The organism is Candidatus Planktophila sp. (assembly GCF_044348745.1).
Taxonomy (GTDB): domain Bacteria; phylum Actinomycetota; class Actinomycetes; order Nanopelagicales; family Nanopelagicaceae; genus Planktophila.
Window position 1 is genome coordinate 1 of the sequence record NZ_JBIKSG010000004.1, and the last position, 57205, is coordinate 57205.

The 57205-nt window shown below is 46.6% G+C and carries 59 protein-coding genes, 1 tRNA gene and 1 pseudogene (1 of these 61 cut by a window edge); 35 read left to right on the top strand and 26 right to left on the bottom strand.

The window, feature by feature from the left end; genetic code table 11:
• The 14 genes from AC9UH7_RS01380 to hisG all read left to right on the top strand — a co-directional run.
• Positions 1-611 (top strand): iron-sulfur cluster-binding protein (locus AC9UH7_RS01380; protein ID WP_509594074.1); only part of this gene is annotated, 611 nt, incomplete at its 5' end.
• The gene (locus AC9UH7_RS01385) at positions 608-1558 is read left to right on the top strand and encodes a dihydroorotate dehydrogenase (protein ID WP_509594076.1); all 951 of its coding nucleotides are present in this window, start codon (positions 608-610) and stop codon (positions 1556-1558) included. The genes AC9UH7_RS01380 and AC9UH7_RS01385, both read left to right, overlap by 4 nt.
• On the top strand, positions 1551-2252 hold the full coding sequence (gene pyrF, locus AC9UH7_RS01390; RefSeq protein ID WP_509594078.1) for an orotidine-5'-phosphate decarboxylase: 702 nt from the start codon (positions 1551-1553) through the stop codon (positions 2250-2252). Before AC9UH7_RS01385 ends, pyrF begins: the two co-directional genes overlap by 8 nt.
• Before the next feature lie 21 nt (positions 2253-2273).
• Positions 2274-3152 (top strand): guanylate kinase, encoded by an 879-nt coding sequence (gene gmk / locus AC9UH7_RS01395; protein WP_509594081.1) that lies wholly within the window; start codon positions 2274-2276, stop codon positions 3150-3152.
• 29 nt (positions 3153-3181) lie between these two features.
• Positions 3182-3430: a DNA-directed RNA polymerase subunit omega gene (gene rpoZ / locus AC9UH7_RS01400; protein ID WP_018207237.1), complete on the top strand. Its 249-nt coding sequence runs from the start codon at positions 3182-3184 to the stop codon at positions 3428-3430.
• 8 nt (positions 3431-3438) lie between these two features.
• Positions 3439-4623: a bifunctional phosphopantothenoylcysteine decarboxylase/phosphopantothenate--cysteine ligase CoaBC gene (gene coaBC / locus AC9UH7_RS01405; RefSeq protein ID WP_509594084.1), complete on the top strand. Its 1185-nt coding sequence runs from the start codon at positions 3439-3441 to the stop codon at positions 4621-4623.
• 3 nt (positions 4624-4626) lie between these two features.
• The gene (metK, locus tag AC9UH7_RS01410; protein WP_509594086.1) at positions 4627-5817 is read left to right on the top strand and encodes a methionine adenosyltransferase; all 1191 of its coding nucleotides are present in this window, start codon (positions 4627-4629) and stop codon (positions 5815-5817) included.
• Between the two features lie 3 nt (positions 5818-5820).
• Positions 5821-7701 carry a primosomal protein N' family DNA-binding protein gene (locus tag AC9UH7_RS01415; protein ID WP_509594087.1) on the top strand — a complete coding sequence of 627 codons (1881 nt, stop codon included), beginning with the start codon at positions 5821-5823 and terminating at the stop codon, positions 7699-7701.
• 20 nt (positions 7702-7721) lie between these two features.
• Complete coding sequence (gene def / locus AC9UH7_RS01420; RefSeq protein ID WP_509594089.1) at positions 7722-8282, top strand: peptide deformylase; 561 nt, start codon at positions 7722-7724, stop codon at positions 8280-8282.
• A complete protein-coding gene (locus tag AC9UH7_RS01425; protein WP_509594092.1) occupies positions 8282-9187 on the top strand; it encodes a methionyl-tRNA formyltransferase in 906 nt (301 codons plus the stop codon). Before def ends, AC9UH7_RS01425 begins: the two co-directional genes overlap by 1 nt.
• On the top strand, positions 9171-10535 hold the full coding sequence (locus tag AC9UH7_RS01430) for an RsmB/NOP family class I SAM-dependent RNA methyltransferase (protein WP_509594094.1): 1365 nt from the start codon (positions 9171-9173) through the stop codon (positions 10533-10535). Before AC9UH7_RS01425 ends, AC9UH7_RS01430 begins: the two co-directional genes overlap by 17 nt.
• Positions 10536-10544: 9 nt before the next feature.
• Positions 10545-11213: a ribulose-phosphate 3-epimerase gene (gene rpe, locus AC9UH7_RS01435; protein WP_509594097.1), complete on the top strand. Its 669-nt coding sequence runs from the start codon at positions 10545-10547 to the stop codon at positions 11211-11213.
• Between the two features lie 20 nt (positions 11214-11233).
• Positions 11234-11497: a phosphoribosyl-ATP diphosphatase gene (locus AC9UH7_RS01440; RefSeq protein WP_509594099.1), complete on the top strand. Its 264-nt coding sequence runs from the start codon at positions 11234-11236 to the stop codon at positions 11495-11497.
• 9 nt (positions 11498-11506) lie between these two features.
• Positions 11507-12352: an ATP phosphoribosyltransferase gene (gene hisG / locus AC9UH7_RS01445; protein WP_509594102.1), complete on the top strand. Its 846-nt coding sequence runs from the start codon at positions 11507-11509 to the stop codon at positions 12350-12352.
• A gap of 2 nt (positions 12353-12354) precedes the next feature.
• Here the strand turns inward: hisG and serB are convergent, their stop codons facing one another.
• A complete protein-coding gene (serB, locus tag AC9UH7_RS01450; protein ID WP_509594105.1) occupies positions 12355-12996 on the bottom strand; it encodes a phosphoserine phosphatase SerB in 642 nt (213 codons plus the stop codon).
• A 4-nt stretch (positions 12997-13000) separates the two neighbouring features.
• Positions 13001-13522, bottom strand: coding sequence for an ACT domain-containing protein (locus AC9UH7_RS01455; protein ID WP_509594108.1), 522 nt, complete (start codon positions 13520-13522; stop codon positions 13001-13003).
• Between the two features lie 86 nt (positions 13523-13608).
• Here AC9UH7_RS01455 and AC9UH7_RS01460 point away from each other — a divergent pair, with 86 nt between their 5' ends.
• Both AC9UH7_RS01460 and AC9UH7_RS01465 read left to right on the top strand, forming a co-directional pair.
• Positions 13609-14397: an ABC transporter ATP-binding protein gene (locus AC9UH7_RS01460; RefSeq protein ID WP_509594110.1), complete on the top strand. Its 789-nt coding sequence runs from the start codon at positions 13609-13611 to the stop codon at positions 14395-14397.
• Positions 14378-15019, top strand: coding sequence for a uracil-DNA glycosylase (locus tag AC9UH7_RS01465; protein ID WP_509594113.1), 642 nt, complete (start codon positions 14378-14380; stop codon positions 15017-15019). The genes AC9UH7_RS01460 and AC9UH7_RS01465 overlap by 20 nt, the downstream gene beginning before the upstream one ends.
• A gap of 61 nt (positions 15020-15080) precedes the next feature.
• Here AC9UH7_RS01465 and AC9UH7_RS01470 read toward each other — a convergent pair whose 3' ends face one another.
• Both AC9UH7_RS01470 and yczE read right to left on the bottom strand, forming a co-directional pair.
• Complete coding sequence (locus AC9UH7_RS01470; RefSeq protein WP_509594116.1) at positions 15081-16574, bottom strand: NCS2 family permease; 1494 nt, start codon at positions 16572-16574, stop codon at positions 15081-15083.
• Between the two features lie 93 nt (positions 16575-16667).
• Positions 16668-17333: a membrane protein YczE gene (gene yczE, locus AC9UH7_RS01475; RefSeq protein ID WP_509594118.1), complete on the bottom strand. Its 666-nt coding sequence runs from the start codon at positions 17331-17333 to the stop codon at positions 16668-16670.
• A gap of 20 nt (positions 17334-17353) precedes the next feature.
• On the opposite strand from yczE, the gene AC9UH7_RS01480 reads away from it, so the two are divergent.
• The gene (locus AC9UH7_RS01480; protein ID WP_509594121.1) at positions 17354-18085 is read left to right on the top strand and encodes a DUF554 domain-containing protein; all 732 of its coding nucleotides are present in this window, start codon (positions 17354-17356) and stop codon (positions 18083-18085) included.
• A gap of 12 nt (positions 18086-18097) precedes the next feature.
• On the opposite strand, the gene AC9UH7_RS01485 is transcribed toward AC9UH7_RS01480, so the two are convergent.
• The 4 genes from AC9UH7_RS01485 to AC9UH7_RS01500 all read right to left on the bottom strand — a co-directional run bounded on the left by AC9UH7_RS01485 (position 18098) and on the right by AC9UH7_RS01500 (position 21226).
• Positions 18098-18742 (bottom strand): thymidine kinase, encoded by a 645-nt coding sequence (locus AC9UH7_RS01485; RefSeq protein WP_509594123.1) that lies wholly within the window; start codon positions 18740-18742, stop codon positions 18098-18100.
• Positions 18743-18763: 21 nt separating this feature from the next.
• On the bottom strand, positions 18764-20611 hold the full coding sequence (locus AC9UH7_RS01490; protein ID WP_509594125.1) for an acyltransferase family protein: 1848 nt from the start codon (positions 20609-20611) through the stop codon (positions 18764-18766).
• A 2-nt stretch (positions 20612-20613) separates the two neighbouring features.
• Positions 20614-21141 carry an adenine phosphoribosyltransferase gene (locus AC9UH7_RS01495; protein ID WP_509594128.1) on the bottom strand — a complete coding sequence of 176 codons (528 nt, stop codon included), beginning with the start codon at positions 21139-21141 and terminating at the stop codon, positions 20614-20616.
• Between the two features lies 1 nt (position 21142).
• Positions 21143-21226 (bottom strand) — tRNA-Leu (locus AC9UH7_RS01500).
• Positions 21227-21269: 43 nt separating this feature from the next.
• Between AC9UH7_RS01500 and AC9UH7_RS01505 the strand changes: the two genes are divergently transcribed.
• Positions 21270-22583, top strand: coding sequence for a M20/M25/M40 family metallo-hydrolase (locus AC9UH7_RS01505; RefSeq protein WP_509594131.1), 1314 nt, complete (start codon positions 21270-21272; stop codon positions 22581-22583).
• Here AC9UH7_RS01505 and AC9UH7_RS01510 read toward each other — a convergent pair.
• Positions 22580-23524, bottom strand: a complete 945-nt coding sequence (locus AC9UH7_RS01510; RefSeq protein WP_509594134.1) for an aldo/keto reductase — start codon at positions 23522-23524, stop codon at positions 22580-22582. The genes AC9UH7_RS01505 and AC9UH7_RS01510 overlap by 4 nt on opposite strands.
• A 51-nt stretch (positions 23525-23575) precedes the next feature.
• Here AC9UH7_RS01510 and AC9UH7_RS01515 point away from each other — a divergent pair, with 51 nt between their 5' ends.
• The 4 genes from AC9UH7_RS01515 to mshC are packed head-to-tail and all read left to right on the top strand — an operon-like array spanning position 23576 to position 26715.
• Entirely contained in the window at positions 23576-24253 is a 678-nt protein-coding gene (locus tag AC9UH7_RS01515; RefSeq protein ID WP_509594137.1) for an Rv2135c family putative phosphatase, read from the top strand.
• Positions 24250-24759, top strand: coding sequence for an Rv2134c family protein (locus AC9UH7_RS01520; protein WP_509594140.1), 510 nt, complete (start codon positions 24250-24252; stop codon positions 24757-24759). The genes AC9UH7_RS01515 and AC9UH7_RS01520 overlap by 4 nt, the downstream gene beginning before the upstream one ends.
• Positions 24743-25453, top strand: coding sequence for an Rv2133c family protein (locus tag AC9UH7_RS01525; protein ID WP_509594143.1), 711 nt, complete (start codon positions 24743-24745; stop codon positions 25451-25453). Before AC9UH7_RS01520 ends, AC9UH7_RS01525 begins: the two co-directional genes overlap by 17 nt.
• A 20-nt stretch (positions 25454-25473) precedes the next feature.
• Complete coding sequence (gene mshC, locus AC9UH7_RS01530) at positions 25474-26715, top strand: cysteine--1-D-myo-inosityl 2-amino-2-deoxy-alpha-D-glucopyranoside ligase (protein ID WP_509594145.1); 1242 nt, start codon at positions 25474-25476, stop codon at positions 26713-26715.
• Here mshC and AC9UH7_RS01535 read toward each other — a convergent pair.
• Positions 26712-27575, bottom strand: coding sequence for a PAC2 family protein (locus AC9UH7_RS01535; RefSeq protein WP_509594148.1), 864 nt, complete (start codon positions 27573-27575; stop codon positions 26712-26714). The genes mshC and AC9UH7_RS01535 overlap by 4 nt on opposite strands.
• Positions 27576-27604: 29 nt before the next feature.
• Here AC9UH7_RS01535 and metH point away from each other — a divergent pair, with 29 nt between their 5' ends.
• Both metH and AC9UH7_RS01545 read left to right on the top strand, forming a co-directional pair.
• Positions 27605-31105 (top strand): methionine synthase, encoded by a 3501-nt coding sequence (gene metH / locus AC9UH7_RS01540; protein ID WP_509594151.1) that lies wholly within the window; start codon positions 27605-27607, stop codon positions 31103-31105.
• 8 nt (positions 31106-31113) lie between these two features.
• The gene (locus tag AC9UH7_RS01545) at positions 31114-31785 is read left to right on the top strand and encodes an HAD family hydrolase (protein ID WP_509594154.1); all 672 of its coding nucleotides are present in this window, start codon (positions 31114-31116) and stop codon (positions 31783-31785) included.
• Here AC9UH7_RS01545 and AC9UH7_RS01550 read toward each other — a convergent pair.
• Positions 31782-32546, bottom strand: coding sequence for a RecB family exonuclease (locus AC9UH7_RS01550; protein ID WP_509594157.1), 765 nt, complete (start codon positions 32544-32546; stop codon positions 31782-31784). The genes AC9UH7_RS01545 and AC9UH7_RS01550 overlap by 4 nt on opposite strands.
• Positions 32547-32597: 51 nt before the next feature.
• Between AC9UH7_RS01550 and AC9UH7_RS01555 the strand changes: the two genes are divergently transcribed.
• The 9 genes and pseudogenes from AC9UH7_RS01555 (at position 32598) to lnt (ending at position 41889) form a co-directional block, all read left to right on the top strand.
• Complete coding sequence (locus AC9UH7_RS01555) at positions 32598-33449, top strand: tRNA (adenine-N1)-methyltransferase (RefSeq protein ID WP_509594159.1); 852 nt, start codon at positions 32598-32600, stop codon at positions 33447-33449.
• 112 nt (positions 33450-33561) lie between these two features.
• Positions 33562-34371: a helix-turn-helix transcriptional regulator gene (locus tag AC9UH7_RS01560; protein ID WP_509594161.1), complete on the top strand. Its 810-nt coding sequence runs from the start codon at positions 33562-33564 to the stop codon at positions 34369-34371.
• The gene (locus AC9UH7_RS01565) at positions 34364-35281 is read left to right on the top strand and encodes a WYL domain-containing transcriptional regulator (protein ID WP_509594164.1); all 918 of its coding nucleotides are present in this window, start codon (positions 34364-34366) and stop codon (positions 35279-35281) included. Before AC9UH7_RS01560 ends, AC9UH7_RS01565 begins: the two co-directional genes overlap by 8 nt.
• Positions 35282-35348: 67 nt before the next feature.
• Positions 35349-35510 (top strand): annotated as a pseudogene (gene tatA / locus AC9UH7_RS01570) (Sec-independent protein translocase subunit TatA); the annotation flags it as partial.
• A gap of 25 nt (positions 35511-35535) precedes the next feature.
• Positions 35536-36351, top strand: a complete 816-nt coding sequence (gene tatC / locus AC9UH7_RS01575) for a twin-arginine translocase subunit TatC (protein WP_509594167.1) — start codon at positions 35536-35538, stop codon at positions 36349-36351.
• A gap of 16 nt (positions 36352-36367) precedes the next feature.
• Entirely contained in the window at positions 36368-37237 is an 870-nt protein-coding gene (locus tag AC9UH7_RS01580; RefSeq protein ID WP_509594170.1) for a diacylglycerol/lipid kinase family protein, read from the top strand.
• On the top strand, positions 37234-39609 hold the full coding sequence (locus tag AC9UH7_RS01585; protein ID WP_509594172.1) for a DEAD/DEAH box helicase: 2376 nt from the start codon (positions 37234-37236) through the stop codon (positions 39607-39609). The genes AC9UH7_RS01580 and AC9UH7_RS01585 overlap by 4 nt, the downstream gene beginning before the upstream one ends.
• A complete protein-coding gene (locus tag AC9UH7_RS01590) occupies positions 39606-40508 on the top strand; it encodes a 5'-3' exonuclease (protein ID WP_509594176.1) in 903 nt (300 codons plus the stop codon). The genes AC9UH7_RS01585 and AC9UH7_RS01590 overlap by 4 nt, the downstream gene beginning before the upstream one ends.
• 7 nt (positions 40509-40515) lie before the next feature.
• Entirely contained in the window at positions 40516-41889 is a 1374-nt protein-coding gene (lnt, locus tag AC9UH7_RS01595) for an apolipoprotein N-acyltransferase (protein WP_509594179.1), read from the top strand.
• Between the two features lie 55 nt (positions 41890-41944).
• Here the strand turns inward: lnt and gcvP are convergent, their stop codons facing one another.
• From gcvP to AC9UH7_RS01660, 13 genes are all read right to left on the bottom strand, one after another.
• On the bottom strand, positions 41945-44788 hold the full coding sequence (gcvP, locus tag AC9UH7_RS01600; RefSeq protein ID WP_509594182.1) for an aminomethyl-transferring glycine dehydrogenase: 2844 nt from the start codon (positions 44786-44788) through the stop codon (positions 41945-41947).
• A gap of 68 nt (positions 44789-44856) precedes the next feature.
• Entirely contained in the window at positions 44857-45357 is a 501-nt protein-coding gene (locus AC9UH7_RS01605) for a MerR family transcriptional regulator (RefSeq protein WP_509594185.1), read from the bottom strand.
• Positions 45358-45464: 107 nt separating this feature from the next.
• A complete protein-coding gene (locus AC9UH7_RS01610) occupies positions 45465-45938 on the bottom strand; it encodes a bifunctional nuclease family protein (protein ID WP_509594187.1) in 474 nt (157 codons plus the stop codon).
• A gap of 27 nt (positions 45939-45965) precedes the next feature.
• Positions 45966-46682, bottom strand: a complete 717-nt coding sequence (gene ftsR / locus AC9UH7_RS01615) for a transcriptional regulator FtsR (protein WP_509568510.1) — start codon at positions 46680-46682, stop codon at positions 45966-45968.
• Positions 46683-46715: 33 nt separating this feature from the next.
• On the bottom strand, positions 46716-47168 hold the full coding sequence (locus tag AC9UH7_RS01620) for an FHA domain-containing protein (protein WP_509594190.1): 453 nt from the start codon (positions 47166-47168) through the stop codon (positions 46716-46718).
• Between the two features lie 57 nt (positions 47169-47225).
• Entirely contained in the window at positions 47226-47600 is a 375-nt protein-coding gene (gene gcvH / locus AC9UH7_RS01625; RefSeq protein WP_509594192.1) for a glycine cleavage system protein GcvH, read from the bottom strand.
• The gene (locus AC9UH7_RS01630; protein WP_509594195.1) at positions 47584-48156 is read right to left on the bottom strand and encodes a CDP-alcohol phosphatidyltransferase family protein; all 573 of its coding nucleotides are present in this window, start codon (positions 48154-48156) and stop codon (positions 47584-47586) included. Before AC9UH7_RS01630 ends, gcvH begins: the two co-directional genes overlap by 17 nt.
• Entirely contained in the window at positions 48153-50114 is a 1962-nt protein-coding gene (gene der, locus AC9UH7_RS01635) for a ribosome biogenesis GTPase Der (RefSeq protein WP_509594198.1), read from the bottom strand. Before der ends, AC9UH7_RS01630 begins: the two co-directional genes overlap by 4 nt.
• A 15-nt stretch (positions 50115-50129) precedes the next feature.
• Positions 50130-51182, bottom strand: a complete 1053-nt coding sequence (locus AC9UH7_RS01640; RefSeq protein ID WP_509594201.1) for a prephenate dehydrogenase — start codon at positions 51180-51182, stop codon at positions 50130-50132.
• Entirely contained in the window at positions 51182-51544 is a 363-nt protein-coding gene (aroH, locus tag AC9UH7_RS01645) for a chorismate mutase (RefSeq protein WP_509594204.1), read from the bottom strand. Before aroH ends, AC9UH7_RS01640 begins: the two co-directional genes overlap by 1 nt.
• Positions 51545-51813: 269 nt before the next feature.
• Positions 51814-52527, bottom strand: coding sequence for a pseudouridine synthase (locus AC9UH7_RS01650; protein WP_509594207.1), 714 nt, complete (start codon positions 52525-52527; stop codon positions 51814-51816).
• Between the two features lie 42 nt (positions 52528-52569).
• Positions 52570-53121 carry an SMC-Scp complex subunit ScpB gene (gene scpB, locus AC9UH7_RS01655; RefSeq protein WP_509594209.1) on the bottom strand — a complete coding sequence of 184 codons (552 nt, stop codon included), beginning with the start codon at positions 53119-53121 and terminating at the stop codon, positions 52570-52572.
• Positions 53114-53998, bottom strand: a complete 885-nt coding sequence (locus AC9UH7_RS01660) for a segregation and condensation protein A (protein ID WP_509594212.1) — start codon at positions 53996-53998, stop codon at positions 53114-53116. Before AC9UH7_RS01660 ends, scpB begins: the two co-directional genes overlap by 8 nt.
• Positions 53999-54077: 79 nt before the next feature.
• Between AC9UH7_RS01660 and AC9UH7_RS01665 the strand changes: the two genes are divergently transcribed.
• Together AC9UH7_RS01665 and AC9UH7_RS01670 are read left to right on the top strand one after the other, a co-directional pair.
• Positions 54078-54962 (top strand): ParA family protein, encoded by an 885-nt coding sequence (locus AC9UH7_RS01665; RefSeq protein WP_509594215.1) that lies wholly within the window; start codon positions 54078-54080, stop codon positions 54960-54962.
• Complete coding sequence (locus AC9UH7_RS01670; RefSeq protein WP_509594218.1) at positions 54959-55375, top strand: hypothetical protein; 417 nt, start codon at positions 54959-54961, stop codon at positions 55373-55375. Before AC9UH7_RS01665 ends, AC9UH7_RS01670 begins: the two co-directional genes overlap by 4 nt.
• A 5-nt stretch (positions 55376-55380) precedes the next feature.
• On the opposite strand, the gene AC9UH7_RS01675 is transcribed toward AC9UH7_RS01670, so the two are convergent.
• Positions 55381-56307, bottom strand: a complete 927-nt coding sequence (locus AC9UH7_RS01675; protein ID WP_509594221.1) for a site-specific tyrosine recombinase — start codon at positions 56305-56307, stop codon at positions 55381-55383.
• Positions 56282-57205: the 3' portion of an alanine dehydrogenase gene (gene ald, locus AC9UH7_RS01680; RefSeq protein ID WP_509594223.1), read on the bottom strand. It continues 174 nt past the right edge of the window; only the last 924 of its 1098 coding nucleotides appear in the window; its start codon lies off the right edge, out of view; the stop codon is at positions 56282-56284. The genes AC9UH7_RS01675 and ald overlap by 26 nt, the downstream gene beginning before the upstream one ends.

The following is a 57205-nucleotide window of genomic DNA, read 5'->3' on the forward strand; positions in this document are numbered from 1 at the left end:
TGGAACTTATAGTTGCTCCACACGGCCAGGGAAGTAAGTGGTTATGCGCGCAAGGTGAAGGTGTTGTTTTGGACATCGTTGCACCTCTTGGAACCTCTTTCGGTATTCCCACAGAAGCTGTTCCGGTTCTATTAGTTGGTGGTGGTTATGGCTCGGCACCACTTTTTGGCTTGGCTGAGGTTCTTAATGCGAGAGGCTGCCGAGTAGATATGTTGCTTGGTGCAAGTACTGCATCAAAGATCTATGCACCGATGGAAGGTAAGAGAGCTGTTAACTCGATGCGAATTTACACGGAAGATGGCTCAATGGGACAAGCAGGCAGAGTCACAGATCCGATTCCGGAGATTATTAAAGACTTAAACATTGCTGTTGTTTACTCCTGTGGACCTATGCCTATGTTGTCTGCCATTACAAAGATTACAGATGAGTTTTCGGTAGTTCATCAATGCGCAGTTGAAGAAGCTATGGCATGTGGAATCGGTGTGTGCATGACCTGTGTCCTTCCTGTTGAAAATGAGGATGGAACTGTTTCGATGCTTCGCTCATGTATAGATGGACCAGTAATGGATGGATCAAAAGTTCAGTGGAGTCAGGTTGGTAAACAATTATGAGTTCATTGGATTTTTCAACCACGATAGGTAATACCTGGTTTCCCGCTCCAACTTTTACTGCAAGTGGATGCGCTAGCTCAGGTCGTGAATTGGCTCAATTTTTTCCGCTTCGTGAAATGGGTGGAGTTGTAACTAAGTCGGTTATGTCCAAGGCTCGCAACGGTCGTCCAACTCCACGGATGGCTGAAACCCCCAGTGGGATGCTGAATTCAATAGGTTTACAAGGTCCTGGAATCGATGCCTTCATAGCAAAGGACATTCCTTACTTAGTCGAGCAGAAAGCGCGCATTATCGTTTCTATAGCAGGGGAGACTGTAGAGGAGTATTCAACCCTTGCTAGAAAGCTCCGCTCAGTTTCAGGCATCAGTGCATTAGAGGTCAATATTTCTTGTCCTAATGTTGAAAATAGAGGTTTAGTTTTCGCGTGTGATCCTGAAGCATCTAGAAGAGTGATTGACGGAGTTCGCAGAATTATCGGGGGAGAGTTACCAATAATTGCAAAACTTTCCCCAGATGTTACAGATCTTGTTTCGATTGCTCGTGGCGTTGTTGACGCAGGCGCAGATGGTTTGGCACTAATAAACACCGTTCTCGGAATGGTGATTAACGTTGACACGATGCGCCCTCATTTGGGGGGCAAGACCGGTGGATTATCTGGACCTGCGATTAGACCAATTGCAGTAAGAGCGGTTTATCAAGTTCATGCAGCACTTCCTAAGGTTCCAATCTTGGGAATGGGAGGTGTTTCGTCAGGAAAAGATGCACTTGAAATGATTTTAGCTGGAGCGAGCGGAGTGTCCATCGGCACTGCAAGTTTTGGCAATCCAACGGCCATCATGAAGATTCAAAGTGAATTAAAACAACTTCTCATTGATCGTGGCTTTACTTCTCTTAAGCAAGCGGTCGGTTTCGCACATCGCCCAGAGACCGAGGAATCAAATGCCTAAAGCCCCAATCATTTTAGCCGTTGACACACCTGACCTAGCCACTGCAATTGAATGGGTGAAGTCAACCAAGGATCTTGTTTCTGTTTACAAACTTGGCTTAGAATTCTTTTTGACTTTTGGAAGCGATGGCGTGAAAGCGGTGAAAGATGTCACCGATTCTGAGATATTTCTTGATTTAAAGTTGCACGACATTCCCCACACGGTCAGTGGTGCAGCAAAAGCAGTGGCTCATTTATCGCCTCGATTTCTAACGGTGCATGCATCGGGTGGTTTTGCCATGATTAAGGCAGCAGTCGACGCACTTCCTTTAACTGATATAACGGGAGTAACCATCCTTACTTCCCTTTCTGAAGATGATGTTGTCGAAATAGGCTACAAAGCGAACGCTTTGGATTCGGTTCTGGCTCTTTCCAAGGTTGCTGTTAGAGCCGGAGCAGGGGCGATTGTTTGTTCACCACTAGAGATCCAAGCAATTAGGGCTCAAGTTGGTTCTGAGCCAATCATTATTACTCCTGGTGTGCGTCCGGCCGATTCCACATCAGGTGATGATCAAGTCAGAACTATGACGCCTAAAGAGGCCATTAACGCCGGAGCAAACTTTGTTGTGATTGGGCGTCCGATCACTCAGAGTTGGAGTCACGGTGCCAGTGCGATGCGCGATCGCGCCGCTCAAATAGCCTCAGAACTTATCTAGATTAAACGCTAGATTTACCCTATGGGATTGCCACCACAGTTAACCCTTGAACAGCGCCAAGAAGCGTTGCTCAAAGCTGCTGCGTCTAGAAAGCGTAGAGCAGAAGTTAAGCTCAAGCTTAGAACTGGCGAATTCTCAATCGACACTATCTTGGATCTTGCAAAGAATGATGATGCGATTGCAAAGATGCGCGTGAAAGAATTACTTGAATCCTTAACGGGAGTTGGGAAGATAAGGGCACAAACTCTGATGGAGCGATTAAATATTTCTCCAACTCGTAGAATGCAGGGATTAGGTCGCGTTCAAATCAAACAATTGCGCGAGGAGTTTATGAAGTCAGAACATGCTGTTAAGCCCGGAAAACTCTTAGTTTTGTCTGGCCCCGGAGGTGTAGGTAAGAGTACGGTCGCCAAGGAGTTGCGAGAGGCAGGTGACTTCTGGGTTAGCGTTAGTGCCACTACGAGGAAGCCAAGGGCGAATGAAGTTGATGGTCAGGACTACTTTTTCGTGAGCGAAGAAGAGTTCACGAGAATGATCAATGCTAAAGAATTTCTTGAATGGGCAGAATTCGCGGGAAATCGCTATGGGACTCCGCAGGAGAAAGTTGAACACGCCTTGCTTCTTGGAAAGAACGTTCTACTGGAAATTGAGATTGCAGGTGCAAAGCAAGTTAAAGCTCATCTACCCCAATCAGTGCTTATTTTTCTGGAACCACCTTCATGGGAAGAGTTGGTCTCAAGGCTTGAGGGTCGCGGTACCGATGGGCCTGATAGACGAGCCGAAAGGTTGAGATTGGCTCAGGAGGAGCTGGCTGCGGCCTCATTTTTCGATGTAGTTCTGGTGAATGACCAGGTCGAGAGCGTGGTCGGAAAACTGATAGAGTTATCCCAGAATTCATAAGGTTTATTGATCAACGAAGCGGGGACACCATGGATGGCATAACAAATCCACCAATTGACGAACTTCTAGACAAGAGTGGCTCCAAGTACAGCCTGGTGCTGTATGCGGCAAAGCGCGCTCGTCAGATCAATGCTTATTACTCCCAACTAGGAGAGGGCCTGCTCGAGTACGTCGGACCTCTAGTTGAGACGCATGTACATGAGAAGCCTCTATCAATCGCACTTCGCGAGATCAATGAAGGACTTCTTACAATCGAAAATCTCGAGCCAACAGCTTAATTTCTCATATGTCACTGGTTGGCCGTGAGGTAGTACTCGGCGTTGGTGGCGGTATTGCGGCATATAAATCCTGTGAACTCCTGCGTCGGTTACAGGACCGTGGATACACAATAACTGTAGTCCCTACCCCCTCTTCGCTTAACTTTGTTGGGAGAGCAACCTGGGAAGCTTTGTCTGGTCGTCCTGTGAACACACAGGTCTGGGAAAACGTTCATACAGTTCCTCACATTAAAATTGCCGAAACCGCAGACTTTTTCCTTATCGCACCTGCCACCGCGGATCTCATTGCACGACTTGCTGCTGGAAGAGCAGATGATCTTTTAACAAATTTGGTACTTGCTTCAGATGTTCCGAAGATGTTGGTTCCGGCTATGCATCCTTCGATGTGGTTAGACCCGGCTACAGTTTCAAATGTTGCGACATTGCGTAGCCGTGGATTCATTGTTATGGAGCCAGATGTTGGCCGGTTAACTGGAAGTGATATCGGACCTGGCCGCTTTCCAGAGGTGCCAGCGATCATCAAGAAATTTGATGATGTGACAGGAAATGTTCAGGACCTAGTTGGTCGACGCATTCTGGTAACGGCAGGTGGAACAAGAGAAGCGATAGACCCAGTTCGATTCATAGGAAATAAGTCTTCTGGGAAACAGGGTATTGCAATTGCATTGGCGGCTCGTAATCGCGGGGCGCAGGTTCATCTCATTGCAGCAAACTTTGAGACCTCCAACCTAGATGGAATCGAAGTGAGCAAAGTTGAAAGTGCCTCTGATATGCAGGCTGTGTTGCTAGAGCAATTCCCTCGGTGTGATGTTTTAATCATGAGTGCTGCTGTGGCAGATGCGAAACCTAAGAATTTGTCATTAGATAAAATCAAAAAAGCCCTCCTGGGTAGCATTGAACTAGAGGAGAATCCAGACTTACTAGCCTCGTTAGCCTCTATCAAGCAGAATCAAATAGTCATTGGCTTTGCCGCTGAAACCAAGGACCATCTGCAAGAAGCCCGCAGAAAGCTCGAAGCAAAGGGGCTTGATCTGATTTATGTCAACGACGTTTCAGGCGGGGCGATATTTGGTCAAGAGCAAACTATGGGTACCATTCTCCTACGCAATGATGCGGATATAGCGGTCAAGGAAGTCTCCAAAGACGCTCTCGGAAATTTACTTCTTGATCACGCCATCCGGCAGTTAGGTTGAACAATGTCAAAGCGCCTTTTCACCTCAGAGTCAGTAACTGAAGGTCACCCAGACAAGATTGCCGATGCTATATCGGATGCAGTTCTGGATTCACTCTTGTCTCAAGACACCAAGAGCCGCGTTGCGGTTGAAACTCTCATCACAACCGGACAAGTACACGTTGCTGGTGAGGTGACTACAAATGGTTATGCAGATGTCATGGGCATTGTGCGAGATACAGTTCTAAATATTGGTTATGACTCATCTGATAAAGGTTTCGATGGAAATAGTTGTGGTGTTTCCATCTCCATCGGACAGCAATCTCAAGACATCGCACAGGGTGTCGATGATGCATATGAACATAGAGTTGCCTCGGCTGTTGATCCTTTGGATCTACAGGGCGCTGGCGATCAAGGCCTGATGTTTGGATATGCATGTGATGACACTAAAGAATTAATGCCTTTACCTATTTGGCTGGCTCACGCTTTAGCTCAGCAGTTAACTAAAGTTCGTAAATCAGGAGCCTTGCCATACTTGCGACCAGACGGCAAAACTCAGGTAACCATTGAGTACGACGGTGATCGTGCGATCGCGCTGAATACTGTTGTTATATCAAGTCAGCACGCAGAAGAAGTTGATGTAGTTAAAAAGTTAACTCCTGAAATCATTGAGTATGTGATTGACCCAATATTATCGACGATAGATCTACCGAAGTCAGAACTTCGCACATTGATTAACCCAACCGGCCGCTTTGTTATTGGTGGCCCGATGGGAGATGCGGGTTTAACTGGTCGCAAGATTATTGTGGATACGTATGGCGGCATGGCTCGACACGGAGGAGGAGCATTTAGTGGAAAAGATCCCTCTAAGGTTGACCGTTCAGCTGCATATGCAATGCGATGGGTAGCAAAAAACGTCGTTGCAGCCGGGCTAGCGACTAGATGTGAGGTTCAGGTTGCATATGCCATCGGAAAAGCACAGCCTGTCGGCGTTTTCGTAGAGACTTTTGGAACTGAGAAAGTGCCTGTAGCGAAAATTCAAGACGCGGTTCTATCAGTCTTTGATCTTCGACCAGCAGCCATCATTAGAGACCTCGATTTGCTTCGTCCTATCTATTCGCTCACAAGTGCATACGGGCACTTCGGTCGTGAACTTCCTGAGTTTGCGTGGGAAAAAACAGATCGAGTAAGCGCGCTCCAAGACGCAATCAAGTAGTCGGTGGCTGCAGCGAAGCTATTTCGACTAAAGGCTGAAGTTGCTGCTGCGACTTCTGGGCCTATAGCTTCGGTTTCCCCTTTCGCGCGCGTGCGCGTAGACACTGGTGTGTTTCATTTGGATCAGATCTATGACTATCAGATCCCCGAAAAACTTAGTTCCTCAGTCCAAACAGGAGTGCGAGTTCAACTTCCTTTCGGAGGTCGAGAAACTGAAGGAATAGTCGTTGAGCGTGTTGCATCTCCGGAGAGAGCGGGGGAGTTGAAGAGTATTTCCAAAGTGCTTTCACCATTACCGATAGCTACCCTACAAAGTTTGTCCTTGATTAATGATGTTGCAGCGCATTATGCCTGCAATCCTTGGGATGTTATTCGCTCGGCTATTCCACCACGGGTGGCTTCGATTGATAAAGGTTTCGAGCAAGAGATTCTTAACGTGTCAGTCGCAGCTAAGTTCTCAGTCGAATTCAGGACTCTTGTTCCTTTTAAAACAGCCCAAGATCAGATTGCAGCGATGGTTGCAGACAATCCATTGACTGGCTCAGTTCTTATTGTTGCACCGGATGAAAAGGACGTTGATCTGGTGATTGACGCTCTTTCTAGGAGGAGCATGCAAGCTCTGAAGATCACGGCAGCTATGCCCCGAGAAGAGAGATATCGTAACTTTCTAGTAGCCATGCATGGCAGCAACAATGTCGTTATCGGAACTCGCAGTTCGGTCTTTGTTCCAATGAAGGATCTGTCTACGTTAATAATTCATAAAGAATCATCGCCTGATCATTATGAAGTCAGGTCTCCGGGATGGAATTCTAGAACTGTTGCTCTTATGCGAGCCAAGAGAGAATCTGTCAAGCTCATCCTTACTGGCTTTTCTCCATCCATTGATGTTTCACAATTAATTGAAGATCGAGAAGTTAAATACTTCAATGCCAAAGAAGTTGTCAATGTTAAAGCCTTTACTCCCACCGATGGCACTCTTTTACCAGGGCGAATCTTTGCTGACATAAAAAAGGCGTTATCAACAGGTCCTGTTCTTTTTATTGCACCGCGCAAGGGGTATGGAAATGCACTCCTTTGTTCTCATTGTAGAAACGTTGCCACATGCGGTTGTGGAGGACGATTGTCGGTAGCAGCAAAGAACCAAGCACCGACATGCGTGCATTGCGGGACCGCATTTTCGGACTGGAAGTGCACTTTTTGTAACCGTGATAAACAGTATTTAGCTGGGCGGGGTATTGAGCGTGCAGCAGAGGAAATCTCGCGTGCTTTTCCCAACTATCCCGTCATTGTCAGCGCTGGGGATGTAATTAAGGATCGAGTCGAATCTAAACCTTCGCTTATCCTCGCAACGGCGGGTGCTCAACCTTTGGTAGAAGGAGGCTATGCAGCGGTTGTGATTCTAGATGGCATGCGATTTTTTTCTCACACAGATTTGCGAACACAGGAGAGAGCACGAGAGTTATTTCTGGAAACTTCTTCGCTCATATCAGCTCAGGGCTCAGTACTTTTAGTAATCGATGATTCACACCCTATAACGGCTGCAATCGCCAGATGGAATGTTGCGCCATTGATTAAGCGCGAACTAAGTGATCGCGCAGAACTTCGTTTACCGCCAACAGTCTTTTCTGTCGCTCTGGCCATGGATAAACTCATTGGAGTCCAGATTGTGAATGGGCTAAGAAAGTCAGTAACCGATGGAAGATTGCCCACATCAACTAAAGTTTATGGTCCTACGGAAATTGCGAAGGGACAGGTAAAGATAATCATCCATTCAGACATGGAGGATTCTGGAAAACTCATTGAAGTTGTCCATGAACTTCAGCGTCGCCGGAGTATTGCCAAGAAAGATCTATTCACCCTCAGAGTTGAGCCGTATTCGCTGTAATGAATTGCTAGAATACGGACATGTCTATTCAAGAAATTAGGTTCTTTGGTGATCCGGTCCTTACGACACCGGCATCTTTGGTTACCGATTTCGATAAAGAATTGCGCGTATTAGTTCAAGACCTTACCGACACCATGCTTGATGCACCGGGTGCTGGATTAGCTGCTCCACAAATAGGAGTTCCGCTTCGAGTGTTTGTCTGGGATGTAGATGAGCAGTTGGGTCATCTGATCAATCCGGTTTTAACCCTGAGTGAAGAGATGCAAGAGGGAGAAGAAGGCTGTCTTTCTTTTCCGGAGTTACGATATGAAACTCCAAGGGCTATGCGTGCTGTAGCAAGGGGATTTAATATGTATGGCGAGCCAATCATGGTTGAGGGCTCTGAGTTCCTAGCGCGAGCGTTGCAGCACGAGACAGACCATCTAGACGGAATACTCTTCATCGATAAATTGCTTCCAGAGGACCGCAAATTAGCCATGAAGGAGATTCGTGAGTCTGATTGGTTTAATCTTGCGGCCGAACAAGGACGCTCTATTCAGGTGAAAGATTCTCCACATTCATTTTTCGGACGGATTTCTTAGTGCGTATCGGAGTAGCGGCTACTCCGGATGTAGCAATACCAACTTTGAATTGGTTGCTCCAATCCGAGCATGTGATTGATCTGATTATTACCCAACCTGACAGACCTGCTGGTCGAGGTCGACTACTCCAGCAATCGGCGGTGTCAGATTGGGCTGAGACAAAGCAGATTGCCGTCTTAAAGCCTGAGGAATCACAGGAACTCATTGGAAAGATAGAGCATCTAGATCTAGTCCTAACAATCGGTTATGGCGTTCTACTACCACTCAACGTTTTAGTTCTGCCTAAATTTGGTTTTCTGAATCTGCATTTTTCCCTACTACCTGCATACCGAGGAGCAGCACCGGCTCAAAGAGCTCTGCTCAATGGTGACACGATGACTGGCGTATCCGTTTTCCAGTTAGAAAAGGGAATGGATACAGGTCCAATATTCGCCCAAGAAACCTTAGAGATAGAACCGTCGTGGCGAAGTTTTGAGTTACTTAGACATCTTGCCGACCTTGGACCGAGCGTTGTGCAGAGATCCCTAGAAATGATTAAAAATGGAGATTTACCTAAGGCGCAAGATGGCGATGTTTCTATAGCGGCAAAAATTGAGAAGGCAGAGGCACGGCTAGATTTCACAAAAGATTTAACGCACATTTCTAATGCTGTTCGGGCATTCACATACGAGCCCGGAGCTTGGACCCTATGGAGAGGTGAGCCATTCAAAATTTGTTCTACAGGTAAGCCCAGTTCTTTGATGGGAACGCCAGGTGAAGTATCCATAATTGATAAATCTGTATTTGTTTCTTGTGAAAATGGATCACTGGAGATTCTCCGAGTTGTTCCGGCAGGTAAGAAAGAGATGGATGCGATTGATTGGGCACGTGGAGCACGTTTGAATATTGGTGAAGTCTTTGGTTGAGGCTCGGCGCAATACCTTCAAATCGCCAAAACCAGATGCAGCACGATTGTTGGCCTTTGACCTGTTAACTGAAGTTAATCGCAAAGAGGGATATTCGAACTTATTGTTGCCGCAAGCACTCAATGCCAGCAAACTAGATGAGCGCGATCGCTCTCTAGTCACGGAGCTTTTCTACGGCACGATACGTATGCAAGGAAAACACGATTGGGTTCTGGCCCAAATCAGTGATCGTCCTTGGTCAGAGGTTGACCCAGGTATCGTGGATATCTGTCGACTTGGCGTTCACCAAATTCATGAAATGAGAATTCCGGACCATGCCGCAGTTGCTGCAACGGTGGAGGTCGCAAGAAAGAGAATTGGAGAGTCAAAGGCAAGTTTTGTTAATGCTCTTTTGCGCAGTGTGACTCGTAAATCATTGGAAGATTGGTTTACGCCTTTAGATGACATGACTGACCCAGTTGAGCGACTATCAATCAGATTTTCACATCCAGAATGGATTGTGTCTGCATACTTTGATCTCTTAAAAAGTTGGCCCGAAGTTGAATTAGCCTTAAAAATAAACAATGAGCCAGCAACACCGACCTTGGTCTCATGGCCAGGTCTATCTAATCAACAGGACTTAATCGAAATTGGTGCTGAGCCAACGGAATTCTCTTCCTTTGGTGCTCACTGGAAGGGTAATCCTGGCCTCTTAGATTTGATAAAGGTGCGAAAAATTGGTGTTCAGGATGAAGGGTCTCAACTTGTTGCTGAAGTTTTCACAAAAGCAGCAGGTGGGGCCAAGTGGTTAGATCTTTGTGCAGGACCAGGCGGTAAAGCCGCTCTGTTATCCAATATTGCACGAGGTAAAGGGATTACATTTGTAGCAAACGAAATTTCAGAGGCACGAGCTGAGCTTGTTCGACAGGTTGTTCAAGGAGCAAAGGTTTTGGTCTCTGATGGTCGAACTATTGGATCCTCTGGTGAAAGATTCGATGCAATTTTAATTGACGCACCATGCACAGGTCTTGGAGCATTACGACGTCGACCCGAAGTTCGATGGCGACGAACCTTGCAGGATCTAAGAGCGCTCACCCAATTGCAGCGCGAACTGATTGACTCGGCAGTTCAGGCTCTTAATCCCGGTGGTATTTTGGGATATGCAACGTGTTCGCCTCATCTAGCTGAAACGACTATCCAAATCGCAGATGTTAAGAAGAAGCATTCTGATTTAACTCAGGTTCCAGTAGAGGAGTACTTGCCGGAGAATCTGAAAGAGGCCACAAGAGATGGTGCAATGTCACTTTGGACCCATAAGCATGGCACGGATGCAATGTACTTAGCGCTGTTCCGGAAAGACATTGGTTAAGATTTGACCATGAGTCGTGAAATCCGAATCACTCCGAGCATTTTGAATGCAGATTTCTCTCAGTTAAATAGTGAAATCGAACGAATAGCAAAGGTCTCAGATCTTCTGCATTTGGATGTCATGGATGACATATTTGTACCAAATTTTACTTTTGATTTCGCAGCAGCTTCGTCAATTATCTCCTCCTCGGTGTTACCCGTTGATGCACATCTAATGGTGGCCCAAGTAGATGACATTGCAGTTCAGTATGCAGAAATTGGATGCGCCTCAGTCACAATTCATGCCGAAGCTACGACCAATATTCCACAAACTCTAAGAAATATTCGCAAGGCTGGCGCCCGCTCTAGCTTAGGTATCAAGCCAAAGACTGACATAACTCAATACGAATCAGTCATAGATGATGTCGATATGTTCTTGATCATGACGGTTGAACCAGGTTTTGGCGGACAAAGTTTTATGGAAGACATGATGGATAAGGTGCGCCGTACTCGACAAATGATCGGTGATAGGCCAATTTGGTTACAGGTAGATGGCGGAATATCTATGAAAACCATTGAAATCGCATTGGATGCAGGTGCCGATACATTTGTAGTCGGTAGCGCTGTCTTTAATGCACCAGATCCCGCTGCGATGGTGGTCTCGTTGCGAGAGTTTGCAACTGCCTGCGGGAATAAGTGAGTCTCTAGTAAACTTTGAGCATGAAAACCTTTGAGAGTTTATGGGCAGAATTGAGCGAGAAAGCAGCAAACCGTCCAGAAGGTTCTGGCACCGTAGCTGCCCTTGACTCTGGGATTCACAGTATCGGTAAAAAGATTCTCGAAGAAGCTGGGGAGGTCTGGCTCGCCGCAGAACATGAATCTGATGAAGCTCTCGCAGAAGAAATCAGTCAGTTGATTTATCACCTACAGACATTGATGCTGGCACGAGGACTTTCCATCAACGACATTTATAAGTTTCTGTAGGAGGAATCTATGTTGAGAATAGCGGTTCCGAACAAAGGCTCATTGGCAGATAGTTCGATTCAGATTCTAAAGGAAGCAGGATATCGCCAACGATCAGATACTCGCGATCTTGTTCTGATCGATAATGACAATAGTGTCGAGTTTTACTATCTACGACCTCGCGATATTGCTGTATATGTTGGATCAGGGGAGTTGGAAGCTGGAATAACCGGACGCGATCTTTTGATTGATTCAGGAGCACAGGCCGAAGAAATTTTGTCTTTAGATTTTGGCGTTTCCACATTTCGATTCGCCGTACCCATCGATACAGATTGGTCATTGAAAGACATTGCAGGAAAGCGAATAGCAACTGCATATCCTGGTCTTGTTGAGCACAGCCTTAATGCTCTGGGAATTAAAGCTGAAGTCGTTCGTTTAGATGGGGCAGTGGAGAGCAGTGTGCGACTAGGTGTGGCTGATGTGATCGCTGATGTCGTGAGTACTGGCAACACGTTGCGACAAGCAGGTTTGAAGGTAATTGGAGATCCAATACTGACAAGTGAGGCCGTAGTAATTTCTCGAAGAAATTCACCTTTACCTGCAGAGTTAGAGATTCTCAACCGTCGACTGCAAGGTGTGGTAACTGCAAGGCGTTATGTCCTACTCGACTATGACATTCCTAAGTCGTTGGTTGAGAAAGCTTGTGCAATAACTCCTGGTTTGGAATCCCCAACTATCTCACCGCTTCAAAAGCAGGATTGGGTGGCGGTCCGTGCCATGGTTTTGCGAAAAGAAACTAATCAAGTGATGGATGAGCTGTGGGCGCTGGGTGCAAGAGGAATTCTTGTTACAGACATCCACGCCTGCAGATTGTAGTTTTACTGTAATTGGATTAAATCAATAACTGATCTCAAAGATGGTTCGGTTATAGATAGATCTGCAGCGTCAATCACAATGGGTTTGGCATTAAAGGCGATGCTCAATCCAGCCGCGGCCATCATGTCTAGGTCATTAGCCCCGTCACCGATAGCGACCGTGTGAATTATCTCTACTCCACTCATCGATGCAAATTCAATTAACGCGGATCCTTTTGCGGCTCGGTCAATAATTGGGCCAACTAAACCACCGGTTAGGACTGAGTTGATTATTTCAAGTTTGTTAGCTTTGAAATACTGAATCGATAGTTCCTTGATCATTGGTTCGATAATGTCTATGAAGCCGCCTGAGACTAAGGAAACACTATGTCCCTTTGAGTGTAAGGTTGAAACGAGTTCACGCGCCCCATCTGTCATTGTGATCTCTGCTTGAACTTCAGAGATTACAGATTGATCAAGGCCCTTCAACAGAGCAACTCTGGCGCGCAGACTTTGCTCAAAATCCATTTCACCACGCATGGCTGATTCAGTGATTCTTGATACCTCATCAAGGACGCCAGCCTTGGCAGCTAGTAACTCTATGGCCTCTTGTTGAATAAAGGTTGAATCAACATCGAATTGAACTAATCGTTTGATGAAGGCCATGTAATTAAACTTTGTTAACTTCGATCACAGAAGCATCTTCAAATATCAATGATTGAAGGGAGAGTTCAAGTGCACTGTGTTGTGCGCCAGTTACCATTAATGAAATACAGGTGGGGTCCTCAGAGACTCGATTGATTCTCACAATATTTGCGCCCGTTTGAGTGATGGCCTGTGAAACGAGGGCGAGAGAACTTGGACGTAATTTCGGTGATCTGATTAGGACTTCAACTAACTCCTTGGGCAATTGCGCCAGTACTCCTTTTCCAAAAAGGGTTGCAATATCCACATCAAGTGAGCTCGCACAAAGATTGAGATCCTCTTCAATTGCTCCTTGGTGGGCAGGATTTGCGCTAATGAGTACGGTCAAGATCAATCGATTGTTGATCACTATTTGTTCGATATCAATTATTGCCACAGAGAACGGAGCCAAACTCTCGAAAAGCGAGGCAGCAATCCCAGGCTTGTCTGTACCAGTTAAAAGGATTAGTCCGGTGAATTGCTCTGCATCAGCGTTAATTTGTGTCATAAGAGGGCAAGGTTATCGTGAATCACTACATGTTCAGGCGAGGCTTAGCGGCCTCTTCGTCAATCTAGCCACTATCTTTTGCATCTATGGGTACCACGGTTTTGAGCCTGAGCGATGTCTCAGTTCGCAGAGGTGATCGAGTCATCTTGGGTCCGCTCAACTTCTCCATCTCGCAAGGAGAGCGTTGGGTTGTCCTTGGACCTAACGGAGCCGGAAAATCCACCCTTTTGCAGATTCTTGCAACAAAAATGTTTCCCACCAGCGGCGTAGTGAGCGTATTAGATAAACAAATGGGTTCGGTGGATTTGTTCGAGCTAAGGACACGTATAGGTATCTGCGGTTCGGTTATCGCCGAAGATATTCCTTACGATGAAACAGTAAAGGATGTCGTTCTAACAGCGGCCTATGCGATTCTCGGCAGATGGAATGAAGATTACGATCTTTGGGATGAATCACGTGCGATGGCGTTGTTGACAACTTTTGGCGTAAGAGAGTTAGGGGACCGTATATACGGAACTTTGAGTGAAGGCGAGAAGAAGAGAGTCCAAATTTCTCGCGCGCTAATGACAGATCCTGAGTTGTTACTCCTGGATGAACCCGCTGCTGGTTTAGATCTTGGGGGCCGTGAGGATTTGTTGCAACGCTTTGCAAACTTCGCCGCAGATCCCGCAGCTCCAGCGACAATCTTGGTCACCCACCACATAGAAGAGATTCCCGTGGGAACGACACATGCACTTTTGCTCAAGGACGGTGCTATCGCTGTGTCAGGTCCGATTTCTCAAGTTATTACATCTGAGCATGTTTCTGCCGTTTTTGGAACAAATATCGTAGTAACTCCAGAAGGCGGTCGCTACTTTGCCCGCGCATCTATTTGACCAACTTCACTCAGATTGGAAGTTAGTACTTAGTAAGCATAAAGTTTTGATAGATCAGATTGAGGAAAGATTGCTCAATATTGATTGTGCGCCTGAATTTGAAAGTGTTTTTAGAACCCTTTCACGCTCTATAGAAAGTTCACGAGTCGTAATTTTTGGACAGGATCCATATCCATCAAAAGGTCATGCAAATGGTTTAGCTTTTTCAGTCAATAAATCGGTGTCTCCTCTTCCGCCTTCTCTACGAAACATCTTTGCAGAGTTAGCATCGGATGTGGGGGTCGAAAGGCTAGATGGGGATTTAACAGATTGGTTTAGTCAGGGAGTTCTACTCGTTAATCGAGTTCTATCAACAGAAGTCGGCACATCACTTGCCCACTCTGACTTCGGCTGGCAGGAAGTAACTCAAAGTATTGCTCAAGAATTAGGTAAGCGCGAAGTAGTAGCAATCCTGTGGGGAAAAAATGCGGGGGAGCTATCGTCGTTTTTCCCGGCAGAAAGGCGCATTGAATCGGTCCATCCAAGCCCACTTTCAGCGTATAGAGGGTTCTTTGGATCTAAGCCATTTTCTAGATGCAATCAGATTTTATTATCAGATAATCAAAGCGTGATTAATTGGTAAGCATCTTCAGGTAATAGAAAAGGGCCCCCGGTTTCCCGAGGGCCCTTCTTGCTAATAGTTTCTAGCCAATCCAAGAATTAATCGGAGAGGCTAGGAAGTAGACCATGAATAGACCTGAGACGAGAAGAAGCAATGGATGTACTTCTTTGCCGCGTCCCTGAACTAAACGGATTACCACGTGAGTAACAAAGCCTGCACCGATACCCACTGAGATGTTGTAAGTAAATGGCATCAAGATGATTGTTAGGAATGCTGGAATTCCAATACCTAAATCATCCCAATCAATGTTCTTTACTTGTCCCATCATTAGGAATCCAACAATAATTAAGGCAGGTGTTGCAGCCTCATAAGGAATTATTGCTACAAGAGGTGCAAGGAATGTCGTTAACAAGAAAGCGATACCGGTAACGATTGAGGCTAGGCCCGTTCGTGCACCTTCACCTACGCCCGATGCCGATTCAATGTAACTTGTATTAGAAGAGATACCGGCAGCTCCACCAGCTGCAGCAGCAACTGAGTCAACGATCAGGATCTTGTTCGCGCCTTCAACATTTCCATCTTTATCGACTAGACCAGCTTGATTGCCGATCGCTGTCATAGTTCCCATAGTGTCGAAGAAGTCTGCAAGAAGCAGTGTGAACACTAGGAGGCAAGCCGCCAAAGCACCTGTCTTTGGATTAGTGAATGCTCCGAAGATATCTTCGAAACCTAAACCAAGAGTGTCAAAGCGTGGTGTGTCAGCAAGGTTGAGCGCACCTGTTGAGTCCTTCGGTAATGCTGGAGTATTTAGACCCCATCCGCGAGGATTGGACTCTGTAGGGCTAATAAAGCTGTTTCCGATCTTAAAACGTGTCTCAACGATCAAGGCGAGAATTGTTGATGAAACGATTCCAATCAGAATCGCACCCTTTATCTTGCGGATCATAAGAACGATTGTTAAGAAAAGACCAAAAGCAAAGACAACAATTGGCCATCCAACAAGTTGTCCACCATCGCCAAGCTCTAGTGGAACCGCTGAAGGCTTGGAATTGTTGCTACCCCACACAACGTTTGGAGTTCTTCTTACGAAGCCAGCGTCAACTAGACCAATCAAGGCAATGAATAAACCGATACCAACAGAGATCGCAACTTTGAGGGCGGTTGGAATAGCCTTGAAAACAGCGACTCTAAATCCAGTTAAAACTAGAATCAGAATTAAAATTCCTTCGATCAGAACCAATCCCATGGCTTGTGCCCAGGTTGAATTCTTTGCAATTGAAACTGCAACAAAGGTGTTTAGACCTAAGCCCGTAGCAAGTGCAAGAGGGAATTTGGCAACAGCGCCCATAAGAATTGTCAGAATGCCTGCTACTAATGCAGTTCCTGCTGCAACAATGATGATCGCGTTAGTTCTATCGCCACCACCGATAAATTGTCCTGCACCATCGGTTGTGGCGAGGATTAGTGGATTGAGGGCCACGATGTATGCCATCGTGAAGAATGTAACAAGTCCACCTCTAACCTCTTGGGCTATTGATGAACCTCGTTCTGAGATTTTGAAATACGAATCCAGCATGAGTAGAGCCTTTCTAATTTTGTTAACGGGGGTGTTTGCGACCCCGTGTGCGATAGGGCGCACAACCCTGGGAAGATGATTAGAGCCTAGGCCTTACCTTCCGGTAAGTCGTGAAACGACTCCCAGGGAAATGGCAATAGATTGCCCAATAAGCGTGGCGAAGAGCAAAGTACCGAGTCCAACGGTCCCGCCGAGAAGCCATCCTCCTAACAAAACCGTGCCTTCTATGCCCATGCGGACTCGGCCTATTCGAACTCCTGACTTGTGATGAAGGGCGGTCATCAAACCATCACGGGGACCAGAACCTAGTCCACACGTTATGTACAGAGCAGATCCCAAGCCAACCATCGCAATACCCAATAGACAGTACAGAATGCCTGCAAGATGAGAATCTTGATCTGGAAAAATTGTTACGCCTACTTGTATTGCAATGGCGATGAGTGCAATGTTTGAAAGGGTTCCAAAACCAGGCTTTTCCTTCAATGGAATCCACAGTAGAAGAACAAACGAACTGATGGCAAAAGTAGACCAACCCATGGTTACATCAAGACGATTTGATACACCTTGAGCTAATACCGACCATGGAGCATTACCTATCTGGCTTTGGATTAAAAGCGAATCACCAAGTCCGAAAATGAATAGACCAAAAAAAAGAACAATAGTTCTGACGGGGGATAGATCCCATCTAGATGTTGCAGTCCATGGAGTGTGAGGAACTGTTTTGTGAGGACGCAGGAACTCTATGAATGGGTTCGACATTGCATGAGTATAATCAGCATATGTTTCCTGGTGTTGGCACGGTAATAAATATTTTGGCCATCATTTCTGGCGCATCACTTGGAGTTCTTGTCGGAAATCGAATGAATAGCCGGACCAGAACTCTATTGACTGATGTTTTGGGATTAGTCACTCTCCTGGGCGCTGCATCTGCCCTGATTCCATTATGGTCAGATCGCTATAGCCAAGCACTTCCTAAAGGTTGGACATTGCTCGTAGTCCTTGGTTCTCTTTTAATTGGTGGGCTAATTGGTTCTGCCCTAAAGATAGAAAATAGATTGGACTCATTAGGGGAGAAGCTCAGAGTTAAGTTCAATGCCTCTAGTGACTCATCATTTGTTCAAGGCTTTGTGACCGCCTCATTGTTATTTGCCATCGGACCTCTAGCAATACTTGGAAGCATTAGTGATGGCATGGGAACAGGTATAGATCAGTTAATCTTGAAAAGCACACTCGACTTTTTTGCAGCTATGGCCTTTGCAACAACATTGGGCTGGGGCGTGGCTGCCTCATCGATTCCTGTAGGAATTTATCAAGGTGTTTGGACCGTGATCGGATTTGGATTGGGAGCAATTCTTTCCGGTTATCAGATGGATGCGATGACAGTTGTCGGTGGAATTATGTTGCTCTGCATTGCTTTGAAACTCTTGAATCTCAAAAGCGTCGCGGTGGGAAACCTCTTGCCTGCTTTAGCTATCGCCCCTGTATTTGCTCTAGTCATTCACTCCATATAGGAGTCAGCAACTCTATTCCTTAAATGGAAGTGGAATAGATGAGGTGTGTGCAGCCCCAGAAACGCGTGCGGTCACTTGACGCATGTGGTGCCTACGGCACAGAACCTCATAAGCAACATCAGCACCGGCTGTCACATCACCAACAACGACTTGTTCACCCTCGACCACCATTACGCCACCAATAGTGCGCGCATTATGCGTTGCTCGTGACCCACACCAGCACAACGCTTCAACCTGCAAGGTGTTAACGCGATCGGCTAATTCCACTAAGCGAGCCGAACCTGGAAACAGTTTGGTGCGAAAGTCGGCCAAGATACCAAAGGCATAAACATCAATACTTAACCCATCAACAATTTTTGCTAATTGCTCAATTTGTGCGCTCTCATAGAATTGAGCTTCGTCGCAAATGATGTAGTCAATTCTCTCGCCCATAGATAGCTGATCTACGACGAGTTTATGTAGATCCATTTCTGGGGTTACTTCAATTGCAGGGCTCGATAACCCAAGACGACTAGAAATAACTCCGCTTCCTGCGCGGTCATTATTGGTGAAAATCAACCCAGTGCGCCCACGGCTTTGGTGGTTATGAGCAGTTTGTAGTGCCAGCGTGGACTTACCGCTGTCCATTGTTCCGCAGTAATAAATCAGCTCGGCCATGGAGCGCATCTTGCCATAGCTCTAAGAAAATAGCCCCTTTGATAGCAAAGCAGCCTCTAATTGTTGTTTCAACGCTAATGCTGCCGCCACGGAAATATGGGATCCATCACGATAGACGACATAGTCATCTTGAATAGCTAAGCAGAGCTTGGCACATAACCAAGGCGTGGGATCAATTACTTCAAAACCCTTAATGACTTGAACAGGAGTTTCCTTCGTCGTGTTGCAGGTAGTTATGTCCCGTGAAGCTAAACAGTTCGGAATATCTCTGGAAGGTCGGGGTGTGTCACTGATGTAGATTAAATGCTCAGATGTTCCTTCAAGAGCTTTAAGTAAAGGAATTTGCCCCTCCCGCCACCAGGTTTCGCGATCTGAAGAGCCTCGAGCTGGAGCGTAGTATTGAAAACTACTGGTGATGACTGCCGCAGGTTGTAATTTCTTAATACGAGCGAGTGAATTCTCCCGCCATTGGTTGCAATCAGAGTTCTGGAAAGCACCTTTGTCATCGCGCGGAGCTTGGACCGCCGGACACGCTGATTTAGTGAGAGAAACTAGTGCAAATCCACGGTCACGAGCTAACTCTTCTAGGGCCGGAAACCACTGTGCCGCATGTGAATCACCATAGAGAACTATCGTGGTTTTCGAATCACGATCTCCGTACGTGCAATCACCAGATTCGGTTTCACCATAGTTCACATGACAACCATCGTTGTAGACGGCTGGGTGTTGAACAACTTTAGCTAAGTCAAATTTTAGGTTTGTGCCAGCAATATTTATCGTAGAAGAGGCGGTTGAGGCGATCAGTAAGCCCGCCACTAGGGAGATAATGGTGGTGCCTGCAAAGAATAAATAGATCGTTCTACCCGCGACCTCTTTGTGTCGAATTGGTTGTTCAATGTATTTACTGGTGAAGTGGGCTAAAACTATTGTTAATGCGATGCAGACGATGCTCTCTCTAATGCGCAGTGGCCTGCCTAAGGCGCTGCTAGGGAGAACCAAGGCGGGCCAGTGCCATAAATACAAAGGATAGGAAATCGCTCCCAGCCATTGCGAGATTCTGTTATTGCTTAGATCGTTAAAGAATCTTGGCCACACTGCAATTGAACCGATAAGAATCGCCGTCGAAGCAACAGGAAGCATGGCGTTAAAGCCAGGGAAAGCAGTGGTCTCATCGAAATTAAGTGATGCAACCGCAATTCCGATGAATCCGATCCACGGTAAGAATTTACTTTTCCATATTCCCTTCGGAGTAAAAAGTAGTAGTGCACCAAAGCCCAATTCCCAAGCTCTTGTTGGCAGAGAGTAGAAAGCCCAGATGGGTGAACTCTGTGTTTGGTAAATAGACAACATCAATGACAAAGCGGTTGTTATGGAGACTCCGTAGAAGACCGCACGTTTTCCATACTTGGACAGAATGAGGATGAAAATAGGCCAGATCACGTAGAACTGTTCTTCGACAGCTAAAGACCAGTAGTGAATAAATGGGGAAGGCGTCGCATCTAAATTCTGATAATCGTTTTGCCACCAAGCAAAGAGATAATTTGAGACATAAGTTGCGGCGGCGAACAAATCACGGCCTAATGCGTCTCTAGTTATTGGGGGGAGTACAAACATTCCTACAATGGCCGTAATAAACAGGACAAATACAGAAGTTGGTAGCAGACGCTTTATTCGGCGTTGGTAGAAAACTCGCAAGTTCAAGGTGCCAGTGTTTTCGATCTCGCGCAATATCAAACCAGTGATCAAATAGCCGGAGATAACATAGAAGATGTCAACTCCGATGAATCCGCCAGGAACTAATTTTGCATGGAATATGGTTACAAGGATCGCAGCTAGAGCTCGTAATCCTTGAATCTGAAGAATTCGCACCTTTAAGAAACCACCAAGGATGTGACAGGAATATTTGGATACTTCGCATTTAGAATCGATCGTCCCTGTAAACCGTCAATCTCAAGAAGTGCCAGAACGTGGACAACTTCTGCGCCAAGTCGATGCAGCAGTTCAATCGCAGCAGCAATAGTACCGCCGGTTGCAAGTACGTCATCTATTAGAAGAACTTTTGCGCCTTTTGCTACGGCATCAATATGAACTTCCAAGGTTCCGGATCCATATTCAAGACCGTAGTCTTCTGAAATAGTGTTATATGGAAGTTTTCCAGCTTTTCTGATCGGAATGAATCCACTTCGAAGTTGGTTAGCAACGGCAGATGCAAAGATGAAACCACGAGCTTCAATCCCAGCGACTAGCGTTGTTGAGTCCGCGTAACCTGCGAAGTTCTCTGTCACAGCGATGAATGCTTCGCCGTTTGCTAAAAGTGGAGTGATGTCTTGAAATCGAATACCAGGTTTTGGGTGGTCAGGAATTTCACGGATGAGCGACAAAGCGTCGTCGATTTTCATGTGTCCGAGAGGGGACTTGAACCCCTAATCCCTTGCGGGAACTAACACCTCAAGCTAGCGCGTCTGCCAATTCCGCCACCCGGACTAAGTGCTCGGAAAGAATAGCAATTGGGTGAGAGAATAGCGAAATGACCACAGAGACACACTCACAACTAGAATTAGAAGCCATCCGTATTTGCCAAGAGCTGATCAGGATTCCTAGCGTTAATTTCGGTGAAGGCAAAGGTGATGAGAAAGCTGTCGCCGCGCACGTAGTTTCTTTACTCAGCGATGTCGGCATTGAATCGAAAACTTATGAATCAGCACCTGGTCGATGCAATGTAATTGCTCGTATCAAGGGATCAAATCCAAGCCGACCTGGTTTGGTTGTGCATGGTCACTTAGATGTGGTTCCAGCCAATGCTGACGATTGGTCTGTTGATCCATTCTCGGGAGAAATCAAGGATGGATTTATCTGGGGTCGCGGAGCAGTTGATATGAAGAATATGGATGCAATGATTATTGCAACCGTTCGCGAGTGGGCTCGTACCGGTTATGTTCCAGAGCGCGACATCGTTTTAGCTTTCTTTGCCGATGAAGAGGCCGGAAGCAATTTTGGGTCCCACTACATGGTGAAAAATCACCCAGACGTTTTTGAAGGTTGTACCGAAGCCGTTTCAGAAGTTGGTGGCTTTTCAGTAACTGTTGCAGGTGCCAAGCGTTTGTATCTCATCGAAACCGCGGAAAAGGGTATTCATTGGATGCGCTTAACGGCTGAAGGTCGTGCGGGCCATGGTTCCATGATGAATGAAGAAAACGCTGTGACTCGCTTAGCTGAGGCTGTCGCGAAAATCGGCGCATATACATGGCCACAGCGTTATAGCAAAACAGTTAAGGCATTTTTTAAGCGCATTGCTGATGAAACAAATAAACCATACAACGAAGAAGACCTTCGTCCTCTCTTGAATGAGATCGGCTTTGCTGCAACCATGATTGGTGCAACTCTGCAAAACACGGCTAACCCAACTATGTTAGAGGCTGGATATAAGGCAAACGTAATTCCAGGTTCGGCAAGTGCTGTGGTGGATGGACGATTTATTCCAGGATTTGAAGATGAACTCAATGAAACTATCAAATCATTGATCGGCGAGCACGTTACCGTTGAGACCATTACTCGAGATAAAGCACTTGAAGTTCCTTTTGAAGGTGACCTCGTTGAAGCAATGTGCAACGCTCTAGTTAAAGAAGATTCAGTGGCGATTCCAGTTCCCTATGTTATGAGTGGTGGAACAGATAACAAAGCCTTAGCTGATCTCGGCATTATTGGATATGGATTTTCTCCATTAAAACTCGATGCTGACTTTAACTTTATGGCGATGTTCCACGGCGTTGATGAACGAGTACCCGTAGAAGGTCTCACCTTCGGAGTTCGCGTCCTAAAGGAATTTCTAGAAAACTCCTAAGCGCTCACATCATTGAGAGCGTTGCGGACAATCTCTGGCAATGCGATCTCTTCGCTCTTTAGTACGCCGCGTAACTGAGCGCCGGTTCTGGCACCAATCAAGGATGAGGTAACACCTGGTGCGTCCCTGACCCACGCAAGTGCTACTTCCAAAGGTGAGTAACCTAAACCTTCAGCAGCCACTGCAACAGCTTCAACTATTCGAGTGGATCGGTTATCCAAGTACGGCTCGATGTGCTTTGCAAAGTGTGGAGCTGCTCCACGAGAATCACTTGGAATTCCTTTTCGATACTTACCAGTTAAAACGCCTCGCGCTAACGGAGCCCAGGCAAGAAAACCCATTCCACATTCTTGCGCAGCATCTAAAACTTCTATTTCAACTTCTCGATTAAGAAGTGAATACTCATGCTGAACAGTGGTCAACGGTGCTTTCATAGAATTGGATTGCTGCTTAGTGGCTGCGCGCGCGACCTGCCAACCGGAATAATTGCTAATACCGACATAGCGCGCGCGACCTGAGGAGTAGGCATAATCAAGTGCAGACAAAGTGTCATCTAACGGAGTTGTGTCATCCCACGCTTGGATCTGCCAAATATCTACAAAATCACTACCAAGTCGCGCCAGCGAACGATCGAGTTCGGCAATAAGTGAATGTCTTGACGCATCGATCCTTCGAATGCCATCTGTAAAACCAATTCCAGCTTTAGTTGCAATAGTTACTTCATCTCGACTAAACAGAGTTCCGATCAGGCCACCAATTACTCGCTCACTATCGCCATCGCCGTATGTTGCGGCGGTGTCGATGAAATTGCCACCCGCATCAAGAAAGGCACGACATTGATCAGCGGCCTCGATTTCATCGGTGTCGCGCCCCCAAGTCATAGTTCCAAGACCTAAACGGGACAGATTTAGCCCACTTGTTCCCGCTCTGCGCTTTTCCATGGGGCGACCTTAGCAAGGGCAACACCGAAAACCTGCGATAACCTTGGATTTATGCGATTGGTTTTGATCAGACATGCACATTCAGAAGCTAACGCTGCTGGAATACTTTCAGGACGTTTACCTAACGTGCACCTGTCCGACAAAGGAATTGAACAGTCGGAAAACTTGGCCCTTCGTCTAGGCCTCTTTCCAGTGTCAACTTTGCGCATTAGCCCGATGGAGCGATGTTTCGAGACAATTTCACCGTGGATTAATTCAGTAGTTCTGCCCAACAATCCAAAATTTGTTCCGACAATAGATCCGAATGTGACTGAGGTCGATTACGGGAGTTGGAGTGGAAAAAAGCTTTCTGTCTTATCAAGAAACAAACTGTGGTCTACTGTGCAAGAGTCACCGAGCCGTATGTATTTTCCTAGTGGTGAAGGAATCGCACAGATGCAATCTCGAGCGATGAGCTCTGTCCATGAAGCTGTTGCTTCTAAATCCAAGGGGACGGCTGTAATCGTCAGTCATGGTGATGTCATTAAGGCAATTTGCGCTTCAGCACTTGGTGTCCACCTGGATGAGTTTCAGAGAATAGTTATTGATCCCGCCTCCATTTCAATTCTTGACTATTCAGCTATTAAGCCACGAGTTTTACTTCTTAACGATTCACGATCCGTTGTTACCGATCTACTTAAAGCGCCCAGCCGAAAGAAGAACTTATTGGGTGGCGGTTCAGGTAAATGAGGAATGAGTTCACAAGGCCCGAGCGCTTCGTTGCAGGCACCGTTGGGCAGCCAGGGGAGCGCGCCTTTTATCTCCAAGTACGTTCTTCATCGCGACTGTTTTCAGTAGCCGTGGAGAAAGCGCAAGTTCAAGCCATTGCAGCACGTATGGAGAACATGGTTTCTGAGGTTCGTAAAGCAAACCCATTGATCACTGTCGATAAGTTGCCCTTAGATGATTCACCCTTGGAATCACCAATCGATTCAGAGTTTGAAATTGGTGCAATGTCCTTGTCGTGGAATGAAGAAACTAAGTTAATTTGCGTCGAGTTATTTGAGTTGGAAGATGATGAAGAGGACTCTGAAGGTGAAGTTCTAGAAATCAACATCACTTTGGGTATGGCCTCCTCCTTTTCCTCGCGCTCAAAGGCAGTTGTAAATGCAGGTCGTTTACCTTGCCCATTCTGTGGAATTCCGATAGATCCACGAGGCCACTTATGTCCGAGGGCCAATGGTTACCGACGATAAATTACAAGCACTAACCTCTGGTGATCTTCGAGTAACTGGCCGTCTAGTTGATGCATCAAATGCGACTTTGTATGCAACCTCGACTCTAAATACTCAAGAAGTAGTTTGCATCTATAAACCGATTGCTGGCGAGCGACCACTCTGGGATTTTTCCGATGGATGTTTAGCCCATCGTGAGTATGCCGCGTATTTGGTGAGCACCTATCTTGGCTTTGATTTGGTTCCACTAACAATTCTTCGCGATGGTCCATATGGTTTTGGAATGGTTCAGGAATGGATCGAGATCGACGAAGGAATTGATTTAGCAAAGTTCTTCGCTACAGATCATCCAAGGTTACGTTCTATGACTCTGTTTGATGCGATCATCAACAACACAGATCGCAAGATTGGCCACTTATTGCCCGTAAATGAGAAAGAGGTTTACGGGTGTGATCATGGCGTTACATTTCATGCTGATGACAAGTTGCGCACGGTTCTGTGGCAATGGGCCAATGAACCATTTAATCGTGATGAGATAGAACTCCTTAGGAAAGCTGACACCTTACTCAAAGGCGAGTTAGGAGATTTGCTGATTCCCTTGTTAACCAAACTCGAAATAGAAAGCACGTGTAAACGTGTTTCAAATCTATTAGCCTCAGGAACTTTTCCTGCACCTAATCCCGACTGGCCCGCCGTTCCATGGCCGGCTTTTTAATTAATGATTACGATACAGCTATGAAATCTTGGAGTGATGTTGAAGTTCCACAATTAGATTCCGCTTTTACTTTTCCGGTTTTATCACTCACAAACTCTTCAACGGGAGAAATAACAGCTCTCAAGAAGAAGGACATGTACCGCATGTATGTCTGCGGCATAACTCCCTACGATGCAACGCACTTGGGTCACGCTGCTACCTATCTAACGTTTGATTTAATCAACCGTTACCTACGGGCTTGTGGCTCTGAGGTGCGTTACGTTCAAAACATTACCGACATTGACGATCCGTTGTTGGAAAGAGCAAAGCGAGATGGTGTTGATTGGAATGTTTTAGCCCATCAACAAATTGATCTTTTCCGTAGTGACATGACTCATCTACGAGTAATTCCACCAGCACATTACATCGGTGCAGTCGATGCGATTCCCTTGGTGACAAGTGCAATTGAAAAGCTCAAAAGCAAGGACAGTATCTATAGCGTTGATCAGGATCTGTATTTCAAAGTACATTCTGATTCTGAATTTGGGGAACGCTCTCATCTCTCTGACGATCAAATGCTTCAGATATTTTCTGAACGAGGAGGAGATCCCAAGCGAGCAGGCAAATCCAACCCGCTTGATTGTCTCGTATGGATGACACAACGACCGAACGAACCTGGATGGCCATCACCTTTTGGTATTGGCCGACCCGGATGGCACATCGAGTGCACCGCTATAGCCATCAAATATCTTAAGCCGTCTGATGACGATGTGACTCTGATCGATATTCAAGGTGGCGGTTCGGATTTAATTTTTCCTCATCATGAAATGTGCGCAGCTCAGGCTCAAGTACTTTCTGGTAAACCACTATCAGCAACCTACGTTCATGCAGGAATGATTGGTTTAGATGGCGAAAAAATGAGCAAGAGTAAGGGCAATTTAGTTTTTGTTTCGAAATTGATTGGAGCAGGCCGCGATCCGATGGCTATTCGCTGGACGCTTATGAAAAACCACTATCGAACAGATCGAATGTGGAGTGATGAACTCTTCAAAGAAGCTGAAATTGAAATAGTGACGTTGCGCGATTGCCTCAGTCGAGTACAGATCGCGCCAACAGAAGAATTGATCACCAACATCATTGGTTACCTGGCTGATGATTTAGACACAGAGTCTGTTATCGCAGCCTTGAATACATGGATGGACCAAACCAAAGCTGGAGACACTGGGGGAGACGCTATGTCTTTAGCTAAAACGTTAGATGCTTTGCTAGGTATTCAGTTTTAGTTCTCATTTTGTCTGCGTAAGTAACGCTCGAATTCTTTAGCTATTACATCCCCAGAAACATCAGGCAGTTCAGCTGCGTCTTTGCTTGCTTCCAACGCTTTCACATAGTCAGCGACATCAGAGTCTTGTGCGGCTAACTCATCCACCATCTTTTCCCATTCATCTGATTCGCTCTGTAATGTCCCTAATGGAATAGAGACATCTAGAAAGTCTTCTAGAGAGTTAATCAAAGCGAGGGATGCTTTAGGCGATGGAGAGTTGGATGCATAATGGGGAACTGCAGCCCATAGAGAAATTGCATCTATACCTCGGCGCGTGCATCCGTCTTGAATAATTCCTAGAATTCCGGTTGGTCCTTCATACTTAGAAACCGATACGCCAAGCCGGTCGGCAACATTGGGATGAGAGCCTGTGCCCGTCACTGTTATTGGGCGAGTGTGTGGAGAGTCGGCGAGTAAGGAGCCAAGAGTTATCACAAGAGATATTTCTAAGTCATCTGCAAGATCTAGTAGATCTGCGGTAAATCTTTTCCACCGCATTGATGGTTCAACGCCAGTAACAATAACTAGATCTCGCGCCATCGATGGGATTGCTAAGCCAAAAACTTGAGTCCCTGGCCACGTAATACTTCTGATCGATGATTCATCAATTGATACCTGAGGGCGGCTAACTTGAAAGTCATAAAAATCTTCAGCCTCTACATCGGCAATCAATTGTGGGACAACATCATCGTCTTTCTCACTCCAAGCGGACAACAAGTGCTCTATGGCACCTGATGCGCCTTCTGCGGCATCGTTCCAGCCCGCGAAAGCCACAATCATTACTGGGTCGCGCAGTAGCGGTATGTTATGAATCTCCACGACGGCAACCTTACGGTAACCTTCACCAGATGAACACGCCGAATAAACCACCAGGATTGTTGCGGCGCACTCTGTCTGAGCGGGTAGTGATCGCCGATGGGGCAATGGGCACAATGCTTCAGGCAGCAAATCCTTCCCTTGCAGACTTTGAAAATCACGAGGGCTGCAATGAGGTGCTTAACGTCAGTCGCCCCGACATAGTTCGATCTGTTCACAACGAATACCTTGCTGCCGGAGTGGATGCGATTGAAACAAACACATTCGGTGCTAACTGGTCCAATCTGGCAGATTATGGGATCGAAGACCGGATATATGAGCTTGCCTACTCAGGTGGAAAGATCGCTCGCGAAGCAGCGGATGCCTTTTCTACACCAGAAAAACCACGCTTTGTTTTAGGATCAATGGGACCTGGTACCAAGTTACCAAGCCTTGGCCACACCACGTATGAAAACTTGAAAACCGCCTACTACACCGCAGCAAAAGGTTTAGCTGACTCTGGTTGTGATGCATTGCTCGTTGAAACTTCTCAGGATTTATTGCAAGTTAAAGCGGCGGTTAACGGATCTCGTCAAGCGATTAATGAAGCCACGCATGACATTGTGCTCATCGCACAAGTCACAGTTGAAACTACAGGCACAATGTTGATGGGTTCTGAAATCGGAGCTGCACTCAATGCACTCGAACCTATGGGAATAGACATTATCGGTTTGAATTGTGCGACAGGTCCTGCCGAAATGTCCGAGCACCTGAGATATCTCAGCAAGAATGCAAAGGTTGCAATATCGGTGATGCCAAATGCTGGGCTACCACAACTAGGTCCAAACGGTGCTACATACCCGCTCTCGCCAGCAGAGTTAGCAACTGCGCTAGATGGTTTTGTAACCGATTACGGTATTTCACTGGTGGGTGGTTGTTGCGGGACGACTCCAGCTCATTTGGCATCTGTGGTCGAAAAGATGGATAAGAGAGAGTTTACAAAGCGTTCTCCTGCATTGGAACCAGGAGCTTCATCGCTGTATCAGTACGTTCCGTTCAGACAAGATCAGACATACCTTGCGATCGGTGAGCGAACCAATGCAAATGGTTCTCGCGCATTTAGGGATGCTCTATTAGCTGAGGATTGGGAAAAGTGCGTTGAAATCGCGCGCGATCAAATTCGAGACGGTGCGCATATGTTGGATCTTTCTGTTGATTATGTTGGGCGTGATGGCGCCGCAGATATGAGTCAAATTGCCTCACGCTTTGCAACGGCAAGCACCTTGCCTATTGTTTTGGATTCCACTGAGCCAGCGGTGTTGAAGGCGGGCCTTGAACACCTTGGTGGTCGATGTGTGATTAATTCTGTCAACTATGAAGATGGCGATGGTCCAACATCTAGATTCGCAAAGATTATGCCTTTGGTGAAAGAGCATGGAGCAAGCGTTGTCGCTCTGACCATTGATGAAGAGGGGCAAGCTCGAGATGCTGAATGGAAACTACGAGTAGCCAGACGCTTGATAAATGATCTCCATGACAACTGGGGAATGAATATCGGTGACATTTTGATTGATTGCCTAACCTTCCCAATCGCAACGGGTCAAGAGGAAACACGCAAAGATGGAATTGAAACTATCGAGGCAATCAAACGTCTTAAAATTGAATTTCCTGAGGTGCAAACAACTCTAGGTGTTAGCAATGTTTCATTCGGTTTAAATCCGGCAGCACGAGTGGTCCTGAATTCAGTGTTCTTACATGAGTGTGTTCAAGCTGGCCTTGATTCAGCAATTGTGCACCCATCCAAGATCACTCCTATGGCCCGCATAGAAGAGCGACAAAAGCAGGTTGCCTTAGATCTGGTTTACGATCGCAGAACATTCGATGGCGAGGAATGTACATATGATCCTTTGCAAGAGTTCCTTCAGCTATTTGATGGGGTAGAGCTTGCAACAAGTAAGAACGCCAGAGCCGAAGCTCTAGCTGCTTTACCTTTATTTGATCGTTTACAACGTCGAATTATCGATGGCGAAAAAGTAGGTCTTGAAGACGACCTCAAAGCTGCGATGGAGCAAGGAACTCCACCCCTTGAGATCATTAACTCCCATCTATTAGAAGGCATGAAGGTTGTTGGAGAACTCTTTGGTAAGGGTGAAATGCAACTTCCCTTTGTTTTGCAAAGCGCGGAAGTAATGAAAACAGCAGTTGCCTTGTTGGAGCCGTTCATGGAGAAGACCGGAGATGAGGGCCGCGGAACCATGCTCCTTGCCACAGTGCGTGGAGATGTTCACGATATTGGGAAGAACCTCGTTGACATTATCTTGACTAATAATGGCTATCGGGTTGTGAATATTGGAATTAAACAAACAATTAACCAGATCATCGATGGCGCAACAGAGAGCAATGCCGATGCGATTGGGATGAGTGGGCTGCTTGTTAAGTCAACGGTGATCATGAAAGAAAACTTGGAAGAGTTAACTGCTCGAGGATTAGATCAGCGATGGCCAATTGTGCTTGGTGGCGCCGCTTTGACTCGAGCCTATGTAGAGCAAGATCTAGCTTCAATGTTTCCGGGTGAAGTTCGTTACGCACGAGATGCCTTTGAAGGCTTGCGCTTGATGGATTCAATCATGGCGGTCAAACGAGGCGAAGAGGGAGCATCACTGCCTCCACTACGTGAAAGACGTGTTGCAAATACTCGGATCAAAGCAGAAGAAGTTCCTGTTGATACCAGACGTAGCGACGTTGCCTCTGATAACTCAATTCCAACACCACCGTTTTTTGGATCACGCGTCATCAAGGGAATTCAGTTATCTGATTACGCAGGAATGCTTGATGAACGCGCACTCTTTGTAGGCCAATGGGGGCTTAAGGGAAATCGCGGCGAGTATGAAACTATGGTGGAAACCGAAGGTCGCCCACGTCTTCGCGCACTCATCAATCAGGTTCAGTCCCAGGGTTGGTTAAATGCCGCGGTTGTCTATGGGTATTTTCCTTGCTACAGCGAAGGTAATGACTTGGTGATTTTGCATCACGAAGGCGAAGAAAAGGGCAAAGAAAGAATTAGATTTACTTTTCCTCGCCAAACTCGAGACCGACGACTATGCATAAGTGATTTCTTTGCGTCCAAAGATTCAGGAAAAACTGATGTGGTCGCATTCCATGTTGTGACCATGGGATCAACGGTGAGCGAGGCGGCAGCAAAGCTATTTGCTGAGAACAATTACCGTGAATACCTAGAACTACATGGTCTCTCGGTTCAACTTACAGAGGCACTAGCTGAACACTGGCATGCGCGTATGAGAGAAGAGTTGCAGGTTAAGGCTGAGGATTCTTCTGATCTGCAAGGTATTTTGGATCAGGGATATCGCGGCTCTCGCTACTCCTTTGGATACCCAGCATGTCCTGATCTAGAACAACAAGTGCAATTGTGCGAGTTATTGGACCCAGGTCGAATAGGTGTTGAGCTTTCAGAAGAGTTCCAGCTTCATCCAGAGCAATCAACTTCTGCGATCATCGTTCATCACCCAGAGGCAAAATATTTCAACGCAAATTGATGAATGGAATGAATAGTTTTTTCGAGGCTGTCTTTTTCGACATGGATGGACTTTTAGTTGATTCGGAACCAGAGTGGTTGTTGTCTGAGATAGAAGTTACCGCACCATTTGGTTACACCTGGCTACCCGAAGATCAGATTGCATGCCTCGGTGGCCCACTTTCAAGAGTTGGTAAGTACATGTTTGATAAATGCGGGCAGCAGCAATCACCGGAATATTTCACACAAACTCTCATAGACACCCAGGTAGCAAGGATGCGGGGCAACACGCCTACGATGCCAGGGGCTATAGCGCTTCTAAAAGAGTTGCAGAATCACGGAGTTAAAACGGCTTTAGTTTCTGCCAGTCCACGAAACATTGTCGACGCCGTTCTAGACAACTTAGGTTGCGATTTGTTTCCGTTTTCGATTAGCTCAGATGATGTGACTCACACTAAACCCAATCCAGAGTGTTATATAAAGGCCGCCCAGGTATGCGATGCGGATATTTCAAATTGTCTTGTTTTTGAAGATTCACTGACTGGTATGAATGCGGCGATATCTAGCAGCGCCTATTTGATCGGTGTTCCTCATCTAGTTTCAATCGAAGAATCAGAGAAAGTTAGGGTCATAAGATCTCTAGAACAACTTTCGTTTGGAAAACTCGAGCAATTAAAAGAAGATTTCTCGATTCAAATTTAGTCGTTGTGAGCTGGGCAAATGCTTTTGAAATAGCACCAATCACATAATCGTGATGGTTTTGCTGGCCAATATTCTTTTTCGATGGAAATGGAAATGTCTTTAGCGACTCGATGTAGTACTTTCTCGGTGGACTCTAATTGAGCAGTGGTGGGATTACTTTTGACAATTTTTCCATCTCCTAGGTAGATCAATTGCAATAGACGGGGGAGTACTCCGTTGTTCTTCCAATATAGGAGTGCGTAAACGCGCAATTGGAAGAGTGCTTTTTCCTCCCAGCCAGGACGAGGGGCTTTACCAGTCTTGTAATCGACAATCCTCACCTCTCCAGTTGGGGCAACATCTAAACGGTCAACATATCCATGTAGATATACATTTGTATCGAAATCATTCTCTAAGTGCATTTCGCGGTGAGTTGCTTCAAAGGTAGTGGGGTTTTCCAAAGTGAAGTAGGTTTTCAGCAAGGCAGCTGCGCGATCTAGCCATTCTTTTTCATTTGTAACCATCTCGAGAAGTACGGGTTTGTCTGCCAGTTGAGCGCTCCAGCGCGAAGGCAGAAGTTCTACGGCTGACTCCACCGTCCGCCCTGCAGCTGGGATTTCAAAAAGGTCCTGCAGAACTGTGTGAACCAAGGTTCCACGTTCGGCATCTAATGAAGGCGGTTCTGGCAACTTATCAATTTTGCGGTACTTGTATTGCTGGGGGCAGTTCTCGTACTCACTGACCGCACTTGGCGATAGACGCAACGACTGTTCATTACTCACCTGGCTGAAGATACTCGTACTTGCCGCGTTAATTTCGCCTAAGATGCTCCCGTGTCTAATCTTGGGTATTTCGGAGCCGGCGATCGCATTCAATTGACCGATCCGAAGGGCAAACTTTATAGCTTCACGATTACGCCTGGAAAAGAGTGGCACACCCACAAAGGCTGGATTACTCATGATGACCTGATCGGTATGCCTGAGGGATCAGTCGTGAGCACAACGGCCGGATTAAAATTCACGGCATTTAAGCCGCTGCTTGCTGACTATGTATTAACGATGCCTCGCGGTGCAACGATTGTTTATCCAAAAGATGCCGCAATGATCGTTGGGGTTGCCGATATTTTCCCAGGAGCGCGAGTTTTAGAGGCAGGGGTTGGAAGCGGTGCTTTAACAATTTCCCTTTTGCGTGCCGCTGGTCCCACCGGAAAAGTTCACTCAGTGGAACGTCGACAAGACTTTGCTGATAACGCACGATCAAATGTGGATGCATACTTTGAGAGCGCTCCTGAAAATTGGAGTTTGGTAGTCGGTGATCTTCAAGATCAAAACTTTGATTCCGAATACGATCGAGTAATTCTCGACATGTTAGCGCCATGGGAATGTATTGATATTTCCGCAAGAGCGCTACGACCAGGTGGAGTCTTCTTGGCGTATGTGGCGACTACCACGCAGCTCTCTGCGACGGCAGAGGCGTTGAAAGAAGATGGTCGATTCACAGAACCCGAAAGTTCTGAAACTTTGGTTCGCGGTTGGCATCATGAAGGTTTGGCTGTTCGTCCTCAACAACGGATGATTGGACACACGGGGTTTTTGATTCAAAGCCGTCGTATGGCACCGGGTGTTGAAGTTCTTGCACGTCGTCGACGTCCTGCGAAAGGTGCTTACGGTGTCTCGGAAGACTGAAAGATTAGTCAATCTTACAATCGCCCTGCTAGCTACCAAGAGATATCTCACCAAATCTGAAATTTTTAGGACTGTCGAAGGGTATGAAGGTTCTCCTGAAACTAAAGAAAGAATGTTCGAACGCGATAAAGATGATCTAAGAACGTTAGGAATCGTTATTGAAGTGGGTTCCTTTGATCCATTATTTGCCGATGAGACTGGGTATCGGATTAAGTCGGAAAGTTATGAACTTGATTTAGGCGACATCACACCGACTGAGATCTCCCTTCTATCCCTTGCAGCAAATGCGTGGCAAGGTGCGGCACTTGCAGATGCGGCTCAGAGTGCGATCTTGAAACTAAGCGCCATGGGCGTTCCTGCAGATCCGATTGAAATTCCAGGATTGTCACCTAAACTTGCAAACAGTTCAAAGGATCTAGAGCTTGTCACAACGGCTATTGCAGACTCGGACTTTCTCACCTTTGATTACCTGTCGACGTCTTTAGTTGCACAAGAGCGATTAGTTATTCCTATCGCTTTATCAAATCGATCTGGTTTTTGGTATGTAACTGGGGTAGATCAAGAGCTACAGGAAGTGCGCACATTTAGAATGGATCGTATTCAAGGCTCTATGGAAGTGAAAGAGAATAAGGATGCCTTTGAGTATCCAGCGGATTTTGAATTAGATCAGCCGCTTGCCACACATACTGCAAATATTGCAATCATGGACATAAGAAAAGGTAAGGGTCAGGCCCTACGTTCACTAGCGACATCTATCAAAGATTTAGGGGAGTGGGACCAGATCAAAGTCCCGATCTTCACCATTGAGTCGATAACTGCGCAGATTCTTTGGCATGGTGAAGATGTATTTGTCCATGAACCATCTGAACTAGTTGAAAGCGTCATAGCTGGGTTAGAAGCGCTGGTGGTGGGTCATGAGTAGAGAACTTTCTGCGCCACTTCTTCGGACCGCACGTTTATTGGATCTGGTTCCATTTCTCCATAACCATCAAGGTATTTCTTTGAAGGAACTAGCCCAGCACTTCGAAGTCACTACAAAACAGATGAGTGCCGATTTATCTACTTTGTGGATGTGTGGTTTACCTGGTTATACCCATCTTGAGTTGATGAATCTTAATTTCGAATCTGGCTTTGTCACAATTGCAAATGCCGAAACTTTGTCTAAACCGCGCCGAATTACTTTTCAAGAGGGCGTGGCGCTTTTACTGGGATTGGATTTAATTGCTTCTGCACTGCCCATTGATCGACAAGATTTATCAACAGACGTTGAATCCTTACGCGATCGATTGACAGCAAAACTCGGGGTTCCAGTTAAGTTATCTGTTGTTGCTTCAACTTCTGGAAGTACCGTGACTACCATTGCGCAGGCTATTGAGTCTGGCTCTGGTGTGCTCATTCAGTATCACTCGATCTACAAGGATGAAGTCAGCGAAAGAACAGTAAAACCCACAGACATGTATGAATCTGAGGGACACCAGTACCTGCGTGCATATTGCTTCACAGCCCTTGACAATAGAGAGTTCAGAATTGATCGGATCAAAAGTGCTACGCCGACAGAGGTGTCCACTTATGTAGAAAATCCGAACCAAAGTGTCGAGAAGATCAAATATGCGTTTACCATCAAGGTTCCTTCAAGAGATGTCACAGAGCGCTTCGGTATCGCTCATCACCCAGTTGGGACAACTGTTGAACTTTCCTCCTATTCTCCTCAGTGGATAGAACGTTCGGTTATGGCATCAGCTGGTGCAGTAACGCTAACCACGCCTTCACAGACTCGTTCCGAAATCTCAAAAAAGGCTCAACTGATGCTCAATCGTTACAAACAGGCGTAATTCTCACTTTTCACGTCCGAGGCTCTGGTGTAGCCTTGGAGCAATCATTAGCCAAGGAGTAGGTACTATGAACTTAGGTCCAAGAGAGATCGTTATTCTTCTAATTGTTGTCCTCATACTATTTGGTGCTAAGCGTTTGCCTGACTCTGCTCGTTCTCTCGGTCGCTCAATGCGGATCTTCAAGAGTGAAATGAAGGAAATGAAGTCAGATGATGGCGCGATAGAAGAAACCGACAAAACAGAGAAGTAATTTGATGGCACCGGCAAATGAAGCACGGATGCCACTTCTTGACCACTTACGCGAATTAAGAAAAAGAGTTCTTCGATCTGCAATAGCGGTTTTGGTCGCATTCGTAGGTGGATGGTATTTCTACAATCCAATTATCAGGACTTTAGCTAAACCTGTTTGTGACTTGAAGGCAGCTCAAGATGCAGGTGCTGAAAGTTGTGGCGCTTTGTATATCAGTGGTGTTCTGGGTCCGCTGGATTTGCAAATCAAGGTTGCATTGTTAACTGGCGTTATTGTGTCGGCTCCATTTTGGTTGTATCAACTCTGGGCTTTTATCGCACCTGCCCTTCACCGAAAAGAGAAGCGAACGAGTATTTTGTTTGTCACGGCAGCAACACCGTTCTTTGCAATGGGCGCAACCCTTGGTTACTACATTCTTCCGGTCGCGATCAAAGCGCTCTTCGGTTTCACACCAGATGCAATAAGTAACTTGGTCCGATTTGATGACTATCTTGATTTTGTACTACGACTAATTCTCTTAGTTGGACTCGCTTTTGAGCTACCTATTTTCTTACTGACATTTAATCTAATTGGTTTCCTTCGTGGAAAAACAATCCTCAGACCCTGGCGTGGTTGGGTCTTCGGTATCTTTCTAATGGTTGCAGCCTTTTCCCCGACAGCAGATCCATTAAGCATGATCCTTTTGGCAGCGCCCCTGATAGTTCTATATTTCATGGCCGGTGCAATCGCGGTTCAGGTAGATAAACGACGAGACAAGAAACAGCTCGCTATCGAAACGGGCTCAATGGCGATAGAAGCACCCACCTCCATTAAGGAATAGCCGATAGGGTCCTCGCATGTGGGCGCTAGTAATTAATCCTGTTTCTGGTCAAGGAAGAGGAACCACGGTGGGCACCTACGTGGCGGGATTTCTGAACCAACACAAAGTTGATTTCACTATCGTTACTGGAAATTCCTCCGAAGCTCTTTGTCGTAATCTCCAAAGGTTTGTTGATAAGAATTCTCAATGTGATGGAGTCATTGCCGTTGGTGGTGATGGTTTAATGCACGTAATCTTGCAAGTGATAGTGCCCGTGCAAATCCCATTTGCACTTATTCCTGCAGGCACTGGAAATGATTTCTTGCGCACACTCGGTTGGGATTTAATCGACATAGATGAGCAATTAACCAAGATCATCACAACTAAACCGCAACCAATCGATTTGGGGCTAGTAGATGGTGAATGGTTCGGGGCAATTCTTTCCTCTGGCTTTGATTCTGTTGTCAATGAAAAAGCAAACTCCATGAGTTGGCCGAAGGGGCCAATGAAATATAACGCTGCTATTGCGCTGGAGTTTCCTCGGTTTAAGCCCCATAAATACGTGGTTACGACCGATGCTTGCACCGTTTCGACCGATGCCATGCTAATTGCTGTTGCAAACGGACGCTCATACGGGGGAGGGATGCTTGTCTGTCCCAACGCCGACATCAATGACGGACTTTTCGATGTGATGATTCTGCATCCGGTATCTAAACTAGAGTTTGTGAAGGTTTTTCCCCGCGTATTTGCAGGAGATCATCTAACCCATCCCGCCGTAGAGGTTCTGCGCAGCAAGCACGTCCAGATCGAGTCTCGAGCGGTTGCATACGCTGACGGGGAAAGAATCGGTCAACTGCCTGTTTCTGCCGAATGCATACCAAACGCCATTCGGACTTGGGTCGCATGAGTACGCCAGCTGAACGTTACGCGGCAGCAAAACTACGTGGACAACACCCTATAACAACTGAGTTTGTTCAGAGCTTTGAGTTCGAATTTGATCCATTCCAAATATCGGCTTGCCATGCTGTTGAAGATGGCAAAGGTGTTCTGGTAGCAGCACCAACTGGAGCGGGAAAGACAGTCGTTGGTGAGTTTGCGGCCTTCTACGCTCTTCAGGCCGGAAAGAAATGCTTCTACACAACCCCCATCAAGGCGTTATCTAATCAAAAGTATTCAGAGTTCGTCGCGAAATTTGGCGAGGACCGAGTTGGGTTACTCACTGGTGATACAAGTATCAATGGTGAGGCAGAGATTCTTGTTATGACAACTGAGGTTCTGCGCAACATGCTGTATGCAGGATCAAACATCCTGATAAATCTAGGTTGCGTAGTGATGGATGAGGTTCACTACCTTGCCGATAAATTCCGAGGGGCTGTGTGGGAAGAAGTACTCATTCATCTCATGGAGAGTGTGCAAGTAATTTCATTATCGGCAACCGTTTCTAATGCTGAAGAGTTTGGCGAATGGCTGGGGGAGGTTCGCGGCGAAACAGAAGTGATCGTGAGCGAGATTCGCCCCATCCCGCTGTTTCAGCATGTACTGATCGGTAATCGCTTGCTAGATCTTTTTGATCAACCAGGTCGAGTAAACCCTGAGGTTTTAAGTCGTGAAAGAGAACTAATTAGGCGCGCATCCTTAGGTAGAAATCGAAGGGGTCGCTTTGCTGAACCGAGTGATCGCCTTTCACGCGCCGACATTATTGAGAAGTTGCAAGGAGAAAGTCTGCTTCCTGCGATTACATTCATCTTTTCTAGAGTCGGCTGTGATGCTGCAGTTAAGCAGTGTCTACACGCGGGTCTCCGGCTTACATCTTCAGAAGAGCGAGAAGAGATTAAGCGCACCGCTCTTCGGTACACGCAAAATATTGCTGAAGAGGACCTTGAAGTTCTAAATTTCACTGAATGGCTCACCGCTTTAGAGCGCGGAATAGCAGCTCACCATGCCGGACTGCTTCCAAGTTTCAAAGGAGCTGTAGAAGACCTATTCCAACGTGGTTTAGTAAAAGCAGTTTTTGCCACGGAAACTTTGGCACTTGGCATAAACATGCCTGCTCGTACCGTTGTTCTAGAAAAACTGATTAAATTCAACGGAGAGGCTCATGTTCCTATTACCCCAGGGGAGTACACGCAATTAACAGGTAGAGCGGGTCGACGAGGAATCGACATTGAAGGAAATGCAGTTATCCAATGGTCACCGACTGTTGATTCAGCTTCTGCTGCAGGGCTAGCGTCAACTCGAACATATCCATTGCGCTCCTCATTTTCTCCTTCATACAACATGTCAATTAACTTAATTGCTCAGTTCGGTCGAGAGCGGGCTCGTCGTTCTCTTGAATCATCGTTTGCCCAATTTCAGGCCGATCGAGCTGTCGTTGGATTGACGCGTCAAATAAGGAAGAACGAGTCAGCGATTGAAGAGCTGTTACGAGATGCCTCATGTCACCTTGGAGACTTTGTTGAGTATGCCCGCATCCGACGATCCATCAAAGAAGTCGAAGTTCTGTTAAGTCGACGAGATCAAAGAAGGACTTTCGATAATCGTCAACGAGGTCACATGGAAGGTGAGTTGGCTGATTTGCGCAAAGCGATGAAGAATCATGCCTCACATGGTTGCGCTGAACGAGAGGATCACGCACGACTAGCAGAGCGGGCCGGTCGACTAACGCGTGAGAATGAAGGATTAAAAACTAGGGTTGAAAGTCGCACACATGTGATTGCGAAAACCTTTGATCAGATCTGTCGAGTTTTAGACCACCTGCAATATATCGAGGGTGAAAAACCAACAGCTCAAGGGAAGATCTTGACCAAGATTTATGCCGAATCTGATTTGTTGCTAACTGAGTCAATACGCAGAGGACTTTTAGATGATCTCAATCCCTCTGAAATGCTTTCCGTAGTTTCATGCATGATCTTTGAATCTAGGTCAGCAGAGAACTTGGCACCAAAGATGCCTAGCCAAAAAGTGACATCAACAATTACTGAGATAGTGTCGCTATGGGCGGCTTTAGAAGACATCGAGAGTAACTTCGGTGTTAAGACCCAGCGTGAACCCGATGCCGGTTTTTGTTTCATCTCTTATAAGTGGGCAAGTGGAAATTCTCTCAACAGTGTTTTAAAGGGTACGGATATGTCTGTTGGAGACTTTGTGCGTTCCACTAAACAACTAGTGGATCTGCTCAACCAAATATCTGGTGCAAGCGATAAGTTACGGCCAGTATGCAAAGAAGCGGTCAAGCTGATTGATCGCGGCGTGGTCGCGTACTTAATGGGGGATGTATGACACTGATGCTTTTGGACAGCGCCTCCCTTTGGTATCGCGCTTATTACGGAATGCCAGACACATTACTGGCACCAGATGGCACATCGGTAAATGCCATTCGTGGCTATATAGACATGACAGCGCGTTTGATGAACGTCTACAAACCAGACCGCCTAGTTGCATGTCTTGATGGAGATTGGCGTCCTAGTTGGCGAGTGGATATTTTCCCCGCATACAAAGCCAATCGACTCGAGGAAGAAGGTGAAGAGGAAGAGGAGCCGGAAACTCTCACTCCACAGATTCCAATTCTTTTGGACTTATTAGATCTCTTCGGTATTCCAGTTGTGGGAGTAGATGACTATGAGGCCGATGATGTAATGGCTACCTACGCAGAGATCGAGAAAGGTCCGATTCGAATTGTTACTGGTGACCGAGATCTATTTCAGATGGTCGATGATAAACGAGATATAAAAGTTGTTTATCTTGCTAAGGGAATCTCACAACACGACCTCGTTGATTACAAATATGTCACAGAAAAGTATGCAATACCGGGGGATAGATACGATCTCTTTGCAATGTTTAGAGGCGATCCTTCAGATGGCTTACCTGGTGTTAAGGGCATAGGTGAAAAAGGCGCAGCTGTGATTGCAAACAACTTCGCAAACGTTGAAGACGCATTGCAAGCTGCGCATGATACACATCAGTCCCTACCACCTGCATTGGCCAAGAAAATTATTGCTGGTGCTGATTATCTAAAGATTGCACCAAAGTTGGTGAGAGTAGCTCGTGATGCGCCTCTACCGAAAGTGAATCTTTCACTTCCTACCGCACCGAAAGATCTGTCTGAGATATATCAATTTAAAGAGCGATATGCCCTTGGAGCAAGCGTGGATCGCCTCATTAGTGCTCTAGGTTGGTGAGGCGAGATTGGTAAATATTCTCCTTTCTATCCTTTCTGGAATTCTTCTTAGCGGTGCCTTTGAGCCGGTAGGGCAGTGGTGGTTAGCACCTATCGCCCTTGCTGCACATATGTACGCTCTCACTCTTACAAAAAGAAAAGTACTCTCAACATTATTGTTCGCACTAACGCTCAATGCAATCGTTTTACATTGGAGTAGCACCTTTGTCGGTTCTGTTCCTTGGTTAATTTTGGCCGTAGGAATGTCATTGTTCTATTTACCGTTAGCCCTTATTTCTCGTTGGGGGATCGCTGCATACCCTTTCATTTACATGGCCATGGAAGAGGTAAGAAATCGTTTCCCATTCGGGGGATTTGGATGGGTCCGTCTTGCTTACACTCAGGCAGATGCACCCTTCGCAAAAATGGCTGCTGTAGGGGGAGCGGCGGCATTGTCTGCGACCGTGGTTCTCTTGGGATTGTTTATCCATTCGATGTCTCAAAAGAAAGCATCCCTTCTTGTTTTGCTGCCATTTTTGTTGCTACTGATACCCGTCAACACAACTGCTGTCGGAGAATCGAGAGTATTGATGGTGCAAGGCAATGTTCCGCAATTGGGACTTGATTTCAATTCCCAAGCAAAGGCGGTTTTCAATAATCACTTGTCTTTAACCAGAAAATCTCTTGTAGAAGATTCAAATGTCGATTTTGTGCTCTGGCCGGAAAATTCAGTCGATGTTGATCCATTTCGTTATGCAGATGTAAAAGAAGCTTTAGATTCTATTCAAGTGCCACTTATTATCGGGGCAGTTGCATATAAGGGCGAAAAACTTCTGAATACATCAATTCTCTGGGGCGGAGAATTGCCTCCCATTTACATAAAGCAACATTTGACTCCATTTGGCGAGTACATTCCCTTGAGATCATTAGCGTCCAAAATTTCACCTTTAACGGATCGGGTCCGAGACTTCGAACCTGGTCAAGCTTCAATCTTCTTCACAATAAACAAGGCAGTCATTGCTCCAGTAATTTGTTTTGAATTATTAGATGACGGGATTCTTCGGCAGGCTGCCAAGGGGTCCAACATTTTGGCGGTACAGACAAACAGTGCCACATTCGGAATGTCTGCAGAAAGTGCTCAACAATTGTCGATAACTAGAATTCGAGCTATCGAACATGGTCGAAATATCGTCTCGGTATCAACCACCGGATACTCGGCAGTTATTGATCACCATGGAAAAGTTCTCCAAAAGACTTCTATGAATACCGCAGAAGTAATTCGTGCCCAAGTCGGACTAATTCAAGGACAAACACCGAGAGACAAAGCTGGTGTTTGGGCGCTAGTTGGCGTGCTGATCTTTCTCTTCCTTGTGTCTGCTCAGGCGTATAGACAACGCCGATAAGTGACATTATGTAAAGTAAGAAAGAGAATCGGAAAGGGAGTTCAAAACGCCCCTCCTATCGGTAATCATCCATAGGTGTGCAGGCACAGACAAGGTTTCGATCACCGTGCGCCCCGTCAATACGTCCCACTGGCGGCCAATACTTCATCTTGGACCCAATTGATTCGCCCGCAACTAATCCGTCCAAAACAACGGGAAAACCGCCTTGTTCACGACTGTAGGAATGGTCCCACTGGCTGTTGACCACAGAAAGGGCTGTATGAGGCGCGTTTCGCAAAGGTGAGGCCTCGATAGTGATCTTCCCATCGATGACCTCTTGAATCTCAGCTCTAATCGAAATCATGGCATTGATGAAACGGTGAATCTCTCTGATGTCCTCTGACTCAGTTGGTTCAATCATTAGCGTTCCTGCAACTGGGAATGACATCGTTGGTGCGTGGAAACCGTAATCCATTAAACGCTTAGCGATGTCATCAACACTTACGCCAGAATCCTTAGTCAATCCGCGAATATCAAGGATGCACTCGTGGGCTACACGACCATTGGCACCGGTGTAAAGAACGGGATACGACTCTTGCAGACGTGCTGCCATGTAGTTGGCGGACAAGATCGCTACTTGAGTTGAGTGGGTTAGCCCTTCTCCCCCCAGTAATCGAATGTATGCCCAAGAAATTGGCAAAATACTTGCAGACCCAAAAGGTGCACCAGATATTGGCCCAGGACCTGTTGCAGGTCCAGCTTCTGGATCAAACGGATGATTTGGCAGGAATGGTGCAAGGTGAGCACGGGCGATAACAGGACCCACTCCCGGTCCACCTCCCCCGTGTGGAATGGCAAAAGTCTTATGGAGATTTAAGTGTGAGACATCTGCGCCGAATTTTCCTGGTTGCGCAACACCAACAAGAGCATTCAAGTTCGCGCCATCAACGTATACCTGGCCACCTGCTTCATGGATTAATCCACAAATTTCAGAGACTGCAGTTTCAAAAACACCATGTGTAGATGGATATGTGATCATCAATGCAGCTAAAGCCGAACCATGCTCTGCAATCTTTGCTTTGATGTCTTCTACTGACACATTTCCATTGTCGTCACAGTCAATAACAACAACTTTCATCCCCGCCATTACCGCAGAGGCAGCGTTAGTTCCGTGGGCGCTAGATGGAATTAAACAGATATTTCTACTCTGATCCCCGCGCGAATCATGATAGTTCCGGATCGCAAGCAGGCCGGCAAACTCCCCCTGGCTACCAGCATTTGGTTGCAACGACACGGCGTCATAACCTGTAATTGCTACCAACCATTCTGACAATTGGGAAATCAGCTTACGGGTGCCAATGTTTTGATCAGCAGGTGCAAATGGGTGCAACGATGAAAACTCTGGCCAGGTTACCGCTTCCATTTCGGTAACAGAGTTCAACTTCATCGTGCAAGAACCGAGCGGAATCATTGTTCGATCTAAGGCCAGATCCTTATCGGCCAAATTTCGCAAGTACCGCATCATGGCTGTCTCGCTGTGATTGGTGTTGAAAACGGGATGGGTCAAATACTTACTTGTTCGTTGGAACTTGGCTGGGATCGCCTCCCCCGTTGCATCTTTGATATCTAGGATTGAAAGAACTTCGATAAAGAGTTGCTCTGTTGTTTCCTCGTCAAAGGAAATGCGAAGCTCGGTGGCACTCACTTTTCGGAAGTTAATGCCCTTAGCGACAGCCTTTTGATGGATGGCATTGGCATCCTTGACAACGACATGCACGGTATCAAAGACCGCATCTTCCTTATTATTGATAGCTGCCTGAAGTCGTGAAGCAAAACCATTGACTCTTTCAGCAATATCCCTAAGACCAGCTGGACCGTGCCACATTGCATAGAAAGCACTCATGTTGGCCAAGAGAACTTGGGCTGTGCAAATATTTGAAGTGGCTTTATCTCGACGAATATGTTGTTCTCGAGTTTGCAAAGCTAAACGGAATGCTGGTTTGCCAGTTGCATCAATACTTTGACCTACTAAGCGACCAGGCATTGAACGCTCTAAACCGGTGCGAACCGCCAAGAAACCTGCATGCGGACCACCAAAGCCCATCGGAACACCAAAGCGCTGGGCTGTGCCAACTGCAATGTCAGCGCCCCACTCCCCCGGAGCTTTCAACAAAGTCAAAGCCAAGAGATCGGTTGCAGCAATTACAAGTGCATCACGTGAGTGCGCATATTCAGCAAAAGATGAATAATCGATCAATGTTCCAGTTGTGTCTGGATATTGCAAAAGTGCTCCAAAGAATTCGCCGTCATAGCCATCACGTACGACGTGACCAGAATCTATCTCGACCACCTTGATGCCAAGTGGCTTAGCTCGAGTAATAACAACAGCTTTTGTTTGTGGGTGCACATGCTCTTCGATGAGGAAGACCGCATCATCACTCAACTTGGATGCTCTGCGGGCAAGTGTCATAGCTTCTGCTGCAGCAGTGCTTTCATCAAGCATGGAGGCGTTAGAAATATTTAGAGCAGTTAACTCACACACCATTGTTTGGAAAGCAAAAAGTGCTTCTAAGCGACCTTGCGAAATTTCAGGTTGATATGGTGTGTATGCGGTGTACCACGATGGATTCTCTAAAACATTTCTTTTAATTACTGGTGGAACAATCGTCCCGTAATACCCAGTACCAATAAGTGATGAGAACACTTTGTTTTCAGATGCAATGGCTTTTAACTCAGCAATAACTTCAACTTCACTCTTTGCGCTATCGATCGCACTTTCAATAACACCCTGGATAGCAATATTTTCTGGAACAACATCTTTAATGAAAGATGTCAGATCTGAATAGCCCAACGCCTGAAGCATCGTCGCTTCATCGGCTGAAGTCGGTCCTATATGACGATCCTCAAACGAGCGACTCATAGCAATTCCTCATCCTGTTCTTGCCTCTCGCCTAGAAGTGCGAGTGCAGGAGTGAAGAATAAGGTGAATTAAGCGCCTTTGCTCTTTCTACGAAGCGAGAGTTCATCGTTATCTTGACCACCTATAACTTGGCCGTTCACTTCGCCCTGGAGTACAGATAGGGAGCCTTCTACCTCGTGCCAGACCTTGCCAACGGCGATACCAAAGACGCCTTGACCACCCTGAAGGAGGTCGATGATTTCATCTGGACTTGAGCACTCATAGATTGATGCACCGTCGCTCATTAAAGTGATTCGTTCTAAATCAGTAACTCCCCTATCGCGCAGGTGATCAACTGCTGTGCGAATATTTTGTAGAGACACACCCGCATCCAACAATCGCTTTACGATTTTTAAAACCAAGATGTCACGAAAGCCATACAGGCGTTGAGTTCCGGAGCCACTTGCCGTGCGAATACTCGGTTCAATTAATCCGGTACGAGCCCAATAATCTAACTGGCGGTATGTGATACCTGCAGCAGAACATGCAGTAGCGCCTCTATAGCCGATCTCTAGCTCTTCTGGGCTCACGGGGAATGGCTCATTTCTCTTGGGGAGTGAGATAAATGTAAACCCGAGTGGACCAGTTACCTAGGAACGACACGACCCAAACCTCTACTTTAGGTTGAGGGTTGAGCCTATCCCACAAAGTCTTCTGGATTGATTTGGTCCAGGAATTCACGGAACTTCTCAACCTCTTGATTTTCACCATCGCCCTGTGGGATCTCGATTCCAACCTCATCGAGTAGCTCTTGGGTAGCCAAGATATTGCTGTGACTACGAACGGCTAATGCGATCGCATCTGACGGTCTGGCAGACAGGGTCAGTTGCCCCCCATTGGAATCTCTGAGATTCATCGTGGCAAAGAAGATTCCATCCTTGATCTCGGTCAGGTGAACGGCCGTCAAGGTGGCATCCAAGAGATCTAAAAGGTTATTCATTAGGTCATGGGTTAAAGGACGAGGGGGCTCAACTCCTTGCTGAGCAAATGCGATTGCCGTGGCTTCAACAGCCCCCACCCATAAGGGAAGAAAGCGAGAACCATCGATTTCTTTGAGAAGGACTATCGGTTGATTGGAAGGCATCTCAACACGAACGCCTACGACCTCCATTGGTATTAACATGAAAGGAGTTACCGATTAACGAAGGCGGTTGAGGCCACCGCGCACGAGAGCTGCATGAAGGCGAATAGAAAGAGAGGCGATCTCTTTTTGAACCTCTTCAGCGCGAGCTTTAGATTCAGCACTTTTTTGTCGAGTGAGTGGAGTGATCACTTGTTCGATTAAACCTATCTCGCGGTCAGCAGCCGATTTGAAAGAACGCAGGTGACGAGCCTCGATACCAAAGCCGCCCATCTCTGTCACAGCCTTTGCAATCGCTAAGGCATCACCGTCGTAATGACGACCACGAGGTGCAATTAATCCATATCCCTCAAGTTCAACCAGGTGCTCTTCTGCAAGCCCACTGTTCTTTAATAGTTCTTCCCGAGATAGGCGCATCTCGCTAACTTCACCGAAAGCACTAGGTGCCATTTCGCCGTCAATTGTTGCCAGGCCGATATTTGGGCGCGCTACTCCACCTACTGCGGCCGGTTGCAGCCCACGGTCAATTGCATCCAAGTTATCTTTGATTACCTTCAAAGGAAGGTATTGATCACGTTGGGCCAGAAGCACATAGCGAAGACGTTCTAAATCAGAGCTAGTAAATTTGCGGTATCCAGAGGGCGTGCGTTGAGGCTCAATCAAACCTTCGGATTCTAGAAAACGAATCTTTGAGATTGTGATGTCCGCGAAATCTCCGCGAAGACGATTGAGTACTTCGCCAATACTTAAGTATGCGCGTGCTGGAACTGCCATGACTACTCCCCTAGTTTTTCTTGTTAATAAGCATTAGTTTTTTGAGCCAATAAAAAGCAAATGAAATTTGCCGATCTGAAATTCTTCGCCTGATACAAGTTCGTGCTCCGTGACCGATACATTGTTCATATATGTTCCGTTCAAAGATCCTGCATCCTTAAGTACAAACTTCTTTCCAACTTTTTCAATAACCGCGTGCGTTCTAGAGACTGTTACATCATCTAAGAAGATTGCACTATCTGAAGATCGCCCAATGCTTGCGCCTTCTGCTGTTATCAAGAAACGAGAACCTTTTTGAGCTCCTCGCGCGATGACGATCATGGCCTTTTCTCCGGCGGAGTTTTGTATCTCTGCCAACACTTCACGATCTTCTGAGGAGAGTAAGGACAACTGTTCATCTAAGTTGTTAGCAGGGGAATTGCTAACCTCACGTAATCCAAGATGAAGGGTGGAGGTTAATTCATGCTGCGATTGCTCTGCAGCCATTTCCCCACCTCCTCACTCTCAACTTAAGGGTGACACTAGAGAGTTAGAGGAATAAGGTCAAGCGGTTAATTCGCCGTATTGAGCAGCTGAGAGAAGGTCTGAAGGGGCTGCTGCCACCTCAATTTTTGCTAACCAACCCCCACCATAGGGATCTGAGTTGATTGTTTCAGGAGAATTCGATAAGGAATCATTGATCGCAACAATGGTTCCAGTTACTGGAGCATAGATATCAGAAACGCTCTTGGTGGACTCAACTTCTCCACACACTTTTCCAGCCGTTACCGCTTCGCCAACTTTTGGAAGTTGCACATATACGATGTCACCAAGTGCAGCCTGTGCGTAATCGGTAATTCCCATTGTAAATACCAATGCATCAGCTGAGACCCACTCGTGCTCTTTGGTATATGACAATTCATTAGGAATTGATGACATGGTTCCCTCTCATCTGCCAAATGCCTTGGCGCGCATAACTAATACCTGTCGAAATGTAGAGGGCAATCCCCCAGATGGCAAAACTCCACCCCAGAATAAATGCGATCGTACCTGCTGCTCCCTCTGATTGAGCCAAGAGAAGGAAGGGAAAGGCATACATTAAATTAAATGTCGCAGCTTTACCCAGATAGGTCACGGTAAATGGTGGAATCCCTTTTCTGTTCATGATGATAGTTATCAATCCCAAGATAATGTCACGGCCAACGATGATCAGGATCATCCAGGTTGGGATTATGTCTCTGATGAGAAAAACTATGAGGATGGCCAAAATATAAAGGCGGTCAATCGCCGGATCTGCTAACTCTCCAAAGCGAGATGTTTGATTCCATGCCCGAGCGATTTTTCCATCGAAGTAATCCGTAGCCCCACCAACGGCTAGAACTACGATTGCCCAGCCATCTGCCTCAACGCTAAGAGTCAGATAAATGAAAAGTGGGATGCCTAGGAAGCGCAGAAAGGTGAGGGCGTTTGGAACGCTGATCACTGAACTGCTCATTCCTTATCGCGCTCCTTGACTCTAACTGCCACCTGGACTGGAGTTCCTGGGAATTTGAACTCTTCACGGAGTCGGCGCTCGATGAAGCGTCGATAGGAAGCTTCAATCCACCCGCTAGAAAACACCACAAACTTCGGAGGAGCAATACCTGCCTGGGTTGCGTAGTAAACCTTGGGTTGCTTTCCTCCACGAACTGGTGGAGGTGTGGCTCCGATGAGTGCACCCAAGAATGAATTGAGTTTGGCGGTTGGAACTCGTCGCTCCCAACTATCCAGAGCTGTGCGAAGGGCTGGGGCCAAGCGATCTCGGTGCCAGCCAGTCTTTGCGGCAATGTTAACTCTTTGTGCCCACTCGACCTGGTCTAAGTGTCTGTCTATTTCCCGGTCCAATTGATTACGACGATCTTCATCTACCAAATCCCACTTGTTCATAACGATCACCATCGCCTTGCCAGCTTCTTCAACCATGGTGATTACTCGCAGATCCTGCTCAGTAATTGGTTCAGATGCATCAAGCACCACAACGGCAACTTCGCAGCGTTCTAATGCAGTAGCTGTTCTTAGCGATGCGTAGTAATCAGTGCCCGAATCTTGATTGGCGCGTTTTTTCAAACCTGCAGTATCGATAAATCTCCAAGTAGATCCACCAAATGAAAGTAGTGAGTCAACAGGGTCTCTGGTTGTTCCGGCAGCATCATCCACAATTGATAGTGACTCACCAGCAATCGCGTTAAACAAGGAAGACTTTCCAACATTAGGTCGACCGATCAGTGCAACCTTGCGATAGCCATCTTGATTTTGAGCGCGACCCACTTCAGGCAAAACTGCAACTATGTGATCTAGCAGATCACCACTACCCCGACCGTGAAGAGCTGAAACAAAACGGGGTTCACCTAGACCAAGACTCCATAAACCATGGGCTTCGACCTCTTCGCGCTCTCCATCAACTTTATTGCCAATCAAAATTGTTGGTTTCTTTGCTTTGCGCAAATGCTGAACAAGAATGTCGTCTTCATCTAATGCACCCACTTGTGCATCTACTACAAATGCAAGTACATCTGCCTCTTGCATCGCTAATTCAGAACCAGCACTTACCTGGACAGAGATGCCATCAGGTTTTGCTTCCCAACCACCTGTGTCCATAATGATGAAGCGACGTCCACCCCACTCACACTCATACTGAACGCGATCTCGCGTAACACCTGGTGTGTCTTCAACGATGGCTTCTCTGCGACCTAAGAAACGATTGATCAAAGTTGATTTACCAACATTGGGGCGTCCCAAAATTGCAACAATCGGAAGGCCCAGCAAATTACGTTTTTTAAGAAGTTCCCAAATACGCTCGATGGTTTCATCTAGATCTAAATAAGTTGAATCAATTTCCACAGCATCTGCAGCCCTGGTTAACGGCGAGACCGCACGAGTTGAGTCAACAGCATCGCGGCTATCTAGCGACGCTTTAACATCAATATCTTTATCCTCAGTTTCAGTTTCACGACGCACTGCGCGTGCATCAAGATCTGCGGTTAAGTAAATCTTTAGCCCTGCTTCAGGTGCAACGACTGTTCCTATATCTCGACCTTCGACAACAATTCCGCGTTCTACTGAGTCAATAATAGAGTGCTGCAATTTCAACAACTCATGACGAATTTCTGGGATAGCACTGATACGAGAAACATTTTCAGTAACAGATGTTCCACGAATCGCGTGCGTAATCTGTGTAGCTCCGGCATAAACATTTGGAGACAGTGGATCGGCATCAAACTTAATTGGATGATCCTTTAGGGCCTGCAAAATAGAAAATGCTTCTTCACATTTATGTTCTAAAGCTAACCACGTAACAGCGCGATATAGAGCCCCAGTATCTAAATAATTCCATCCAGCGCGCACTGCGATTGCTTTTGCCGTACTCGACTTACCTGCGCCACTCGGGCCATCAATAGCAACGATTATGCCCATGTCGTTAGCCTACTTCTATTTACGAACCGGATGAACGTTCCATCCGATCGATGTTAGATGATTTGATAATTTTTCAGCATCAACAGCCGACAATGACAAGGTAATCAAAGCACTCAATTGTCCAGGTGAGTGCTCAATAGATAAATCTTCGACGTTAACTTGCATTGCTGCGCATTCATTAAAGATCGCAGCAAGTTGTCCCGGTTTGTCATCAATAACTATGGGTAAGTAACTGTATTCACGTGCTTTGCCGCCATGCTTGCCAGGAATCATTGCCTTGCCATCACGGCCTGCGGCGATCAACTCCGCAATCTTTGAAGGATCATCAAGCGAGTTGATCATCTTGGAGAGATCGTTTTGTAGATTTATAAGCAATTCAGCAATTTCAGTTCGATTGCTGAAAATGATCTCTTTCCATAGATTCTGATCTGACCCAGCAATGCGCGTTGTATCCCTTAAGCCTTGCCCTGCTAGCTCCATCCATTCAGCCGGCGTACCTGTGAGCTGTTTCGCCACTAGAGATGCGGCTATCTGGGGCAGATGAGAGATTCTTGCCACCGCAGCGTCATGGGCATCTGCTGGGAGTTCAATAGGGGTCGCACCTAACTGAGTGATGAGCTCAAGAACAAGATCCTTGGACTCACTTGAGCAATCCTGGTCAGGCGTAAGTATCCAACTGCGCCCCTGAAATAGATCAGCCCTTGCAGAGGCTGCACCGCCAATTTCCCGGCCCGCCATTGGGTGGGTGGGCAAAAACCTCGCGGAAAGGCCTGTAATTGTTTTAACGTGAAGTAGAACTTCATTCTTTACGCTACCAACATCCATAAACGTTGAGTGAGGGTTTAGTTCAAATTCACTTTCAATGACCAACGGCAATTTTGATGTAGGCAGAGCAAGGACAACTATCTCAGGAGTGCTCACCTCTACCCCACCAATAAGATCTATCGCTAAAGCCTGTGCATCAGGATCAGAATCCACCATCTGAACCGAGATTCCTCGCTGAACTAACCCCAAACCAATCGAGGTTCCGATCAGTCCCGAGCCCACTATCCGGACTTTTTGGAGCATTATTGAGCGATATCTCTGCGAAGTGAGACGGCTCCGTGCAGGTAAACATGCGTGATTTGCTCCGGAGAACGTTCGGTCTCGACATGCAGCATGGCCCTAACAGTCCTATCGAGAGCACCTGGCACATTTACCTCGACCGACCCAATAAGAGGCACATTAGCAAAACCCATTTCACGGCAGGCGGCCGCGGGGAAAGCCGCATCTAGATCAACGGTGCTGGTGAAGAAAACTGAAATGACTTCTGAAGGGGTGAGATCGTTGGCCACCAAAATCGCGGCAATGAGCTCCTGCACGCCCGCTGCAATATCGCCTGCGGTGTTTGCTGGAACCTGAATTGCTCCACGTATCGCCCGTAATGCCATGAGATAAGGGTACCTTTCCTAGCCATTTTTCGTGAGTATTTGATTACTCTTTTATCGATATAACCTTTTAACTATTAAAACTTTTTACGACAATAAGCGTAGATACTTCCCTTGATCTCGCGAAGTGCCACTCCTTCATTAATATCGATAAATCAACACAAAATCAATTTATTCAGCATACAGATTGTCGATAAATTGCTAATCATTAAACAAATGTCTATAAGTTGATATACATACAATAAATATTTTCTCTATTTATAGCTTTATAGTTATAAATCTAAAGCTTTTCGTAGATTCATCAATTCTCCATTATTCAGATCTCTCCATCGTCCTTCAGGCGTATCCCCCAGGGAGATAGGGCCAAACTTTGTTCTGATAAGCCGAAGTACATCTACCCCCACAGCCTCCATCAGTCGACGAATGATGTGGTAGCGACCTTCATGAATTGAAACCTCAATCCATTTTGCCGAGAGTTGTTTGAAAGTTAAAACTCGTCCCATTCCATCTTCTAGCTCAACGCCTTTCAAAAGCACCTTATCGACTCCTGTAGGCAAGATTCCATCAAACTCTATGATGTAGGTCTTCTCTAAGCCGAATGATGGGTGGGTCGCTCTAAAGGTTAGATCGCCATCGTTGGTGAGCAAAATCAGACCCTCAGAGTCCTTATCAAGACGGCCCACGTGGAAAAGCCGTTCCTTTCGCAAGTCGATGAAGTCATCCAAAGAGGGGCGGCCCTCTGGGTCAAACATCGTAGACAAAACACCTTTAGGTTTATGAAGTGCAAGATAAGACTTAGTCAAAGTTCTTGTAATTGTCTCACCATCAACCATTACTTGATCTGCTTCAGGGTCAAACTTGCTGCCCATCTCTCTAACTATGATTCCGTTGACAGCAACACGACCGTCTTCGATTAATTCATCAGCTCCGCGACGGCTAGTAATACCGGCATCAGCGATTATCTTGTTAAGCCTCATTTGGGCCATGGCTATCCTCCCGACAGTCAGGAAGTAAGGGTAGCCGAAAGGTCAGTCGGTTAGCGAATCGAGAATCTCGTCAAGGCCATCTAGATCTGGGAGGTAAGGAGCCAGCGCTGGGAGGTCTTCAAGTGAGTTCAAACCTAGGCGCTCAAGGAAGTAGCTGGTCGTTTTGTACAGAATGGCACCAGTTTCGTGCTCAAGCCCAGACTCTTCCACTAGACCGCGAGTGATCAAAGTCTTCATTACAGCCTCCACATTAACGCCACGGATGGCCGATACGCGGGCTCTAGAAACTGGCTGGCGATAGGCGATGACTGAAAGTGTCTCCAACGCCGCCTGAGTCAAGCGAGACTGCTGACCATCTAGCACGAATTTTTCAACCACGGTTGAGTAATTTGGATGACTGTAAAAGCGCCATCCCCCGTTGACTTTGCGGAGGGAGAAGCCACGATCCTCATAACTGCCCTCAAGAGCTGCAAGGGCGGTTTCAATCTCTTCCACTGGACGCTGTAGAACCTGAGCTAAAACTATCTCGGTCACGGGTTCATCAACGACCATCAAGATAGCCTCAATCGAACGTTCAACTTCTACATTAGACATTATCGCCACTTTCTGTCGAGTCTTCCATCTCTAAAACCACGGGTACATCAAACTCATCGGTGATCTCGACCTCGCCTTCCAGGCTTCCGGTCCAGGTAATTTGCAGCTCCCCTAATGCGATTACCTGATCAAAGCGCAGCACGCCTTGGCGATAAAGGTCGAGTAGCGCCAAGAAGCGAGCCACGACTACCAAAGTACTATCGGCATCGGCTATGAGGTTTCTAAAGTTCAGGCTCTTCGAGTGTCGCAGAGCCTCCACGACCATTCTTGACTCCTCAGCAACGCTCACAAGGCTCGTATGCAGGTGCTGAACGGCCACTACAGGAGCAACCTTGGGTGTTAGGACGCGCTCTGCGATGGCGGCAAAACGCTGTGCGCCAACCCCGATAAGCACCTCAGGTAGAAGAGAGGCAAGTGCCGGATCCAGTGAGACCACTCGGGCAAAAGACTTGTCAGCTGCGGCTATGCGCTCGCTGAAGGTAGCTGCTATCTCTTTGAAGGCTCGGTATTGAAGCAGGCGGGCAAAAAGTAGATCGCGTGCTTCAAGCAACGCCAGATCCTCTTCATCCTCGACATCACCAGATGGCAATAATCGGGCGGCCTTTAGATCAAGCAATGTGGCAGCCACAACTAGAAATTCGGTTGCCTGCTCAAGCTCCCAGCCTTGTCCGGACTCTTCTAGCCCTCGGATAAAGGAGATGAATTCATCGGTAACGATGCTCAGCGACACTTCAGTGACATCCATTTTATGGCGGGAAATCAGTTGAAGTAGAAGATCGAAGGGACCATCAAAGTTAGCCAAGTGAACTGAAAAACCGCCAGAGGCCGCGTTTACATCAGTTGCTGACTCGACTGAGATGTCGCCTGTAATACTCACTGTGGCACCTTACTTCACGCTTGCCTGTTTTCTGTGTAACGCATAGGCTCCCGCATATATCAGGAAAGAGGTTTGAAGATTGAACGCTAAATCGACAATTGCGGAGGATGTAGCTACTACATCAACTCTCCTTGGCAAGACTGCCCAAAATTTTCCTGCACCTGCTGCACTCAAAGAACACGGCAGCGCGAAGGTAATTTCTATCTTTAACCAAAAAGGCGGAGTTGGAAAAACAACGAGCACCATTAATCTCGGCGCAGCACTTGCCGAAATGGGTCGCCGTGTTTTGTTAGTGGACTTTGATCCACAAGGTGGCCTATCTCTAGGCCTCGGAGTTAATGCCCATTCGCTGCCTTTAGAACAAACTGTCTATTACGCACTGATGACCCCAACTGCCAATGTGGATGACATTGTGTTGAAGTCTTCAGTTCCAGGTTTAGATTTCTTGCCAGCTAACCGCGATCTGGGAACTGCCGAAACAACTCTTGGTGCTGAAATAGGTGGACAACAGTATTTGAAGCGAGCACTTGCTCCTCTTCGGGATTACTACGATGTTATTTTGATTGACTGCCAGCCAACAATGGGACAACTAACGATTAACGCACTCGTAGCCTCTGATGAAGTGATCGTTCCAATGCAATGTGAATACTTCGCACTACATGGATTCATAGAACTAAAAGGCAACTTAGATAAGGTTAAAACTTTCCTGAATCCAAACCTGCGACTTATCGGAATTCTTGCGACTATGTATGACAAGAAAACATCTCACAACCGTCAAGTTCTGGAACGCATTCTTGAGCAGTTCCCGGAAGATGTATTTGAAACCATCATTGCAAAAACAATCCGTTTCCCTGAAACAACTGTTGTTGGAGAACCAATCACGACATATGCAACATCATCAGGTGGCGCAGCTTCATATCGACGTTTAGCACGAGAACTTATCGCCAGAGGAGGCGCACGATGACCCGCAGAGCAAATCTTCCAGGAGCAGATGAACTATTTCGTTCGACAGCACCAGCACTGAGCGCAGTCCCAACTCAACCAGTACAAGATGTTTCCGCTCCCCTGGTGCCACCAGCAATCGCAACACCTAAAGCTGCATCATCGAAAAAAGGTGTCCGAACAATTGCTCGTCGTCGCGTCACAACAGTGGATCGCTCTCCATCAGGACGCGAACGTCACGATGAAAAAATTACTGTTTACTTATCACCGGATGAGCTCTTTGATCTTGATCAAGCGCGTCTGCAACTGCGCGGTGATTTAGGTCTTGCAGTGGATCGCGGAAGAATAGTTCGCGAATCTATTGCTGTGATCATCGCTGATCTTGAAGCAAAGGGTGACCAAAGCATTCTGGCACGTCGATTGCGCGGTCTATAAAGGATCTATTTGGCTCGAGGATGAGCCAAGGCATAACTCTCACGCACTTTATCGATAGTAATGAGCGTATAGATCTGAGTTGTTGTTACCGAAGCATGTCCCAGCAGCTCCTGCACCACTCGAATATCAGCGCCTCCATCTAACAAGTGCGTGGCATATGAATGCCTAAAAACGTGAGGTGACACATGCTCACTCACGCCGGCAGCCTCTGCGGCATCCAACACCATCTGCCACGCAGACTGTCTTGAGATTCGACCGCCTCGTGAATTAAGAAAAAGAGCCGATGTCACTTTGGAACTTTTTGAAGCGAGTTCAGGTCTCACCCTTACTAAGTAGTTCTCGACCGCCTTTGTTGCAAAAGATCCCAATGGAACTATTCGCTCTTTTGAACCCTTACCTCGTAGTTTTAGAGTCGTTACTTTTCCATCACTAGCATCAATAGAACTCAAATCATTGATATTTATTCCAATTAACTCACTGACTCTAGCGCCACTGCTATAGAGCAACTCCAGCATCGCTTGATCGCGCGCCGTAATCGGTTGACCTTCTCGATATGCCACTTCGATCATCGAAACAATTTGGGTAATAGTCAACGCTTTAGGTAGGCGTCGGGCAGACTTCTGAGGAGCGATTTCTAATGTTGGATCTGCATATCCATATTCCTGCTGCAGGTGTTTGAAAAAAGATCGTAATGTTGAATCAACTCTATTGATACTCGCCACTGAAAGCTTTGCCTCACGCAAAGAACTTTGAAAATCACTTATCAAAATGGAATCAACTTCTGACAGCGACCTAGTGCCAAGAAAATTTACGAACTTGCTGAGATCTCGTCGGTAGGCGGCTATGGAATTATCTGCTAAGCCCTTCTCAATCTGTAAGTGATTGAGAAAGGAGGAGGTGACTTCTTCAAAGTTCAACAGATGCGTAACCATGTGCTTGGGCAACGGCTGTGTGATAGATCTTTCCTTCATGAACGTTTAAACCTTTGGCCAAGTTAGGATCCCTATAGCAGGCCTCTTTCCAACCATATTTAGCAAGTGCAAGTGCGTATGGCAAGGTCGCATTAGTTAATGCATATGTTGAAGCCACAGGAACAGCGCCTGGCATGTTTGCCACGCAGTAAAAAATAGAATTGTGAACCTTATAGGTTGGCTCGGCGTGAGTTGTTGGTTTGGAATCCTCAAAACATCCACCTTGATCAATTGCAATATCAACCAATACCGAGCCACTCTTCATTTGCGAGACCAATGAATTGGAAATCAACTTAGGTGCTTTGGCCCCATGAACCAATACGGCTCCGATGACTAAATCTGCTTGTTTGGCTTCTCGTTCGAGAGCGTGCTTTGAGGCCACAAGCGTTTTGATTCGCCCACCATAGATAGTGTCGATGTACTGCAATCTACTTATTGATCGATCAAATACTGTGACATCTGCGCCCATGCCTAAAGCAACTACGGCCGCATTTAGTCCCGCAACTCCCCCGCCGATTACAACAACTCGACCAGGTGCCACCCCGGGTACTCCACCTAGTAGCACGCCCCTTCCACCATGTGGTTTTTGTAATGCACTTGCGCCAACCTGAGTAGCAAGTCTTCCAGCTACCTCGCTCATTGGTGACAATAGAGGCAATGCTCCGTTGACTTCGACAGTCTCATAGGCAACTGCAGTTATGCCAGAGTGAACTAAGGCATCGGTGCAAGCTCTTGAGGCGGCTAAATGTAAATAGGTGAAGAGGGTCTGTCCTTTGCGCATCTTTGAATACTCTGGGTCGATTGGTTCCTTAACTTTAAGGACAAGCTCTGCTGCATTCCACAAATCATCTGCAGTCGC

Coding starts and splice junctions, on each gene's coding strand:
- aroH (WP_509594204.1), bottom strand. CDS start 51,544: ATGGCATTACGGGCGATACGTGGAGCAATTCAGGTTCCAGCAAACACC.
- AC9UH7_RS01510 (WP_509594134.1), bottom strand. CDS start 23,524: ATGGAAAAGCGCAGAGCGGGAACAAGTGGGCTAAATCTGTCCCGTTTA.
- AC9UH7_RS01580 (WP_509594170.1), top strand. CDS start 36,368: ATGTGGGCGCTAGTAATTAATCCTGTTTCTGGTCAAGGAAGAGGAACC.
- AC9UH7_RS01485 (WP_509594123.1), bottom strand. CDS start 18,742: ATGGCCGAGCTGATTTATTACTGCGGAACAATGGACAGCGGTAAGTCC.
- AC9UH7_RS01480 (WP_509594121.1), top strand. CDS start 17,354: ATGTTTCCTGGTGTTGGCACGGTAATAAATATTTTGGCCATCATTTCT.
- yczE (WP_509594118.1), bottom strand. CDS start 17,333: ATGTCGAACCCATTCATAGAGTTCCTGCGTCCTCACAAAACAGTTCCT.
- AC9UH7_RS01640 (WP_509594201.1), bottom strand. CDS start 51,182: ATGCTCCAAAAAGTCCGGATAGTGGGCTCGGGACTGATCGGAACCTCG.
- rpe (WP_509594097.1), top strand. CDS start 10,545: ATGAGTCGTGAAATCCGAATCACTCCGAGCATTTTGAATGCAGATTTC.
- AC9UH7_RS01650 (WP_509594207.1), bottom strand. CDS start 52,527: ATGGCCCAAATGAGGCTTAACAAGATAATCGCTGATGCCGGTATTACT.
- AC9UH7_RS01505 (WP_509594131.1), top strand. CDS start 21,270: ATGACCACAGAGACACACTCACAACTAGAATTAGAAGCCATCCGTATT.
- tatC (WP_509594167.1), top strand. CDS start 35,536: ATGGCACCGGCAAATGAAGCACGGATGCCACTTCTTGACCACTTACGC.
- AC9UH7_RS01610 (WP_509594187.1), bottom strand. CDS start 45,938: ATGGAGGTCGTAGGCGTTCGTGTTGAGATGCCTTCCAATCAACCGATA.
- metH (WP_509594151.1), top strand. CDS start 27,605: ATGAACACGCCGAATAAACCACCAGGATTGTTGCGGCGCACTCTGTCT.
- coaBC (WP_509594084.1), top strand. CDS start 3,439: ATGTCACTGGTTGGCCGTGAGGTAGTACTCGGCGTTGGTGGCGGTATT.
- AC9UH7_RS01590 (WP_509594176.1), top strand. CDS start 39,606: ATGACACTGATGCTTTTGGACAGCGCCTCCCTTTGGTATCGCGCTTAT.
- AC9UH7_RS01440 (WP_509594099.1), top strand. CDS start 11,234: ATGAAAACCTTTGAGAGTTTATGGGCAGAATTGAGCGAGAAAGCAGCA.
- AC9UH7_RS01675 (WP_509594221.1), bottom strand. CDS start 56,307: ATGGTTACGCATCTGTTGAACTTTGAAGAAGTCACCTCCTCCTTTCTC.
- gmk (WP_509594081.1), top strand. CDS start 2,274: ATGGGATTGCCACCACAGTTAACCCTTGAACAGCGCCAAGAAGCGTTG.
- AC9UH7_RS01630 (WP_509594195.1), bottom strand. CDS start 48,156: ATGAGCAGTTCAGTGATCAGCGTTCCAAACGCCCTCACCTTTCTGCGC.
- AC9UH7_RS01495 (WP_509594128.1), bottom strand. CDS start 21,141: ATGAAAATCGACGACGCTTTGTCGCTCATCCGTGAAATTCCTGACCAC.
- scpB (WP_509594209.1), bottom strand. CDS start 53,121: ATGTCTAATGTAGAAGTTGAACGTTCGATTGAGGCTATCTTGATGGTC.
- AC9UH7_RS01560 (WP_509594161.1), top strand. CDS start 33,562: ATGTTCGAACGCGATAAAGATGATCTAAGAACGTTAGGAATCGTTATT.
- AC9UH7_RS01620 (WP_509594190.1), bottom strand. CDS start 47,168: ATGGCTGCAGAGCAATCGCAGCATGAATTAACCTCCACCCTTCATCTT.
- AC9UH7_RS01460 (WP_509594110.1), top strand. CDS start 13,609: ATGGGTACCACGGTTTTGAGCCTGAGCGATGTCTCAGTTCGCAGAGGT.
- rpoZ (WP_018207237.1), top strand. CDS start 3,182: ATGGATGGCATAACAAATCCACCAATTGACGAACTTCTAGACAAGAGT.
- AC9UH7_RS01525 (WP_509594143.1), top strand. CDS start 24,743: ATGGTTACCGACGATAAATTACAAGCACTAACCTCTGGTGATCTTCGA.
- AC9UH7_RS01470 (WP_509594116.1), bottom strand. CDS start 16,574: ATGCTGGATTCGTATTTCAAAATCTCAGAACGAGGTTCATCAATAGCC.
- gcvH (WP_509594192.1), bottom strand. CDS start 47,600: ATGTCATCAATTCCTAATGAATTGTCATATACCAAAGAGCACGAGTGG.
- def (WP_509594089.1), top strand. CDS start 7,722: ATGTCTATTCAAGAAATTAGGTTCTTTGGTGATCCGGTCCTTACGACA.
- mshC (WP_509594145.1), top strand. CDS start 25,474: ATGAAATCTTGGAGTGATGTTGAAGTTCCACAATTAGATTCCGCTTTT.
- AC9UH7_RS01520 (WP_509594140.1), top strand. CDS start 24,250: ATGAGGAATGAGTTCACAAGGCCCGAGCGCTTCGTTGCAGGCACCGTT.
- AC9UH7_RS01670 (WP_509594218.1), top strand. CDS start 54,959: ATGACCCGCAGAGCAAATCTTCCAGGAGCAGATGAACTATTTCGTTCG.
- ftsR (WP_509568510.1), bottom strand. CDS start 46,682: ATGGCAGTTCCAGCACGCGCATACTTAAGTATTGGCGAAGTACTCAAT.
- der (WP_509594198.1), bottom strand. CDS start 50,114: ATGGGCATAATCGTTGCTATTGATGGCCCGAGTGGCGCAGGTAAGTCG.
- gcvP (WP_509594182.1), bottom strand. CDS start 44,788: ATGAGTCGCTCGTTTGAGGATCGTCATATAGGACCGACTTCAGCCGAT.
- AC9UH7_RS01515 (WP_509594137.1), top strand. CDS start 23,576: ATGCGATTGGTTTTGATCAGACATGCACATTCAGAAGCTAACGCTGCT.
- pyrF (WP_509594078.1), top strand. CDS start 1,551: ATGCCTAAAGCCCCAATCATTTTAGCCGTTGACACACCTGACCTAGCC.
- serB (WP_509594105.1), bottom strand. CDS start 12,996: ATGGCCTTCATCAAACGATTAGTTCAATTCGATGTTGATTCAACCTTT.
- AC9UH7_RS01585 (WP_509594172.1), top strand. CDS start 37,234: ATGAGTACGCCAGCTGAACGTTACGCGGCAGCAAAACTACGTGGACAA.
- AC9UH7_RS01455 (WP_509594108.1), bottom strand. CDS start 13,522: ATGACACAAATTAACGCTGATGCAGAGCAATTCACCGGACTAATCCTT.
- AC9UH7_RS01565 (WP_509594164.1), top strand. CDS start 34,364: ATGAGTAGAGAACTTTCTGCGCCACTTCTTCGGACCGCACGTTTATTG.
- AC9UH7_RS01385 (WP_509594076.1), top strand. CDS start 608: ATGAGTTCATTGGATTTTTCAACCACGATAGGTAATACCTGGTTTCCC.
- metK (WP_509594086.1), top strand. CDS start 4,627: ATGTCAAAGCGCCTTTTCACCTCAGAGTCAGTAACTGAAGGTCACCCA.
- AC9UH7_RS01545 (WP_509594154.1), top strand. CDS start 31,114: ATGAATAGTTTTTTCGAGGCTGTCTTTTTCGACATGGATGGACTTTTA.
- hisG (WP_509594102.1), top strand. CDS start 11,507: ATGTTGAGAATAGCGGTTCCGAACAAAGGCTCATTGGCAGATAGTTCG.